This is a genomic window from Streptomyces sp. NBC_00178, from assembly GCF_036206005.1.
Lineage (GTDB): Bacteria > Actinomycetota > Actinomycetes > Streptomycetales > Streptomycetaceae > Streptomyces.
The window spans coordinates 4,668,829-4,725,519 of sequence record NZ_CP108143.1; the positions used below are offsets into that span (position 1 = coordinate 4,668,829).

55 protein-coding genes and 1 pseudogene (2 of these 56 cut by a window edge) are annotated in these 56,691 nt (G+C 70.9%); 31 read left to right on the top strand and 25 right to left on the bottom strand.

The features are described from left to right. The 14 genes from OHT61_RS20585 to OHT61_RS20650 form a co-directional block, all read left to right on the top strand. Positions 1-444 carry the 3' portion of a hypothetical protein gene (locus OHT61_RS20585; protein WP_329040243.1) on the top strand. Its footprint begins 423 nt before the window's first position, so the window shows 444 of its 867 coding nt (coding positions 424-867); the start codon falls outside the window, past its left edge; it ends in the stop codon at positions 442-444. An 84-nt stretch (positions 445-528) separates the two neighbouring features. After that, the gene (gene cpaB / locus OHT61_RS20590; RefSeq protein ID WP_329040244.1) at positions 529-1,233 is read left to right on the top strand and encodes a Flp pilus assembly protein CpaB; all 705 of its coding nucleotides are present in this window, start codon (positions 529-531) and stop codon (positions 1,231-1,233) included. 7 nt (positions 1,234-1,240) lie between these two features. Next, entirely contained in the window at positions 1,241-2,509 is a 1,269-nt protein-coding gene (locus tag OHT61_RS20595; protein WP_329040245.1) for an AAA family ATPase, read from the top strand. A gap of 5 nt (positions 2,510-2,514) precedes the next feature. After that, entirely contained in the window at positions 2,515-2,934 is a 420-nt protein-coding gene (locus OHT61_RS20600) for a pilus assembly protein (RefSeq protein WP_329040246.1), read from the top strand. Between the two features lie 6 nt (positions 2,935-2,940). Next, a complete protein-coding gene (locus tag OHT61_RS20605) occupies positions 2,941-3,321 on the top strand; it encodes a TadE/TadG family type IV pilus assembly protein (protein WP_329040247.1) in 381 nt (126 codons plus the stop codon). 30 nt (positions 3,322-3,351) lie between these two features. Further along, positions 3,352-4,689 carry a CpaF family protein gene (locus OHT61_RS20610; protein WP_329040248.1) on the top strand — a complete coding sequence of 446 codons (1,338 nt, stop codon included), beginning with the start codon at positions 3,352-3,354 and terminating at the stop codon, positions 4,687-4,689. A 10-nt stretch (positions 4,690-4,699) separates the two neighbouring features. Then, a complete protein-coding gene (locus OHT61_RS20615; protein WP_329040249.1) occupies positions 4,700-5,635 on the top strand; it encodes a type II secretion system F family protein in 936 nt (311 codons plus the stop codon). A 13-nt stretch (positions 5,636-5,648) separates the two neighbouring features. Further along, on the top strand, positions 5,649-6,536 hold the full coding sequence (locus OHT61_RS20620; protein WP_329040250.1) for a DUF5936 domain-containing protein: 888 nt from the start codon (positions 5,649-5,651) through the stop codon (positions 6,534-6,536). Positions 6,537-6,546: 10 nt separating this feature from the next. Continuing rightward, entirely contained in the window at positions 6,547-7,857 is a 1,311-nt protein-coding gene (locus OHT61_RS20625; RefSeq protein ID WP_329040251.1) for a sensor histidine kinase, read from the top strand. A 60-nt stretch (positions 7,858-7,917) separates the two neighbouring features. Next, positions 7,918-8,997 (top strand): response regulator transcription factor, encoded by a 1,080-nt coding sequence (locus OHT61_RS20630; protein ID WP_329040252.1) that lies wholly within the window; start codon positions 7,918-7,920, stop codon positions 8,995-8,997. Positions 8,998-9,239: 242 nt separating this feature from the next. Next, positions 9,240-9,461: a hypothetical protein gene (locus OHT61_RS20635; protein ID WP_329040253.1), complete on the top strand. Its 222-nt coding sequence runs from the start codon at positions 9,240-9,242 to the stop codon at positions 9,459-9,461. Further along, positions 9,461-10,096, top strand: a complete 636-nt coding sequence (locus tag OHT61_RS20640) for a pilus assembly protein TadG-related protein (RefSeq protein ID WP_329043341.1) — start codon at positions 9,461-9,463, stop codon at positions 10,094-10,096. Before OHT61_RS20635 ends, OHT61_RS20640 begins: the two co-directional genes overlap by 1 nt. Then, on the top strand, positions 10,097-10,705 hold the full coding sequence (locus OHT61_RS20645) for a hypothetical protein (RefSeq protein ID WP_329040254.1): 609 nt from the start codon (positions 10,097-10,099) through the stop codon (positions 10,703-10,705). It abuts the gene before it with no gap. An 8-nt stretch (positions 10,706-10,713) separates the two neighbouring features. Further along, positions 10,714-11,370 carry an OmpA family protein gene (locus tag OHT61_RS20650; protein WP_329040255.1) on the top strand — a complete coding sequence of 219 codons (657 nt, stop codon included), beginning with the start codon at positions 10,714-10,716 and terminating at the stop codon, positions 11,368-11,370. Positions 11,371-11,457: 87 nt separating this feature from the next. Here the strand turns inward: OHT61_RS20650 and OHT61_RS20655 are convergent, their stop codons facing one another. The 3 genes from OHT61_RS20655 to OHT61_RS20665 are packed head-to-tail and all read right to left on the bottom strand — an operon-like array spanning position 11,458 to position 14,529. Further along, positions 11,458-11,901 carry a DUF3592 domain-containing protein gene (locus tag OHT61_RS20655; RefSeq protein WP_329040256.1) on the bottom strand — a complete coding sequence of 148 codons (444 nt, stop codon included), beginning with the start codon at positions 11,899-11,901 and terminating at the stop codon, positions 11,458-11,460. Between the two features lie 20 nt (positions 11,902-11,921). Then, a complete protein-coding gene (locus tag OHT61_RS20660) occupies positions 11,922-12,503 on the bottom strand; it encodes a hypothetical protein (RefSeq protein ID WP_329040258.1) in 582 nt (193 codons plus the stop codon). A gap of 22 nt (positions 12,504-12,525) precedes the next feature. Further along, on the bottom strand, positions 12,526-14,529 hold the full coding sequence (locus OHT61_RS20665) for a hypothetical protein (RefSeq protein ID WP_329040260.1): 2,004 nt from the start codon (positions 14,527-14,529) through the stop codon (positions 12,526-12,528). 354 nt (positions 14,530-14,883) lie between these two features. Between OHT61_RS20665 and OHT61_RS20670 the strand changes: the two genes are divergently transcribed. Further along, positions 14,884-15,315, top strand: a complete 432-nt coding sequence (locus OHT61_RS20670) for a DUF6188 family protein (RefSeq protein WP_329040262.1) — start codon at positions 14,884-14,886, stop codon at positions 15,313-15,315. 161 nt (positions 15,316-15,476) lie between these two features. Here OHT61_RS20670 and OHT61_RS20675 read toward each other — a convergent pair. Continuing rightward, a pseudogene (locus tag OHT61_RS20675) lies at positions 15,477-16,830 on the bottom strand (benzoate/H(+) symporter BenE family transporter). A gap of 246 nt (positions 16,831-17,076) precedes the next feature. Between OHT61_RS20675 and OHT61_RS20680 the strand changes: the two are divergent. Then, positions 17,077-18,270, top strand: a complete 1,194-nt coding sequence (locus tag OHT61_RS20680; RefSeq protein ID WP_329040264.1) for a hypothetical protein — start codon at positions 17,077-17,079, stop codon at positions 18,268-18,270. A gap of 202 nt (positions 18,271-18,472) precedes the next feature. Here OHT61_RS20680 and OHT61_RS20685 read toward each other — a convergent pair whose 3' ends face one another. Then, positions 18,473-18,862: a DUF192 domain-containing protein gene (locus tag OHT61_RS20685; protein WP_329040266.1), complete on the bottom strand. Its 390-nt coding sequence runs from the start codon at positions 18,860-18,862 to the stop codon at positions 18,473-18,475. 105 nt (positions 18,863-18,967) lie between these two features. Between OHT61_RS20685 and OHT61_RS20690 the strand changes: the two genes are divergently transcribed. The 3 genes from OHT61_RS20690 to OHT61_RS20700 all read left to right on the top strand — a co-directional run bounded on the left by OHT61_RS20690 (position 18,968) and on the right by OHT61_RS20700 (position 21,207). Then, the gene (locus tag OHT61_RS20690; protein ID WP_329040268.1) at positions 18,968-19,759 is read left to right on the top strand and encodes an A24 family peptidase; all 792 of its coding nucleotides are present in this window, start codon (positions 18,968-18,970) and stop codon (positions 19,757-19,759) included. 79 nt (positions 19,760-19,838) lie between these two features. Continuing rightward, on the top strand, positions 19,839-20,654 hold the full coding sequence (locus tag OHT61_RS20695) for a class I SAM-dependent methyltransferase (RefSeq protein ID WP_329040270.1): 816 nt from the start codon (positions 19,839-19,841) through the stop codon (positions 20,652-20,654). A 97-nt stretch (positions 20,655-20,751) separates the two neighbouring features. Next, positions 20,752-21,207 (top strand): hypothetical protein, encoded by a 456-nt coding sequence (locus OHT61_RS20700; protein ID WP_329040272.1) that lies wholly within the window; start codon positions 20,752-20,754, stop codon positions 21,205-21,207. 330 nt (positions 21,208-21,537) lie between these two features. Here the strand turns inward: OHT61_RS20700 and mgrA are convergent, their stop codons facing one another. Continuing rightward, positions 21,538-22,575 (bottom strand): L-glyceraldehyde 3-phosphate reductase, encoded by a 1,038-nt coding sequence (mgrA, locus tag OHT61_RS20705; RefSeq protein ID WP_329040273.1) that lies wholly within the window; start codon positions 22,573-22,575, stop codon positions 21,538-21,540. 207 nt (positions 22,576-22,782) lie between these two features. Here mgrA and OHT61_RS20710 point away from each other — a divergent pair, with 207 nt between their 5' ends. From OHT61_RS20710 to OHT61_RS20725, 4 genes are all read left to right on the top strand, one after another. Next, positions 22,783-23,544 (top strand): isoprenyl transferase, encoded by a 762-nt coding sequence (locus OHT61_RS20710; protein WP_329040275.1) that lies wholly within the window; start codon positions 22,783-22,785, stop codon positions 23,542-23,544. Between the two features lie 336 nt (positions 23,545-23,880). Next, positions 23,881-25,203, top strand: coding sequence for a PhoH family protein (locus tag OHT61_RS20715; RefSeq protein ID WP_329040277.1), 1,323 nt, complete (start codon positions 23,881-23,883; stop codon positions 25,201-25,203). A gap of 390 nt (positions 25,204-25,593) precedes the next feature. Beyond that, a complete protein-coding gene (locus OHT61_RS20720) occupies positions 25,594-26,298 on the top strand; it encodes a lytic transglycosylase domain-containing protein (protein WP_329040280.1) in 705 nt (234 codons plus the stop codon). 130 nt (positions 26,299-26,428) lie between these two features. Beyond that, on the top strand, positions 26,429-27,808 hold the full coding sequence (locus OHT61_RS20725; protein WP_329040281.1) for an AI-2E family transporter: 1,380 nt from the start codon (positions 26,429-26,431) through the stop codon (positions 27,806-27,808). 84 nt (positions 27,809-27,892) lie between these two features. Here the strand turns inward: OHT61_RS20725 and OHT61_RS20730 are convergent, their stop codons facing one another. Then, the gene (locus OHT61_RS20730; protein WP_327115158.1) at positions 27,893-28,426 is read right to left on the bottom strand and encodes an alkyl hydroperoxide reductase; all 534 of its coding nucleotides are present in this window, start codon (positions 28,424-28,426) and stop codon (positions 27,893-27,895) included. 12 nt (positions 28,427-28,438) lie between these two features. Beyond that, positions 28,439-28,993 (bottom strand): peroxiredoxin, encoded by a 555-nt coding sequence (locus tag OHT61_RS20735; protein ID WP_299532842.1) that lies wholly within the window; start codon positions 28,991-28,993, stop codon positions 28,439-28,441. Between the two features lie 132 nt (positions 28,994-29,125). Here OHT61_RS20735 and OHT61_RS20740 point away from each other — a divergent pair, with 132 nt between their 5' ends. Further along, complete coding sequence (locus OHT61_RS20740; protein WP_329040282.1) at positions 29,126-30,082, top strand: hydrogen peroxide-inducible genes activator; 957 nt, start codon at positions 29,126-29,128, stop codon at positions 30,080-30,082. 37 nt (positions 30,083-30,119) lie between these two features. Here the strand turns inward: OHT61_RS20740 and OHT61_RS20745 are convergent, their stop codons facing one another. From OHT61_RS20745 to OHT61_RS20765, 5 genes are all read right to left on the bottom strand, one after another. Next, positions 30,120-32,450, bottom strand: coding sequence for an ABC transporter permease (locus OHT61_RS20745; RefSeq protein ID WP_329040284.1), 2,331 nt, complete (start codon positions 32,448-32,450; stop codon positions 30,120-30,122). Next, positions 32,447-33,133, bottom strand: coding sequence for an ABC transporter ATP-binding protein (locus OHT61_RS20750; RefSeq protein WP_329040286.1), 687 nt, complete (start codon positions 33,131-33,133; stop codon positions 32,447-32,449). Before OHT61_RS20750 ends, OHT61_RS20745 begins: the two co-directional genes overlap by 4 nt. Continuing rightward, entirely contained in the window at positions 33,130-33,654 is a 525-nt protein-coding gene (locus OHT61_RS20755; protein WP_329040288.1) for a PadR family transcriptional regulator, read from the bottom strand. The genes OHT61_RS20750 and OHT61_RS20755 overlap by 4 nt, the downstream gene beginning before the upstream one ends. Before the next feature lie 121 nt (positions 33,655-33,775). Continuing rightward, positions 33,776-34,045 (bottom strand): hypothetical protein, encoded by a 270-nt coding sequence (locus tag OHT61_RS20760; RefSeq protein ID WP_443049497.1) that lies wholly within the window; start codon positions 34,043-34,045, stop codon positions 33,776-33,778. Continuing rightward, entirely contained in the window at positions 34,042-35,013 is a 972-nt protein-coding gene (locus OHT61_RS20765; protein WP_329040290.1) for an SPFH domain-containing protein, read from the bottom strand. The genes OHT61_RS20760 and OHT61_RS20765 overlap by 4 nt, the downstream gene beginning before the upstream one ends. A gap of 223 nt (positions 35,014-35,236) precedes the next feature. Between OHT61_RS20765 and OHT61_RS20770 the strand changes: the two genes are divergently transcribed. Then, complete coding sequence (locus OHT61_RS20770; protein WP_329040292.1) at positions 35,237-37,438, top strand: transglycosylase domain-containing protein; 2,202 nt, start codon at positions 35,237-35,239, stop codon at positions 37,436-37,438. 64 nt (positions 37,439-37,502) lie between these two features. On the opposite strand, the gene OHT61_RS20775 is transcribed toward OHT61_RS20770, so the two are convergent. The 4 genes from OHT61_RS20775 to OHT61_RS20790 all read right to left on the bottom strand — a co-directional run bounded on the left by OHT61_RS20775 (position 37,503) and on the right by OHT61_RS20790 (position 43,853). Further along, the gene (locus OHT61_RS20775; RefSeq protein ID WP_329040293.1) at positions 37,503-39,434 is read right to left on the bottom strand and encodes an ATP-binding SpoIIE family protein phosphatase; all 1,932 of its coding nucleotides are present in this window, start codon (positions 39,432-39,434) and stop codon (positions 37,503-37,505) included. A 389-nt stretch (positions 39,435-39,823) separates the two neighbouring features. Then, on the bottom strand, positions 39,824-40,546 hold the full coding sequence (gene fomD, locus OHT61_RS20780) for a cytidylyl-2-hydroxypropylphosphonate hydrolase (RefSeq protein ID WP_329040295.1): 723 nt from the start codon (positions 40,544-40,546) through the stop codon (positions 39,824-39,826). 77 nt (positions 40,547-40,623) lie between these two features. Beyond that, positions 40,624-42,027, bottom strand: coding sequence for a class II fumarate hydratase (locus tag OHT61_RS20785; RefSeq protein WP_329040296.1), 1,404 nt, complete (start codon positions 42,025-42,027; stop codon positions 40,624-40,626). Positions 42,028-42,176: 149 nt separating this feature from the next. After that, positions 42,177-43,853 (bottom strand): fumarate hydratase, encoded by a 1,677-nt coding sequence (locus tag OHT61_RS20790; RefSeq protein WP_329040297.1) that lies wholly within the window; start codon positions 43,851-43,853, stop codon positions 42,177-42,179. A 214-nt stretch (positions 43,854-44,067) separates the two neighbouring features. On the opposite strand from OHT61_RS20790, the gene OHT61_RS20795 reads away from it, so the two are divergent. Both OHT61_RS20795 and OHT61_RS20800 read left to right on the top strand, forming a co-directional pair. Then, positions 44,068-44,739: a DUF1707 SHOCT-like domain-containing protein gene (locus tag OHT61_RS20795; protein ID WP_329040298.1), complete on the top strand. Its 672-nt coding sequence runs from the start codon at positions 44,068-44,070 to the stop codon at positions 44,737-44,739. 162 nt (positions 44,740-44,901) lie between these two features. Beyond that, positions 44,902-45,273, top strand: coding sequence for a WhiB family transcriptional regulator (locus OHT61_RS20800; protein WP_327115127.1), 372 nt, complete (start codon positions 44,902-44,904; stop codon positions 45,271-45,273). A 63-nt stretch (positions 45,274-45,336) separates the two neighbouring features. Here the strand turns inward: OHT61_RS20800 and glpX are convergent, their stop codons facing one another. Next, positions 45,337-46,368, bottom strand: coding sequence for a class II fructose-bisphosphatase (gene glpX / locus OHT61_RS20805; protein WP_329040299.1), 1,032 nt, complete (start codon positions 46,366-46,368; stop codon positions 45,337-45,339). A gap of 167 nt (positions 46,369-46,535) precedes the next feature. Between glpX and OHT61_RS20810 the strand changes: the two genes are divergently transcribed. Next, complete coding sequence (locus tag OHT61_RS20810; RefSeq protein WP_329040300.1) at positions 46,536-47,078, top strand: DUF4245 domain-containing protein; 543 nt, start codon at positions 46,536-46,538, stop codon at positions 47,076-47,078. 159 nt (positions 47,079-47,237) lie between these two features. Here the strand turns inward: OHT61_RS20810 and OHT61_RS20815 are convergent, their stop codons facing one another. Genes OHT61_RS20815 through OHT61_RS20825 form a run of 3 tightly spaced genes read right to left on the bottom strand, consistent with a single transcriptional unit; the run spans position 47,238 to position 50,133 of the window. Next, complete coding sequence (locus OHT61_RS20815) at positions 47,238-47,501, bottom strand: exodeoxyribonuclease VII small subunit (protein ID WP_329040301.1); 264 nt, start codon at positions 47,499-47,501, stop codon at positions 47,238-47,240. A 40-nt stretch (positions 47,502-47,541) separates the two neighbouring features. Beyond that, positions 47,542-48,753: an exodeoxyribonuclease VII large subunit gene (xseA, locus tag OHT61_RS20820; RefSeq protein WP_329040302.1), complete on the bottom strand. Its 1,212-nt coding sequence runs from the start codon at positions 48,751-48,753 to the stop codon at positions 47,542-47,544. Positions 48,754-48,783: 30 nt separating this feature from the next. Then, the gene (locus OHT61_RS20825; RefSeq protein WP_329043343.1) at positions 48,784-50,133 is read right to left on the bottom strand and encodes an APC family permease; all 1,350 of its coding nucleotides are present in this window, start codon (positions 50,131-50,133) and stop codon (positions 48,784-48,786) included. 78 nt (positions 50,134-50,211) lie between these two features. Between OHT61_RS20825 and OHT61_RS20830 the strand changes: the two genes are divergently transcribed. Further along, a complete protein-coding gene (locus OHT61_RS20830) occupies positions 50,212-51,252 on the top strand; it encodes a 4-hydroxy-3-methylbut-2-enyl diphosphate reductase (protein ID WP_443049498.1) in 1,041 nt (346 codons plus the stop codon). A 125-nt stretch (positions 51,253-51,377) separates the two neighbouring features. Continuing rightward, entirely contained in the window at positions 51,378-52,115 is a 738-nt protein-coding gene (ppgK, locus tag OHT61_RS20835) for a polyphosphate--glucose phosphotransferase (protein ID WP_329040304.1), read from the top strand. A gap of 9 nt (positions 52,116-52,124) precedes the next feature. Here ppgK and OHT61_RS20840 read toward each other — a convergent pair whose 3' ends face one another. Beyond that, on the bottom strand, positions 52,125-52,733 hold the full coding sequence (locus tag OHT61_RS20840) for a DUF6542 domain-containing protein (protein WP_329040306.1): 609 nt from the start codon (positions 52,731-52,733) through the stop codon (positions 52,125-52,127). A 261-nt stretch (positions 52,734-52,994) separates the two neighbouring features. Between OHT61_RS20840 and ychF the strand changes: the two genes are divergently transcribed. Then, complete coding sequence (gene ychF, locus OHT61_RS20845; protein WP_329040308.1) at positions 52,995-54,083, top strand: redox-regulated ATPase YchF; 1,089 nt, start codon at positions 52,995-52,997, stop codon at positions 54,081-54,083. 90 nt (positions 54,084-54,173) lie between these two features. Here ychF and OHT61_RS20850 read toward each other — a convergent pair whose 3' ends face one another. From OHT61_RS20850 to OHT61_RS20860, 3 genes are all read right to left on the bottom strand, one after another. Continuing rightward, complete coding sequence (locus OHT61_RS20850; protein WP_329040310.1) at positions 54,174-54,755, bottom strand: Uma2 family endonuclease; 582 nt, start codon at positions 54,753-54,755, stop codon at positions 54,174-54,176. A gap of 64 nt (positions 54,756-54,819) precedes the next feature. Continuing rightward, on the bottom strand, positions 54,820-56,019 hold the full coding sequence (locus OHT61_RS20855) for a hypothetical protein (RefSeq protein ID WP_329040311.1): 1,200 nt from the start codon (positions 56,017-56,019) through the stop codon (positions 54,820-54,822). Positions 56,020-56,166: 147 nt separating this feature from the next. Then, positions 56,167-56,691: the 3' portion of a hypothetical protein gene (locus OHT61_RS20860; RefSeq protein ID WP_329040312.1), read on the bottom strand. 162 nt of this gene lie beyond the right edge of the window; only the last 525 of its 687 coding nucleotides appear in the window; its start codon lies beyond the right edge, outside the window; it ends in the stop codon at positions 56,167-56,169.

The following is a 56,691-nucleotide window of genomic DNA, read 5'->3' on the forward strand; positions in this document are numbered from 1 at the left end:
TCCTGGGTCCCCGGATCCCAGTTCGCCGTACTCGCCGGTCCCAGCCCGCAGCTGATCAGGATCGGTCCGGCCGTCGAACCGCCGGCCGGACCGGAGTTCGCCACCCACCTGCTGGTCGCCAAAGGGCAACTGGGATCGGAATGGGTCCAGCAGACCCTCGCTCCCGCGTGGAAGGTGCAGGCGGTCCACGAGTGCCCCCTGCCCGCCGTGTCACCGCGCTGGTGGGGCACCGGGAAGATGGTGGAATTCGCCTCCTTCCTGCCCGACATCTCGGTGATCTACCAGCTGGTCGCCTCCGTACGCCGGGAAAACTGCCACTGGTGCGGAATGGAGCTCATCGGCGACCGCTGCGGCTTCTGTTCCTCCCCGCTCGCCCCGCCGGAGAACCGAATGCACTCCCCGGGTGTCCTGAACCACGGAGCGCCCGCGCCACCGAACTCCTAGCGCCCGCAGCACGATCCGCAGACACAGCGCATCTCTTTCCGTCCGCTGCTCCACGCATCCGATCCGAACGAGGTTGTCCGGCCCATGAACTCCCGCCAGCGCCGCGGCGTGATACTCCTGCTCCTGTCGATCCTGTGCGCCTTCGGCGCCTTCGCCGGCGTGCTCTCGGTGATCAGCGACGTCAACTCGAAGGTCGGGCCGGAGGTCGACGCCTACCGGCTGAAGGCCGACGTCGCACCGTATACGGCGCTTACGTCACGGCAGTTCGAGAAGGTGTCCATGCCCAAGCGCTGGCTGTCGGACAACGCCGTCACGGACATCGATGAGATCGACGGCAAGATAGCCGTGACACAGCTCCGCGAGGGCTCGCTGATGCAGTCCGACATGATGGTCAAGAGTCCCGAGCTGCGGCCCGGTGAGCAGGAGATCGCCATCATGATCGATGCGGCGACCGGAGTCGCCGGAAAGATCCGCGCGAATGACAAGGTGAACATCTACGCCACGTTCGCGGGCGAACGGGACGGCGAGGTGCCCCAGTCCAAGGTGATCGTCTCCAACGCGAAGGTCCTGGACGTCGGCCAGCTGACCGCTCTCGAACCGCGTGACGACAACAGGAACAGGTCATCCGAGGTCGTGCCGATCACTTTTGCCCTGAACACACTCGACACGCAGCGCGTCGCGTACGCGGAATCCTTCGCCCAGCACGTGCGTCTCGCCCTGATCGCACCGGGCAGCGACGGCACGATCCGCCCGGGTGACCGCACGTACACGCTCGACAAGGACAAGTGAGGATCGAATGACCGCAAGGATCCTCCCTGCCGTCGGTGACGCCGACGCGGCAAGGTCCGTGACCACTCTGCTCAGCCAGCTCCCGGACGCCGAGCCGGCGTCTCCGGTCGGCGACTCGACGCAGCTCATCGACACGCTGGCCAGGCTGGCCGGCGAGTCCATCGAGGAGCTGCCCGAGGTGGTGCTGGTCCATGAGCGGATCGGCCCCGTGCCCGCCTTGGAACTGATCCGGGAGGTATCTCTGCGCTTTCCCTCGGTCGGGGTCGTCCTGATCACCGCGGACGCCAGCCAGGGACTCTTCCAGGCCGCCATGGACGCCGGCGCCCGAGGTCTGGTCACCCTGCCCCTGAGCTACGAGGAGCTCGCCAACCGGGTCCAGGCGGCCGGACAGTGGTCCACCGGAGTGCGGCGGCACCTGGGCGCCGGTGGCGATGTCTTCACCGGCCCCGGCGGCACCGTCGTCACCGTGACCGGCGCCAAGGGCGGTGTCGGTGCCACGGTGACCGCCGTGCAGCTCGCCCTGGCCGCACAGGCGTCGGGGCAGACCGCCGCGCTCGTCGACCTGGACCTCCAGACGGGAGACATCGCCTCCTACCTCGATGTGCAGTTCCGGCGGTCGATCGTCGACCTGGCCGCCATCTCCGACATCTCACCCCGGGTCCTGTCCGATGCGGTGTTCTCCCACGCCACCGGCCTCGCGCTGCTGCTGGCACCCGGTGAGGGCGAACGAGGGGAGGAGGTCAGCGACCGGTCCGCCCGGCAGATCGTGAGCGCCCTGCGGTCGCGCTACGGGATCGTCGTCATCGACTGCGGGAGTCAGATGAACGGTGCCAACGCCGCCGCCATCGAGATGGCGGACATCGCGGTCCTCGTGACGACACCCGACGTGGTCGCCGTGCGGGGTGCGAAGCGCATCGTGCGGATGTGGGACCGGCTCCAGATCCGCAAGGCGGAGGAGACGGTCACGCTCGTCAACCGCTTCAACCGCAACACGGAGATCCAGCCGCCTCTCATCCAGCGGATCACCGGCACGCGGATGGCGGGCACGGCGGTGCCGGCGAACTTCAAGGAGCTGCAGGGAGCGGTCGATTCGGGGCGGATGCACGAATTGGACGCACGTTCCACGGTGAAACAGGCCCTGTGGGCCCTGGCAGGGGAGCTCGGACTCCTGAAGGCTCCTCCCGGGACGGAACCGCGCGGCAGCGTGCTGCGCGGCGACAGAGGGTCGATCGGTGGCCGTCGGCGCAAGGGCGGCTCGGCGGGCGGGGGAGGCTGACAGCGATGCGGACGAGGACCACCGGAGCGCGGGGCACGGTACGGGCACGGCTGAGAGGTGACCGGGGGCAACTGATCGTCGAATTCACCGGAATGGTGCCGATCATTCTGGTCACCCTGGTCCTGCTCTGGCAGGCGGTACTCGTGGGCTACACCTTCGTGCTGGCAAGCGGTGCTGCGGACCAAGGAGTGCGCAAGGCGGTGGCCGCCGGCGCCTGGGACCGGCAGAGCCGCTGTCGGGCCGCGGTCCATGAGCGGTTGCCCGACGCGTGGGAAGGGCCCGCCCGGATCGACGAGTGCGGTACCCAGGGACGCGACATGGTCAAGGTCAGCATCACGCTGAGGGCCCCGGTCCTCTTCCCGGGATTCGCCAGCCTTCCCATTCCCGTCAAGGCCGAGGCCGGCGCGGCCGCAGAGGGGAAGTGACCTGTCATGGCATGGATACGGGCGTCCCGGACGGCCCCCGGCCGGGACCGGGGCTCGACAGCCATCGAATACCTCGGTTTCCTTCCGGTCCTCATCATCATCGGACTGGCGGGCATCCAGCTGGGACTGATCGCCTACACCGCGCAGCAGGCAGGCACGGGCGCGAGAGCGGCGGCGCGTACGGCGTCGCAGGCCGGCACCTACGGGTCGTACGAGCGGGTCGGCAAGGAATCCATGACCGGCTGGGTGGCGGACAGGGCCGTCGTCTCTTCGCCGACGGGAGGCGACACGGTGACGGTGAAGGTCACGGTCGGCATCCCGGACGTGCTCCTGGGTCTGCTGGGCGACCGGACCGTAGAGAAGTCCGCCACCATGCCGCGCGACTGAGCGCGGCCCTTCATCCGAGGAGTACCACCCATGAGTCTGCGGGCACGCATCACCGCCCCCGAGGAGCGCGGAGGGGGACGGGAGGACGGCCACCTGGTCGCCACCTACCGCGCGAAACTCCTCGAGGAGATAGACCTCGCGGAGATGTCCTCGCTGGCCGCAGCCGACCGGCGCGCCCGGTTGGAACGGGTCCTGGGCCACATCATCAGCCGGGAAGGGCCCGTCCTCTCCACGATCGAGCGCTCCCAGCTCATCCGCCGGGTGGTGGACGAGGCACTGGGGCTCGGCGTGCTCGAACCCCTTCTGGAGGATGCCTCCATCACCGAGATCATGGTCAACGGGCCGGACCAGATCTTCGTGGAGCGAGCGGGCAGGGTCGAGCAGCTGCCGATGCGTTTCGCCAGCCACGAGCAGCTCATGCAGACGATCGAGCGGATCGTCTCCACCGTCAACCGGCGTGTGGACGAAGCCAATCCGATGGTCGATGCCCGGCTTCCGAGCGGGGAGCGTGTCAACGTGATCATCCCGCCGCTCTCGCTGACGGGCGCCACCCTCACTATCCGTCGATTCCCGAGGTCCTTCTCGCTCCGGGAGATGATCGGTTTCGGTTCTCTGGACGAGCAGATGCTGCTCCTGCTGGCCGGGCTCGTCCAGGCGAAGTTGAACGTGATCGTGTCCGGGGCGACGGGTACGGGCAAGACCACCTTGCTCAACGCGCTCTCCGGGCTCATTCCGGACGGCGAGCGCATCGTGACCATCGAGGACTCGGCCGAACTCCAGCTTCAGCAGAACCATGTGATCCGGCTCGAGACCCGTCCGGCGAACGTGGAGGGAAAGGGCCAGGTCACCATCAGGGACCTGGTCCGGAACTCGCTGCGTATGCGCCCCGACCGCATCGTCGTCGGTGAGGTCCGTGGAGGCGAATCGCTCGACATGCTCCAGGCGATGTCGACCGGTCACGACGGATCGCTGGCGACCGTCCACGCCAACAGCGCGGAGGACGCGCTGATGCGTCTGCAGACCCTCGCCTCGATGTCGGAGATCAAGATCCCCTTCGAAGCCCTCCATGATCAGATCAACAGCGCGGTCGACGTCATCGTCCAGCTCACCCGGCACGCCGACGGCACCAGGAAGATCACCGAGATCGCGGTGCTCGACTCGCACGGCAGGGACCCCTACAAGATCGTCACCGTGGCCCGCTTCTCCGCACGCCCGATGGACACCGACGGAGTGATCCACGGCGAGTTCCAGGCGCTTCCGCTCCCACGGCGCATCGCTGACCGGCTCTACATGGCCGGACAGCCGATCCCCCAGGCCTTCGGCGTCGCCCCCTCAGACGAGTATCTCGCCACCCGAGAGGCCAGATAGGTACCCCGACATGGACAACCTCGTACCACTCACCATCGGTGTCACGTTGCTGTGCTGTGTCATGGGAGTCATGGGGCAGCACGCCTACAGTTCGGGCAAGGCCCAGCGCGAGGCGCTCGTGGACCGGCTTTCCTCGACCGGGCAGATCGACCTCGGACCTCAGCGCCGGTTCCGAGGGCTCGACCGCCGGCTGCGCAGGACGGGACTCGGCAAGAGGATCGAGCTGAAGCTGGCCGCCACCGGACTCGACATCACACCGGGCGAGTACTTCTTCTACGTCCTGTGCTGCATCGCCGGTGTGTGGCTCATCGCCGCCTCCGTCCTGGCCTCGTTCTTCGGGCCACTGGCCGCGCTCGCCGGTGTCTGGAGTGCCAACACCTTCCTCAACTGGCATCGCACCAAGCGCACCGAAGCCTTCATCGGTCAGCTGCCGGAGATCTCACGCGTGCTGGCCAACGCGACCCAGGCCGGACTGTCCCTGCGCACGTCCATCGCCATGGCTGCGGACGAGCTGGAGGCACCCGCGGGCGCGGAACTGAGGGTCGTCGCCGACCAGCTTGCCGTCGGCCGCACCCTCGACGACGCACTCGACGAACTCGCCGAGCGTCTGCCCTCACGTGAGCTGGTCGTCCTCGTCTCGACCCTGATCCTCTCCAACCGGGCAGGCGGTCAGGTGGTCTCCTCCCTGCGCAACCTCACCGTCACGCTGGAGGAACGCAAGGAGACCCGGCGAGAGGTCCGCACCCAGCTCTCGCAGGTCAACACCACGGCCTACGCAGTCCCGGCCATCGGCATCGGCGCGATGCTGCTGGTGAACTCGATTCTGCCCGGAGCGCTCGACCGGATGACCGGGTCCGTCGCGGGCCAGATCGCGGTGATCGTGTCCCTGGGTCTGTACGCGCTCGGTTTCGTCGCCATCCGTCGCATTTCCAAGATCGATATCTGAGGAGGGGGCGGACATGGAACTGCTGCTCGCACTCGCCGTGGGCCTCAGCGTGCTGGGGATCTTCAAGGGCATACGGATGTACCGAGCCGAGGCCACACTTCCCGGCGATCTGGCCCTGGCGCTGGAGGTGGGATCCACCCGCACCACCGCGGTGGGCTCCGGCATCGACCGGCTCGGTATGCGCTGGGCACCTCTGGTGCTGCGTCTCATGGGGCCCAAGAACGTCAACGAGAAGCGCCGCAAGATCGACATGGCGGGCAATCCCGGCGGCCTGACCATCGACAGGTACGCCGCCCGCCGTGCCGTCTACAGCGCCCTCGGCGGCTTCGCGGCGTTCGCGATGCTGAGCAGCGGCAAGATCTTCATGGCCCTTTTCATGGTCGCCTTCGGCCTGTTCTGGGGCGAGGTCGGCATCTGGGCAGCGGTGCGCAAACGGCGGGACGACATCGACCGTACGCTCCCCGACTTCCTCGACGTGCTCGCCGTCGTCGTATCCGCCGGCCTCGGGTTCCGGCAGGCTCTCGACCGGGTGGCCGAGAAGTACCAGGGCCCTTGGTCCGACGAGTTGCGCATCACCCTGCGCCAGATGGACATGGGCGTGAGCCGACGGCAGGCCTTCGACGAGCTGCGCAAGCGCAATGACTCCGAGCAGGTCGCCATGTTCGTCACCGCGCTGCAGCAGGGAGAGGAACTCGGCGCGCCGATCGTCGACACCCTCATCGCCATCGCCAACGACATGCGGCGCACCGACGCGCAGAACGCACGACGCAAGGCGGCCAAGGCCGTTCCCAAGGCCACACTTATGGTCACCACCTTCATGATCCCCGCAACCATGATCCTCATGGGTGCCGCCATGCTGCTCGGGTCCGACACCGATCTCGGATCCCTCACGGGGGAGTGAGCGGCCGCCGATGACGATCTTCCTGCAGCGGGGCCGTTTCGAGGAGTCCTCGAACGCCACCCTGTCCGCTCCGGCAGGACCGGCGCCCACGGTCTCCATCCAGGTCAACGCGTTGTCGGCTCTTGCCCGCCAGGTGTTTCTCTTCCGGCTCGCCACGATCGCCATCGGCACACCACAGGCACTCGACAACAGTGCCCCCGGGCTGGCCGGATGGCTGGTCGCCTCGGCGGTGCTCGTGACGATCGTCGGTTCGTACGCCCTGTACCGGGACTGGGAACGCTTCGGGCCGCTCCTCGTGCGACACCCGCTGCTGCTCGGCGCGGACACGCTCTTCGGTGCCCTGCTCCTCTTCACCGCGACCCCGGAGTCGACTCTCGGATACGCGGTCGTCTGCACCCCACTGCTGGCGGGACTGCTCTACGGCTGGCGTGCAGCGGGCGTGTTCGCCGTGCTGCAGGGGCTGATCCTCGCCGCAGCCTACGGCGCCGAGGGCAGGCTCCAGACGGGGCTTTCCAGCGCTCTCCTGCTGCCCGGCTTCTGCGTTCTCGCCGGTGCGGTGGGCGTGGCCCTGCGCAACCTGATGCTCAGGGTCGGCTCGGCGAGCCACGCGCTGACCGAAACCCGAGCGAGGCTCGCGGTCAGCGTCGCCGTGGAGGAGGAGCGCGCCCGACTGGCGCGCGACATGCACGACTCCGTGGCCAAGACCCTCCACGGCCTGGCTCTGGCGGCCGACGGTCTGGCCCACTCCGCCGACCGGACGGATCCGCTCACGGTCAAGCACCAGGCCGAACTGGTGGCGCGCTCCGCGCGTCGGGCCGCCGCCGAGTCCCGCGAGCTCCTGTCCGATCTGCGTCGGGAGTCAGGCCTCGACGGAGGGGTCGACATCATCACGGAACTACAAGCGCGTGCAGCCGATTTCATGCGTCGCAACGGGACCAGCACCGTATTCCGAACCCTTGGGGACACCCCGGTGCCCCCGGTCCCCCAGGTGGTCGCCCGGCAACTGCTCACCGTCGCGTCCGAGGCGATGGAGAACGCCCGCCGGCACGCCCACCCCACTTACCTCGTGGTGCTCGCAGGCATCAAGGGCGACGTCCTGCGAGTGAGTGTGTACGACGACGGCGAAGGGCTGCCCGCCGGCACCACGCTCGACGACCTGAAGCGCGCCGGACACTTCGGGCTCGTGGGCATGGTCGAGAGGGCGGCCTCGATCGGCGCCCGCATCCGCATCGGAAAGGGCCGGGCGGCCAAGGGGACCGAGGTGCGGCTGGAACTGCCGACGGCTGCACTCCACTCCGGCTTCGAGCCCCAGCTGAACTGAATCGAAACCCGCGAGAACGCGTTACGCCAACCACCCCACCACACGAGAGGAGGTCGCAGAATGCCGGACGACATCTCACGCGCTTGGGGAAAGAGCTGGTCGGCGCGGAACCACGCCTCCCAGCACACGTCTGCGCACAGCAGCCCCGACAGCACGGAACACCCAGCCCCCGGATTCCCGGCTCCCCGTCACCCCACAACACCCGACGAACTCCCCCCATTTCCCAGCAGTTCGGAGACTCCCTCCGCCGGCCCGCTGCGCGTCGTGGTCGCGGACGACAACCCGGTGGTCAGGGCAGGTCTCGGAGTGCTGCTCAGCGGTCGTGCGGACATCCAGGTCGTCGCCGAGGCCACGGACGGCCGCGAGGCATACGAGGCGGCAGTGCGGCACCGGCCGGACGTGGTCCTCCTCGATGTCCGGATGCCCGGTGTGGACGGCATATCCGCCCTGCCTCACCTGGTGCGGATTGCACCCGTGATGATGCTGACCTACAGCCGCGAGAGTGACATCGTGCACGAGGCCCTGCGCCTGGGCGCCGGGGGATATCTGGTCCACGGAGAGTTCACGGCCGACCAGTTGGTGCAGGCCGTACGCGACACGAGAGGCGGACGTGCCCACTTCACCGCCACCGCCGCGAACGCCCTCCTCGCCCATATGCGCCAAGGGCCCGCCCCAGGGACGACGCAGCTGCCCGACGGCCTGGGCGGTGCTCTGGCAGGCGGCCCTCCGTACGTGGCTCCCGGCCATCCGTCCCCTGCGGAGCAGAGCGGGCGGAGCGGACCTGTGGACCCGGGGCCGGCCGGGCCGGGGTACGGCCTGCATCCAGAAAACCTTTCGCATCTGCAACCTGTTGTGGGACAGTCGTCGTCAGATGGAGTACAGGAGCGACAGGTGGGTCCCAACAGGGCCCAATACCAGTTGAGTTCGAGGGAGGCGGAGGTCATGGAACTGATTGCGTCGGGCATGAGCAACCACCAGATCGCCGCGACCTGCTTCATCAGTGAGAAGACGGTCAAGAACCACATCAACAGGATCTTCACCAAGCTGCACAGCAGCAGCCGCAGCGAGGCGATCGCCCGCTGGCTCGGCACGGCACCGGGATCGGGACCTGCGACGAGGGGGGCGGGCCGTCATGGCTGAACGGGGGAGGGCACGACCGGGCCGCGAGCGCCCAGGACTGCCGAGGGCCCGACGACGGGCCCAAGAGGGGCTTTGGGCCCGGCTTTGGGCCCTGGGGCCCTGCATCGGAGGGGGTTCCCGGCCGTACGTTTCTCATGTCGCAAGCGGCACCGGCCAGGAGGAAGCCGGTAACGGGGGCGGCACCACAGGAACTCACGCGTCGGCCGGCACCATCCGGCCGGCCGGACTCGGAGGGGAACACCATGAGCAACCTGATGCTGAAGGCTTCCGTCAACGCCAAGGTCTGGGCGAACACGTCCGTCGAGCGCATGAAGGCCCGAGCGGACCGGGGGCAGGGCGCGGTGGAGTACCTGGGCATCATCGTGGTGGTCGTGGCGATCATCGGAGTGCTCATGACGACGAACTTCGGGAACGCGATCGCCACCGCCATCAGCACGCAGATCGGCAAGATCACGGGCGGCTGATCACCGGCAGAGCGCGCGAGGCAGGGCAGGCCTTCCCCATCTATGTTGCGGTGGTGGCGGGCCTGCTCTTCCTTGCGTTCGCCTACTTCGCCGTCGGACAGGCCTCGATGAAGAAGAACGAGGCTCAGACGGCGGCCGACGCGGCTGCGCTCGCTGCCGCGCAGGATGCGCGCGACGAGTGGAGCTGGCCCGGGGTGTTCGACCTCGACGAGTGGCGTGACCTGCTGAACGGACGGTCCGCCGGCTCCGGTTCCTGCGCCGCCGCGGCTCGCCTGGCGTCGGAGAACGATGCCACGAAGACGTCCTGCTATCAGGACTATTCCCCAGAGGTGTCATACACGGTCACAGTGGAGACCAACAAGACGGTCGGCAGCTCGGTGATCGCCAGTACCGAGTCGAAGAAGGCCACGGCAACTGCGAGGGCCGTCATCGAGCCGCGTTGCCGGGTTGAAGAGGATCTGCGTGCCACGCCGAGCCCGCGTCCCCCTGACGAGGACGACGACACGGACGAGCCGGATGACCGGAAGTCGTACAAAGTCGTCTGTGATGACGAAGACTTCGGTATCGATCCCGAGCACCTCGACCTGCTGCCGGACCTGGCAGACCTGTTCTCCGTCCATCTGGCCGACAAGTAAGTGAACGTCACCGAGAGGATCACGCCGATGCGTGCAGCCATGACCCGGATTCGCTTCAAGGGGGCCGGCCTCACAGCCGCCGCCGTAGCCATGGCTGTCGTCCTGACGGCTTGTGGGGGCGATGGAGGCACCGACAAGCCCGAGAGCAAGCCCCGGGAGGCCGCCACCTCAAGTGGGAAGAGCCCATCCTCAGCACCTGCGGAGGAGGACGAGACCCAGGTGCTGGCCACGATCACGGGCAAAGACGGAGTGGAAGTCGTCGTCAACACGGTCAAGCGGGAGACCGGAGGATTCGTCACCGTCAAAGGGCAGGTCAAGAATGGATCCAAGCAGATCTGGACCGCGCCGGGATGGCAGGGAACAGAGCAGGAAGTAGTCGGCAACGGTGCTTCGATGGCCGGGGCCTCGCTGGTGGATCAGACCGGGAAGAAGCGCTACCTCGTTCTCCGGGACACGGATGGCCGGTGCTTGTGCACCAAGTTCGAGGGCTTGACGCCGGGAGCGGGGACACCGTTCTTCGCCCAGTTCCCGTCCCCGCCGCAGTCCACCACCGAGGTCGACTTCCAGATCCCCACCATGCCCACTGCGACGATCAAGATCTCGGGGTGACGACGCTCATGAAGTCACCTACCCACTCACCCGCCGCAGCCCGAAGGGTGCTTCGTTCGCGCCTCGGTCTCACCGCTGCCGCAGCCGTCGTCCTCGGCACCTCGGCACTCTGGGGCGCGACCCCGGTCTCCGCGGATGACAATCCCACTGCTGTTCCCAGCGCGTCACCGCCGGTCGAGGTCGACGCGAACTCGCCCGGCCTCATGCTCGGCGACGGGGCGACGCTCGGCGACGTGCGCGTACTCGACATCAAGTCGATCGTGGAGGACATGGGGGGTGAGGAACGCCGTGAGGACACCAATGCGGACATCACCTTCGCCCTCCAGGCCGAGGTGCTGTTCGGCAAGGACAGCGCCAAACTGAGCGGAGCCGCTACGGCTCGCATCAACGCCATCGCTGCCGAGATCGAGGCGCAGAAGGCATCTAACGTGCGCGTCTTCGGGTTCACGGACAACCTCGGCTCCTCGGCGCACGGAGACGTTCTGTCCAAGCAACGCGCGAACGCTGTGCAAGGGGTTCTCGTCCAGAAGATCCCCAGCGTCACCTTCGAGATCCGTGGCTACGGTGAGCAGTACCCGATCGCGAGCAATGACACCGAAGAGGGCCGCAAGAAGAACCGGCGCGTGGAGGTCTCCTTCCCACGCACCAGCGGCTCGCAGAGCTGAAGGACCTGAACGGGGGCGGCACCCCCGACCGCCAGGCGGTCCGGGGTGCCGCTCGTTCCTGTCAGGATGCCGCGACCGACCGCCCCCTCAGAACCGCATCGCGACGAATCCCGCCAGCAGCCCCAGCGCGAACAGCCCCAGCACCACGGCGAACACCGTCGGCATCAGTATCGGGCCCCAGGAGCCCGGCCCCGCCACCGTCGCCCGCCCGGCCGGGTCCGCGGGGTCGTAGGAGACGCGGACCGGTGCGCCGACCTCGAAGCCGAACGGGCCCGGGGCGTGGTCGGTGAACTCCACCTCGCGTCCGTCGGGGGCGCGGAACGCGAAGACGTACTCCGTGCGGTAGCGGTTCTCCATGTCGGAGCCGCGGTCGACGACGCGCCGCCGCGCGCACCGGCCCTCGGCGCGTTCGCCGCTGCGGACCAGTCGCAGCACCCGGGCGAGCCGGAGGCCGGAACGGACCGCGAACGCGCCCAGGAACAGGCCGAACAGCAGCAGGAAGGTGGCCGTGCCACCGGGCAGTACGTCCATGAACGAGGCTCCGCAGGCGTTTACTTGACCGTGATGGACTTGACGAACGCGTCCAGGTCGGCGGGGCTCAGGGCGCCCTTCACCGCGTTGACCCGGATGGCGAACGGTACGTCCTTCGAGTCGACCCCGGCCACCACGACCCCCGTCATCCTGGTCCCCTTCGCCGGGGTGGACTGCTCCCCGGACGACGTGAACTCGTAGTCGATCCTCCGGGCGTCACGGGCGCTCTCCTCTCCCGCGAGGCGTACGTCGCGCGTGCCCTTGCGGGTCGTGCCCAGGCCGATCCCCGCGCCGGCGGCCGCGGCGGCCTCGTCGGCGTCGTCCACCCCGGTCGCGAAGTCCAGCTGGACCGAGACCATGCCCGTGCGCAGTCCCTTCTCCTCCTTGAGCGCCACGGCGGCGTTCGCCTCGGCGCGTTCGGCGGCGGGCTGGACGGCGTACCCCTGGTCCTCCGGGTAGCCGACGGACACGCTCGCGGTGTCCAGCGTCCCCCAGCCGTCGGGGACCGATGCGGTGTCCATGCCGCCGCATCCGCCGAGCAGTGTCAGGCCGAGAGCGGCGGTCACGGCCGTGCCGAGCGCCTTGGACTTCGTCAACGTCATCGCCCCTTGGTCGCACGCGTGTTCACTGTGCGCAGTAGCTGTACGGGAGGTAGGCGCGCTTGTCGCCCTGCGGAGCTCCGAGGAACTGCGCGTCCGTCAGTGACTCCTTCTTGTGCTCGTCGGAGATGGAGAACCCCAGACTCATACCCAGCGAGACCTCGAATCCGAACTCCTGGGCGTCGGTCTCGCCGAGGTACTGCAGCGTGCTGGACAGGCCGTCCTGGAACATCAACTGCTCGAAGGGGTCGGTCCCGGCGGGCTTCCGCTGCAGGGAGTTGTCGCCGAACATGTACGCGAAGGGCGCGGTGTTGTCGCCGGATCCGTCCAGCCACTGCTCGGCGACGGCCCGCTTGTCCTCCGTGGCCTTGTCGGTCTCCTTGCCGAAGACGATCGAGTTCGTCTGCACCTCGATGCCGGTGTCGCCGGAGGAGTCCGTGACCCCGCCCTTGCCGCCGCGCTTGTCCTTGTCCTTCTGGCCGTTGTCGCCGCCGGCCTCGCCCTTGTCGGACGTCGATGTCTTCTCGACCGTCTTCGTCATGTCGATCCGGACGATCTTCCCGGTCTTCTGGTCGCGGGTCACGGTGATGGCGCCCGTGTGGGTGTCCTTCGCGCCGGCCGTGCCTCCGAACGGGCCGACGTTGCCGCCGACCTTGCCCTCGATCTCCAGCTTGGCGGTGTAGGTGTAGGACTCGTTGCCGTTGACGTCGTCCTTGGTGATGGTCACGTCCGGTGAGAACTTGGCCTTGCCGCCGAGCTTGGCGCCCAGTTTGTCCTCGTCGCCCGGCTTGAAGGAGAGCCCGCCGTCGGCGTAGACGTTGAGGCCGATGGTCGAGTAGGAGATCTTCTTGTCGCCGATCTTCTTCTCGATGTCCTCCTTCTTCTCCGCCCACTTCATGCCGGAGTACCAGCCGCCGCCGTAGCCGCCGCTGTGCTTCATCGAGGTCTCCCACATCTTCATTTCCTCGATGTCGTCCCGCATCTTCTGGGCGTCGGCCTCGCTCTTGAACACCCAGGTGTCACCGTTGGTGATCTTGATGCCGCCGCCGATGTCGACGTCCGCCTTGCCCAGGCTGCCGAGCTTCACCCCCGGTGTGCTGGCGTTGACACCCGCGGAGGCCGCGTCGGTGAAGGTCATGTAGACGAGCTTGTCGTTCTCGTCGACCTTCCCGTCCCCGTTCACGTCGGTGGAGGCCTGGGCGACCTTCTGCTGGAATCCGTACTCCTCGCCCCACTCGAACCAGCCGATCTTCACCTTGCCGCCGGCGGTGTCGGAGATGTTCGATATCTGGCAGAGCTTCGGTTCGTAGTCGGCGTCGGTCTTCGGCTTCGCCGTGCCGTCCCCGCCCGTCGTGCACCCGCTGCCGCCGCCGGTCAGCGAGGTGATGGCGCAGCGGATGCGGTCACCGATCCGGCCCCCGATGCCGGCCATGGCGAGGGCGCCGACCAGCGCGACGACGAGGACGATGACACCGAGGTACTCGGTGGCCGTGGCCCCGTTGTCACGCCAGTCGTAGGAGCGGGTGTACGTCGTCGGCGCGGGCGCGGGACCGTCGTCACGCCCCTCCATCAGCCGGTCCAGGGCCAGCCCCACGGCGGCACCCGTCACCATCGCCACGACCGGCATCAGCAGTCCCTCGGTGCCGACCACGTCCCACGTCACGGCGTAGCCGAACGCGAGCCCGGCGACCGGGACGGCGAGTGTGCCGAGCAGGTACGGCGTGCGTGAGGCGCGCTGCCGGTCGGGGAGGGCGCGGGCGCTCGCCAGCACCGTCAGCACGGTGACGAGCACGCCGGGAAGGTGCAGCAGCGCCAGCCGCCAGCCGAACTGTTCGAGGCGTTCGTCGGTGGCGAGCGTCTCGACGAGCGCCCGCGTCACCAGGAACCCGGAGACGACGTACACGAGGGCGCCGGCGGCCCAGGCGCGGCTCAGGGGGAAGAACCAGCCGCCCCCGCCTGCCGGGCCACCGGTGGGGCCCGGCGGTATGTGACCCGGAACCCGGTCTCCCCAATCACTGCCACCGCTCACGGTTCCGCCCTCTCACCGTCACCCGCTCCGTCGTCCGACGGGGGTGAGCGTACGACCGGGAAGGGGGTCCCGACCTGGGCCCCCGGCCCCAAAAGAGGGCCCAACTGTGGTCGGTCCAAAAGTCGTTCGCGGCGGCGCCGTGCGCGCACCGTGCCCGGGCGGACTCCCGGCGGCGTCCGCTCCGTCGGCCCTCGGGTGGACCGCTGGGCCCGTGGGCCCACGACGAGCGGGGGTGCGGCGGTTAGCGTCGTACCCGCAGCCGTCCGGGAGACGGCAGGACGCCGGGGCTGCCGCCGGCGGCCGCTCGCGGGCGCCGCGAGTCTCGATCCGCCCTCAGGACGACGGGAGCACCGGGTGAACGCAGGACAGGGAGTGACGGCCGACGCGAATGGCACCGGCAGCTGGACCCTCGACCTGAGAGGGCTCTCCGTGCGGCAGGTGTCCGCGTCCTCGGACCCGATGGGCGAGCAGCCGCCGTCGTTCGCGCTCGTGTTCGACGGGGTGGCCGACGTCGCCGTCGAGGGGCCCGTACGGATGACGAAGGGCTCCGTCGCCGCCAGGGGCGCCACCGAACTGCCGGTCACGGCCGTGTGCGGAGCACTGGTCGGTGCGACGGTGCTCTCGGCCACCTGCTCCTCGGCGGGGTCGCTGCGGCTCGTGTTCAGTACCGGCCACCACGTCACCGTCCGGGGCGACGACCCGGGCGTACGGGTCCGGGTGCGCAGGCAGGGAGCCTTCGAGTGGGTCGGCGGGGGCGGGACCGGTGTGATGACGCCGCTCGGGTAGTCCTCGCCCACCCCGTGGGTCACCGCCGTGTGTCACCCCCGTGGGTCACCCCGGGGCGCCGGCGTGGGCTACCCCCCCGTGGACCACCTGTCGCGCTCACCCGCGTCGCTTACCCGCGTCGCTTACCCGCGTCGCTTACCCGCGTCGCTTACCCGCGTCGCTCACCCGCGTCGCTCACCGGAGTCGTCCACCCCTTCGGCCGCTCCGCGCGTGCCCTTCGTCCCGGGAGGGTTCGGGGCGTCGGCGGGGATGGGCGCGGAGACGTTCCCGCGGCGGGGCCCGCCGTTGAGCACGACGTGCGCCACCACGCCTGCCACCAGCCCCCAGAAAGCCGATCCGATGCCGAACAGGGTCACCCCGGAGGCCGTGGCCAGGAAGGTGATCAGCGCTGCCTCCCGGTCCTTCTCCTCGCGTACCGCGCCCGTCAGACCGCCGGACAGGGCCCCGAGGAGCGCGACCCCGGCCAGGGCCGCGACGAGTTCCTTCGGCAGACCGGCGAAGAACGCCACGAGGGTGGAGCCGAACGAGCCGACCACCAGGTACACCGCCCCGCAGGCCACCCCCGCGACGTAGCGGCGGCGCGGATCGCGGTGGGCCTCCGGTCCGGTGCAGATCGCCGCCGTGATGGCCGCGAGGTTCACCGCATGGGAACCGAAGGGGGCGAGAGCGGCGGACACCAGGCCCGTGGACCCGACCAGGAGCCGGTCGTCGGGCCGGTAGCCGGACGCGGACAGCACCGCGACCCCGGGCGCGTTCTGCGAGGCCAGCGTCGCCAGGGTCAGCGGCACCGCGATGCCGACCAGTGAGGCCGCGGAGAAAGCCGGCGCGGTGAACACGGGGTGCACCAGGCCGACATGGTCCAGGCGTACGTGCAGCCGCGAGCTCGCGGCCGCGCACACCACCCCGGCGGCGAGAGCGAGGAGGACCGCGTACCGGGGGAGCCACCGTCTGCCCAGGAGGTAGGCCAGCAGCACGGATCCGGCGATGACCGGGGTGTGCTCCAGCGACGTGAACAGCCCCGTGCCGAAGGAGAAGAGGATGCCGGCGAGCATGGCGGAGACGACCGCACCCGGGACGAGCCGCATCAGCCTCCCGAAGATCCCGGTCAGCCCGATCAGCGCGATGACGATCCCCGACACGACGTACGCGCCGATCACCTCGCCGTACGCGTAGGAGCCGATGCTCGTGACCAGCAGCGCCGCACCCGGTGTCGACCAGGCGGTGACCACCGGCATCCGGGTCCACAGGCTGAGGCCGACGCAGGTGAGCCCGCTGCCGACCGAGACCGCCCAGATCCAGGAGCCGGTCCGCGCGGGGTCCAGGTGTCCGGCGCGGGCCGCGGCCAGCACGATGACGAGCGGCCCGGAGGTAGGACACGACCACCGCGACGACCCCGGCCAGCACGGCCGGCAGCGAGAGGTCGCGCAGCAGCCGCGGGCCCCGGCGCGGTGGCGGTGCGCCGGGCGACGGCGGCTCCGCGCGTTCCCCCAGCGCCGGTGACGATGCTCCGGCCATGCCCGGTGCCGCCCTTCTCGCGTGTGCCGTACCTCGGCGCCCGGAACCCTCGCACGGTGCCCCGGCCGGGCACCGCCGGGTCCGGCAGCCGAGACGGGGGCCACCGCGAGCCCCTCGGACGCGAGGACGCGAAGCTCCCCCGGGACGTCGGCCGACGCGAGGCCCCGCCGCGCACCCGGGGTCTGCGAGCGCCGCCGTCCGCCCCGGCGTGCCGGCCCGTCCGGGGACGGGCCCATAATCGGCCGTATGCCCGATCAGCAGACGCGCCTCCTCCCGGCGGCGCCCGACACCCGTGCCACCCGGCGGCGCGCCACGGTCCTGCTCACGGCCGCGGCCCCGGCGCTGGTCGTCTACGCGGCGGTCCGTGCCGTCGGGCTCCTCGTGTTCTGGGTGTGGGCCTCGGTCGCCGGGAAGGACGCCTGGCATCTGCTCGGCGGCCGCTGGGACTCCGTCTGGTACCAGCGGATCGCCGAGAACGGGTACGGCTACACGGTCACCCTCCCCGACGGCGGTCTCCACCCCGACCTGGCCTTCTTCCCGCTCCTTCCCGTCCTGGAGCGATCGCTCGCAGCCGTGACGCCGCTCACCGTCCAGGGCGCGGGGATCGTCGTCGCCTGGTCGGCGGGGCTCTTCGCCGCCTGGGGCATCCACGCGGTCGGCGCCCGGCTGTACGGGCGGCGCGCCGGGCTGGTGCTGGTCGCGCTGTGGGGCGCGTACCCGACGGCGTTCGTGCAGTCGATGGCGTACACGGAGACCCTGTTCACCGCGCTCGCCGCATGGTCCCTGTACGCCGCGCTCAGGGGCCGCTGGCTCGCCGCCGGGGCCCTCTGCGTCCTGGCGGGGCTGACCCGGCCCTCCGCTGCGGCGCTCATCGCCGCGCTCGCCGTGACGGGGGCCGCCGGCCTCGTCGGGGAGTACCGGGCGGGCGGCCGCGAGGGCCTGCTGCGCCGCAACGCGCGCATGCTGCTCGGAGTCTGCCTCGCCCCGCTCGGCTGGCTGGCCTACGTGGTGTTCGTCGCCGTGCGCCAGGGCAGCCCGTTCGCGTACTTCGAGGTGCAGGCGCAGTGGGGCAACAGCATCGACGGCGGCCGGGCGCTGGCCGTCTTCATCGCCGGCCTCCCGCTGCCCGCCGCCCTCGGACTGTGCGCCGCGCTGGGGCTGCTGGGATGGCTGATGTACCTGTGCGTACGGCAGCGGCAGCGGCAGCCACTGCCCGTCCTGGTGTACGGCATCGCGATCGTCGTCGTCTCGCTCATCGGCTCCGGGTACTTCGGCTCCCGTCCGCGCCTGATGATGCCCGCCTTCCCGCTGCTGCTGCCCCCCGCCGTGGCACTGGCCCGGCTGCGCCCGACGGCGCGCACCGGCGCCGTCCTGGCCGCGCTCGCCGTCGGCTCGGCCGCCTACGGCGCGTGGACACTGCTGGGTCCGGGCCCGCCCTGAACTCCGCCGGGTGACGGGCCCGCCCGGCCACGGCCGAACGACGGGCCCGCCCTGAACTCCGCCGGGTGACGGGCCCGCCCGGCCACGGCCGAACGACGGACCCGCCCTGAACACCGCCGGGTGACGGGCGGCACGCCCGCGGAGACCAGGCTCCCCACACGTCCCTGACGGACACGGCACCGGAGGTCCCCGCCGTGCTCCGTCACGGCGCAGGCGGTGAAACCTCCGCAGCGGCCGCCGAGACCCGCACGCACGCCCCCGGCCGCAGGCCCCAGGACGCCATCGCCCCCGCCTCCGCCTCGACCACGTGACGGGCGCGGAGCCGGGGCAGGCCCAGCCGTCCGGGCTTCATCGTGCGCACCGCGATCACGCCGAACTTCCGGTCCAGGTAGGCCACATCGATGGTGAACCGCATCCGGAAGGTGTGGATGCTCCCGCACGGGGTGATCAGCAGGGCCCCGTCCACACCGTCGGCACCGAGGAGCCCCCGCGCCCGCGCCCGGTACGACGCCGCTATCCGCAGCGGAACCTCCCGCACCCCGGTGTCCGTCCCGACCGTCAGTGTCCCGCCGCCGTCCCGCCATGTCCCCATGGGCACCGACCGTAGCCCCCCGGCGCACCGGGTGGGTCCGGAACACCGCGCAGTGGGTCCCAGGGCCCAAGACCCGCCCGGGCGGGCCGGATTAGGGTCGGCCGTGTGGACGCCACACTGATTGCGGTCGCCGCGCTCTGGGGCGCCGCCGCCGGACTGCTGCTCCCGCGCGCCGCGTACCGCTTCTCGGTCGAGCCCGAGGAGCCCTGGCGCGACGCGTGCCCGGCCGGGCACGCGCTCACCGGCCCGGCCCGCGGCTGGCTGGGCGCGACGCGGTGCGCGGCCTGCGCCGTGGCCGTCCCCTCGGCCCCCGTGGGCGGTGCGGCCACGGCCCCCGCGCGCCCCGCGCCCCCGCGCTACGCCCCCGGCGTCGCCGCGCCCGTCGCCACCGCGCTGGCCTGCGCGGCCCTCGCCGCCGCGACCGGCACCCGCCCGGAGGCCGCCGTATGGCTGCTCCTCGCGCCGGTCGCGGTACTGCTGGCCGTCATCGACCGCCGGGTCCACCGGCTGCCCGACCCCCTGACGCTGCCCCTGGCGGGCGCCGCGGCCCTCCTCCTGGGGGTCGCCGCGCTGCTCCCGGAACACGGCGGATCCTGGCTCTCGGCCCTGCTCGGCGGAGCGGTTCTCGGCGGCTTCTACTTCCTGCTCTTCCTGATCAACCCGAACGGCATGGGCTTCGGCGACGTGAAGCTCGCCCTCGCGCTGGGCGTGGGGCTCGGCTGGTACGGCTGGGCCGTCCTGTGCGTGGGCGGTTTCGCCGGGTTCCTGTTCGGCGCCCTCTACGGGGCGGGGCTGATGCTGCTGCGCCGGGCGGGCCGCAGGACGGGCATCCCCTTCGGCCCGTTCATGATCGCCGGAGCGCTTCTCGGGCTGCTGTTCGGAGGCCTCGCCGCCTGACGGTCACCGGGCGTACGGACGTACGGACGCCGCTGATATCCATTCGCGCGGGGAGGCCGCGGCTGACACCCTTCCGGACATGACCGGATCAGCCGAGACCTCCGCATCCGACGCCCGTTTCGACGCCCTCGTCGCCGAGGCCGCCGCCGCGCCCGTGGACGGCTGGGACTTCTCGTGGTTCGACGGGCGCGCCACCGAGGAGCGGCCCTCGTGGGGCTACGCGCGCGCCCTGGCGGACCGGCTGGGCACGGCCCGTGCCGCGCTCGACATCCAGACGGGCGGGGGCGAGGTGCTCGCCTCCGCGCCCGTGCTCCCGCCCCTGACGGCCGCGACCGAGTCCTGGCCGCCCAACATCGCCCGTGCCACCGCGCTCCTGCACCCGCGCGGCGCCGTCGTCGTCGCGGACACCGACGAGCCGCCGCTGCCCTTCGGCGACCACGCCTTCGACCTGGTCGTCAGCAGGCATCCGGTCACCACGTGGTGGGAGGAGATCGCCCGGGTGCTGCGGCCGGGAGGCACGTACTTCTCCCAGCAGGTCGGCCCGGAGAGCGTGTTCGAACTCGTCGAGTACTTCCTCGGCCCCCGGACCGCCGAGGAGCGCGGAGCCCGGGACCCGCGCGCTGCACGGAGGGAGGCCGAGGCGGCCGGGCTCGAGGTGTCCGACCTGCGTGCCGAGCGGCTCCGCGTCGAGTTCCACGACATCGGCGCCGTCGTCCACTTCCTCCGCAAGGTCGTCTGGATGGTGCCGGGATTCACCGTCGACGCCTACCTCCCCCAACTCCGTTCCCTGCACCGGCTGATCGAGGCCGAGGGCCCGTTCGTCGCGCACAGCGCCCGCTTCCTGATCGAGGCGAGGAAACCCGGGGGACCGGCAACGTCCCCCGCCCGAAGGTGACTTCGGCCTCCGCCGGAGCAACGGCCGCCCCTGCCCCTCCGTCCTACCCATGAGTAGTGCGACCCTGGTGGTTGAGCGCACAACGAAGGAGCGGGTCATGTCGGTGGAAAGGGAAACGCCGGGTGAGGAGCCGAACACCCCGTCGGGGCGGCCGCGCCACGGGAAGGCCGACTGGCTCACGGGAGCGCGGATCACCGCGGTGCACGGGCTGTTCTACCGCCCCGAAGGCCGCGCCGGAGAGCCGGAAGCCGTCGAGTTCGTCCTGGACGGAGGACAGTCGGTCCTCCTGACCTGCGCGTCCGACCGCACACTGAACATCACGTCCGGCGCCTGGCCCGGCCTCCCCGACTGGTGTGTGCCCGCGGCCCAGTGGCAGTTCGCCCCGCCGAGCCGGCTCCCGCCGCCCCCGTACGGCGGAGCGTGGACCGTCATCGGCACCCAGGAGCGCCGCGACGGCCACGGCGAGGTCCACGAGGCCGTCATCCGTTGCGAGGACGGAGACTTCGTCGTCAACGGGGGAGAGGCCCTGTCGATCCGCTTCGTACGCCGCTGAGCGCCCAGCCCCTCCGGAGCGGCGGGAACCGTGCCGCGCAGTCGCCGGCCGGGCCGGAGAGAGACCGGGAGGCGTGCCCGCAGCGCAGTCCGGCGAACCCGGAGAGTAATTGTCGAGTGGCGTGGCACGCAGCATCACTTACGAAGGGTTATGGTGGAAACCCCCCCTCGGGCCGGTCCGTATCCCCCCCCACGGACCGGCCCGTTTTTTCGTGCCGGGGATCCGGCCCTCGTGCGGGACTCCCGAGCGGCCGGCTGTGGAGCCTGGCCCTGACCCCCCGCGGAGCCCGGCCCTGACCCCCTGCGGAGCCCGGGCCGGGAGCGGCCGGCCTCAGCCCCGGTTGGCCCAGATGTTCGTGCTCGCCGTGTCCACCGCGAAGGTGTCGATCTCCTCGATCTCGGCGGCGGTCAGCGCCGGTGCGGCGAGCGCCGCCACGTTCTGCTCCAGCTGCCCCACGCTCGACGCCCCGATCAGCGCCGACGTCATCCGGCCGTCACGCAGGACCCAGTTCAGCGCCATCTGCGCCAGGGACTGCCCGCGCCCCCGCGCGATCTCGTTCAGCCCGCGCAGCCGCCGCACCATCTCCTCCGACAGCAGCCCCGGATCCAGGGACTTCCCCTGGCTGGCGCGCGAACCCTCGGGGATGCCCGACAGGTACTTGTCCGTGAGCAGGCCCTGGGCGAGCGGCGCGAAGGAGATGCAGCCCATGCCGGCCGCCTCCAGCGTGTCGAGGAGCCCGTCGGCCTCCACCCAGCGGTTGACCATCGAGTACGACGGCTGGTGGATGAGGGCGGGCACACCCATCTCGCGCAGGAGCCGGGCCGCCTCGGCGGTCTGCGCCGCCTTGTAGGAGGAGATGCCGACGTACAGCGCCTTGCCCTGGTGGACGGCGGAGGCGAGGGCCCCCATCGTCTCCTCGAGCGGGGTGTGGGGATCGAAGCGGTGCGAGTAGAAGATGTCGACGTAGTCCAGGCCCATGCGCCCGAGCGAGGCGTCGAGCGAGGACAGCAGGTACTTGCGCGACCCCCACTCGCCGTACGGGCCGGGGTGCATCTGGTACCCGGCCTTGGTGGAGATCACGAGCTCGTCCCTGTAGGGGGCGAAGTCCTGGCGGAACAGCTTGCCGAAGTTCAGTTCCGCCGAGCCGGGCGGCGGCCCGTAGTTGTTGGCCAGGTCGAAGTGCGTCACGCCGAGATCGAAGGCGCGGCGCAGGATCGCCCGCTGCGTGCCGAGGGCGCGGTCGTCGCCGAAGTTGTGCCAGAGCCCGAGGGAGACGGCGGGGAGCTTGAGCCCGCTGCGGCCGGTGCGGCGGTACTCCATCGAGTCGTAGCGCGAGGTGTCGGCGAGGTAGGAGAGGGAATCAGTCACGTTTCACTCCTTATCACGGACTTGTGACAGACCGGGTTGGGCCCCCGTGACCCGTCCGCAGTAATGTGGCCGCTTCGGAGCCGCCGGTCCGCGGCGCGGAAGCGCGCTGTGCGGACAGCCGGCGGTCTCCCCGGGGGGCGGCCCCGGACCCCCCGGTGAGGGGGAGGGCGGGCCACGCGCCCGCACGGAACCGAGAGGGTGGACTCAGTGAACTTGCGCGACCTGGTGTACGGGCTCTACGCACGCCGGGTGGAAGGCCGCCTGGACCACGACCAGGTGCCCAAGCACATCGGCGTCATCCTCGACGGCAACCGACGGTGGGCGAAGGCGTCCGGCGGCTCGGCCGTGCAAGGACACCAGGCCGGAGCGGACAAGATCTCCGAGCTCCTCGGCTGGTGCAGCGAGACCGACGTCGAGGTCGTCACACTCTGGCTGCTCTCCACGGACAACTTCGACCGGCCCGAGGCCGAGCTCACCCCCCTGCTCGGCATCATCGAGAACACCGTGCGCAACCTGGCCGCCGACGGCCGCTGGCGGCTGCACCACGTCGGCACCCTCGACCTGCTGCCCGCCCGCACCCAGACCGTCCTCAAGGAGGCCGAGGAGGCCACGGCGGACGTCCGAGGGATAATCGTCAACGTCGCCGTCGGCTACGGCGGACGCCAGGAGATCGCGGACGCGGTGCGCTCCCTGCTCCTGGAGCACTCCGCCAAGGGCACGACCTTCGAGGAACTCGCCGAGGTCGTCTCCACGGACCTCATCTCCGAGCACCTCTACACCCGCGGACAGCCCGACCCCGACCTGGTGATCCGCACCAGCGGCGAACAGCGGCTGTCCGGCTTCATGCTCTGGCAGAGCGCCCATTCGGAGTACTACTTCTGCGAAGTTTTCTGGCCGGCCTTCCGCAAGGTCGACTTCCTTCGCGCCCTCCGCGACTACGCGGCACGGCACCGGCGCTACGGGTCCTGAGGGACACGGCCCGCCCGGCGGGCGGGGGGAAGGCACAGAACCCGGTCCGGCGCACCTCGTCGCAGGCGGGGGCATGGCTTCGCGTGTTCGAGGGAATACCCCTCTCAGGTCGATGTCCGGTCACCAACCAGGCGGACGTCGCATCCAAGTGAGCGGCACCCAGCCCGCTCGCCCGGGAGGCCCTTTGCACACGAAGGACCGCACGACAAGCGGCCGACGCGGAGGGCCGGAGTTCGGCCCGCGCTCGGGGCCCGAACCCGGTCCGTCCTCTCCCTTTGGGAAGTTCCGCGACCTCCGTCGCACTCCCCGACCTCGTCCGAGGGGGTACGTCCTTCCGTGGTGACCAGCACTAAGCGCCGCATGCCCGACAGGCGCACCTATGTTCTCGACACCAGCGTCCTGCTGGCCGACCCCAACGCCATGGCCCGGTTCGACGAGCACGAAGTCGTGCTGCCGATCGTCGTGGTCACGGAGCTGGAGGCCAAAAGGCACCACCCCGAGCTCGGATACTTCGCCCGGCAGGCCCTGCGCCTCCTGGACGACTTCCGCGTCCGGTACGGCCGGCTGGACGCCCCGATCCCGCTCGGGGATCTGGGCGGGTCGCTCCGTGTCGAACTCAACCACTCCGATCCCGGCGTACTGCCCGCCGGCTACCGGTTGGGGGACAACGACTCACGGATCCTCGCGGTCGCACGCAACCTGCAGGCCGAGGGATACGACGTCACCGTCGTCTCCAAGGACCTGCCGCTCCGGATCAAGGCGTCGTCGGTCGGTCTCCTCGCCGAGGAGTACCGCGCCGAACTGGCCATCACCGACTCCGGCTGGACCGGCATGTCGGAACTGGCCGTCGCCGCCGAACAGGTCGACCTCCTCTTCACGGAGGAGACCCTCTTCATCCCCGAGGCCGCCGAATACCCCGTGCACACCGGACTGGTTCTCCAGTCCGAGCGCGGCAAGGCCCTCGGCAGGGTCACGGCCGACGGAAACGTGCGCCTGGTGCGCGGCGACCGCGAGGCCTTCGGCATCCACGGACGCAGCGCCGAACAGCGCATCGCGCTCGACCTGCTCCTCGACCCGGACGTCGGCATCGTCTCGATGGGCGGCAGGGCGGGCACCGGCAAGTCCGCCCTCGCGCTCTGCGCGGGCCTGGAAGCCGTGCTGGAGCGGCGCCAGCACAAGAAGGTGATGGTCTTCCGGCCGCTGTACGCGGTCGGCGGGCAGGAGCTCGGCTATCTCCCCGGCAGCGAGGCCGAGAAGATGAGCCCCTGGGCGCAGGCCGTCTTCGACACACTGTCGGCGGTCGCCGGACGCGAGGTCATCGAAGAGGTCCTGGGACGCGGGATGCTGGAGATCCTGCCGCTCACCCACATCCGGGGCCGCTCGCTCCACGACGCCTTCGTGATCGTCGACGAGGCGCAGTCCCTGGAGCGGAACGTCCTGCTGACCGTCCTGTCCCGCATCGGCGCGAACTCGCGGGTGGTCCTCACCCACGACGTCGCGCAGCGGGACAACCTCAGGGTCGGCCGGTACGACGGAGTCGTCGCCGTCGTCGAGAAACTGAAGGGGCACCCGCTCTTCGCCCACGTCACGCTCACCCGATCCGAGCGCTCGCAGATCGCCGCGCTGGTGACCGAAATGCTGGAGGACGGGCACATCTGACCCTGAACGCCCCATACATGCCGCCCGGCGAGCCAAGGAGCTTAGCCGGGCGGCATTGTGCTGCGCCGTCATTTCCGAAAAACTCGTGCTCCAAACGAGGTGTGACGTTTAACACGCAACACAGAATTGCAACGCCCCGTGTCCGTCCGGCAGAGTCTTGCTTCCGTCAGGCCCCGCATACGGCACTTGGGCACCTCCAGAGGCGCCACGCACCACACAACTCAACAAAAGCCGTCCGTATGCCGCCCGCGAGCACCACGCGGCGTCTTCCCCCCGGAAGCCGCCCACCGGGCCCGTGCCTCCCGTGACCCATGCAGTAGGGAGGCCAGTGTCAAGGGCACGATTGCGCTCGCGAGGTCACCTAAGCGGGCGATGCTGGAAGGACACCGTGTGAGCCGGATCTCGGTCCGGGGGTTCGCCGTGGCGTCAGCCACCGCCGTAACCACCGTAGGCGCCGTCGTAGGCGTTGCGTCGGGCAGCACCCCCGCTGTCGACGACAACAACTTCGAGGCGGCCGCAGCCGACACCACGCTGCTCGCAGACATCCCCGCGGGCCAGCAGGCCCAGGTGCAGACGGCTTCACTGACGCAGCAGGCCGACGCCCAGGCGTCGGCGGCGGACGCGGCGGCGAAGAAGTCCGCCGAGGAGACCGCCCGCCTCCAGGCCGCCAAGGACGCCAAGTCGAAGAAGGCGGCGGCCGAGGACAAGCTGGAGAAGGAGCGCGAGGCCAAGGAGAAGGAGGCCGAGCGCGCGAGCCGGTCCTCCGTCCGCGACGCCTCCTCGTTCTCGGCACAGGGCTCCTACACGGTGGCCGAAGTCCAGGCGATGGCGCGGCAGATGATCCCCGCCGACCAGTACCAGTGCTTCAGTAACATCGTGAACCACGAGTCGACCTGGAACTACCGCGCCACCAACGCGTCCTCCGGGGCGTACGGCCTCGTCCAGGCGCTGCCCGGCTCCAAGATGGCCTCCGCCGGCGCCGACTGGCAGACCAACCCCGCCACCCAGATCAAGTGGGGCCTCAGCTACATGGACGGCCGCTACGGCAGCCCCTGCGGAGCCTGGTCCTTCTGGCAGGCCAACAACTGGTACTAGAACCCACGAGGTTCCACGCACGACTTCGGGATGCCCCGCACCGGCCCACGGTGCGGGGCATCCCGCGTGTACGGTCGATCCGGACAGCTCCGGGGGCGTGCCGGGGTTGAACGGGGGAAAGGGAAATTCCATGTCGAAACTTCCGGGATGGCTCGGTCGGCTGGGCGCCGAACTCACCGAGATAGGGGCGCGCCTGGAAGAACGCCGCGCCGAGGACGATCGCCGGGCCGACGAGGCCGCCGTGAGCGGCTCCTCGTCCACGCTCTCCACCGTCGCCGCCGAACAGGTGCCGCGCCCGCCCGCGTACGCACCCTCCGTCGCCGCCAGACCCGAACCCGTGGCCGCCATCCCCTGGGGGATGCGCGTCGCCGCCGAAGCCGGCTGGCGGCTCCTCGTCCTCGCGGGCACCCTCTGGGTGCTCATGCGCGTCATCAGCGCCATCCAGCTGGTCGTCCTGGCCTTCGTCGCCGCCCTGCTCGTGACCGCGCTGCTCCAGCCCACCGTCGTACGGCTCAGGCGCTACGGACTGCCCCGCGGACTGGCCACCGCGGTGACCGCGGTGCTCGGCTTCGTCGTGATGGGGCTGGTCGGCTGGTTCGTCGTATGGCAGGTGATGGACAACCTCGACGACCTGTCCGACCGGGTGCGCGACGGCATCGACGAGCTGAAGCGCTGGCTCCTCGACAGCCCGTTCCACGTCACCGAGTCGCAGATCAACGACATCGCCAAGAACCTCAGCGACACCATCGGCACCAATACCGAGGAGATCACCTCGGCCGGACTCCAGGGCGTCACCGTCATGGTGGAGGTCCTCACGGGACTGCTGCTGGCGATGTTCTCGACGCTCTTCCTGCTCTACGACGGGAAGCGCATCTGGCAGTGGGTGCTCAAGCTGGTGCCCTCGCAGGCCCGGCCGGGCGTCGCCGGCGCCGGACCGCGCGCCTGGCGGACGCTGACCGCCTACGTACGCGGCACGGTGATCGTCGCCCTGATCGACGCGATCTTCATCGGGCTCGGCATCTACTTCCTCGACGTGCCGATGGCCGTGCCCCTCGCCGTCTTCATCTTCCTCTTCGCCTTCATCCCGCTGGTCGGCGCCGTCGTATCGGGAGCCCTCGCCGTCGTCGTGGCACTCGTGACCCAGGGCGTGTTCACCGCCCTGATGGTGCTGATCGTCGTGCTCGCCGTCCAGCAGATCGAGGGCCACATCCTGCAGCCCTTCATCCTCGGCCGGGCGGTACGCGTCCATCCGCTCGCCGTCGTCCTGTCGGTCGCGGCGGGCGGCATGATCGCGGGCATCGGCGGAGCCGTCGTCGCGGTGCCGCTGGTCGCCGTGACCAACGCGGTGGTCGGCTACCTGCGTTCGTACAGTCAGGACGCGTCCAGGATCCACGGCCACGGCCCGCACGGAGCCACGGCGCTCTCCGCCGCACAGGCCCCGGCCGTTCCCGCAGAGGAGCCCGGGGAGCCGGACGAGCGGCCGGCCCCCGCGGACGAACCGCCCAGGTGAGACGGCGGCGAAGGAGCCGGCGGGCATGAGAAGGGCCCCGGGGACGGTCGGTCGTCCACGGGGCCCTTCTCGTACAGGGGGGTACTACTCGGCGAGGACGGCCTCGGCATCGAGGGTCACGCCGACCGCCTGGATCACCGAAGCGACCTTCACGGCTTCCTGAATCGTCTCACGGTCGACACCGGCCTTGCGCAGGACCTGCTCGTGCGAGTCCAGGCACTGGCCGCAGCCGTTGATCGCGGAGACGGCGAGCGACCACAGCTCGAAGTCGACCTTCTCCACGCCCGGGTTGCCGATGACGTTCATCCGCAGACCGGCACGGAGGTTGCCGTACTCGGGGTCCGACAGCAGGTGCCGGGTGCGGTAGAAGACGTTGTTCATCGCCATGATCGCGGCAGCCGACTTCGCCGCGGTGTACGCCTCGGCGGAGAGGTTCGCCTTCGCCTCCGGCTCCAGCTCGCGCAGCACCTTCGGCGACCGCGAGGCGATCGCGCAGGCCAGGACGGTGCCCCACAGCTGCTGCTGCGGGAGGTCGCTGTTGCCGATGACCGAGCCGAGGTTCAGCTTCAGGTCCTTGGCGAAGTCCGGTATGGCGGACTTCAGTTCGTCGAGTGCCATGTCGGTATCAGCTCACTCGCCGGAGAGGAGGGCGACCGGGTCGAGGGTGTTCTCGCCCTTGGTCCAGTTGCAGGGGCAGAGCTCGTCGGTCTGCAGGGCGTCGAGGACCCGCAGGACCTCCTTGGGGTTACGGCCCACGGAACCGGCGGTCACCATCGTGAACTGGATCTCGTTGTTCTGGTCGACGATGAAGACGGCGCGCTGGGCGAAGCCGTCCTCGCCCTCGATGCCGAGGTCACGCATGAGCTCGTGCTTCGAGTCGGCCATCATCGGGAAGGGCAGGTCGGTCAGGTCCGGGTGGTCCTTGCGCCAGGCGTGGTGCACGAACTCGGAGTCACCGGAGAAGCCGAGGATCTGGGCGTCACGGTCGGCGAACTCGTCGTTCAGCTTGCCGAAGGCGGCGATCTCGGTGGGGCACACGAAGGTGAAGTCCTTCGGCCACGCGAAGACGACCTTCCACTGACCCTCGTAGGTCTTGTGGTTGATCTGCTCGAACTCCTTGCCGCTCTCCAGCGAAACGCAAGCGGTCAGGTCGAACTCGGGGAACTTGTCACCGACAGTGAGCACGCGCACTCCTTGTTGCATAGGAAATCCCCTTTTGAGGGCGTTCCTGAGGGTTGGACGGCCCCCACCCTGGCACAGAGTGCATTGATCACGGAAATAGCTACACTCGGTCCGGATGATCGGAGGTGCCTATCAGTGGCGTATGTAAATCAGCCCAACAGGGTCAAACATCCCAGCGTCTCGCAGTTGCGCGCCTTCGCGGCCGTGGCGGAGCATCTGCACTTCCGGGACGCGGCGGCCGCAATCGGGATGAGTCAGCCCGCACTCTCCGGAGCGGTGTCCGCGCTGGAGGTGGCACTGGGTGTCCAGCTCATCGAGCGTACGACCCGCAAGGTGCTGCTCTCGCCCGCCGGGGAGAGGCTCGCGGTGCGGAGCCGGGCGGTGCTGGAGGCCCTGGGTGAGCTGATGGAGGAGGCCGAGGCGGTGCGGGCGCCGTTCACCGGGATACTCCGGCTCGGCGTGATCCCGACGGTCGCGCCGTACCTGCTGCCCGCCGTGCTCAGGCTGGTCCACGAGCGCTATCCCGAGCTGGAACTCCAGGTCCACGAGGAGCAGACCTCCTCACTGCTGGACGGGCTGGGCGCCGGACGGCTGGACCTCCTGCTGCTCGCCGTGCCGCTCGGGGTGCCCGGGGTCACGGAACTCCCGCTGTTCGACGAGGACTTCGTGCTGGTCATGGAGAAGGAGCACCGCCTCGCCGGACGTGTCGGCCTGCCGCGTGAGACGCTGCGCGACCTGCCGCTGCTGCTGCTCGACGAGGGGCACTGCCTGCGGGACCAGGCGCTGGACATCTGCCGTGAGGCGGGCCGCACCCGGGGGACCCCGGTGACGACGACCGCGGCAGGGCTCTCGACCCTGGTCCAGCTCGTCGCGGGCGGGCTGGGGGTGACCCTGTTGCCGCGCACCGCGGTGACGGTGGAGACCGGGCGCAACGAGGCGCTGTCCACCGGCTACTTCAGCGACCCCGCGCCCTCGCGGCGGGTGGCGCTGGCCGTGCGGGCGGGCTCGGCGAGGCAGGAGGAGTTCGAGGAGTTCGCGTCCGCCCTGCGGGAGGCGATGGCCCCGCTTCCGGTCCGGGTGCCGGCGGCCTGAGGGTGCGGCCCCGGTGTGGGGAGCCGCACCCGGGGCGTCACTCCGTACGCAGACCGTCGGGGCGCATCAGCCGCCACAGCAGGGGCAGCGAGACCAGGGTGACCAGCACGATCAGTGCGGCGCCGGCCCCCGCCATCGGGAGGAACAGCCACCAGTCGGTCACCCGCTTGGCGACCAGCCTCACCATCACCGCTCCGAGCCCGAGCCCGCCGGCGACGGCCACGGTCAGGCCGATGAGCACCGGCACGGCCGTCTGCCAGAGCACCGACCAGCCGAGGGTGGCCCGCCGGGTGCCGAAGGCGACCAGGACCGACAGCAGGCGCCGGCGCTCCCGCATCTGCTCCAGCTGGGAGACCAGCATGGAGGCGGCGATCAGCAGCAGGGTCAGGGTCGCGCCCACCCGGAGGCCGGTCTGCACGCTCGCGTACTGCCGGTCGCGCTCCACCGACCGCAGGGACGACACGCGCATGCCGGGGTCGATCCGGGCCGCCGTGTTCCGTACGTACTCGGAGACGTCGGGGACGCTCTCGTCGACCCTGATCTGGGCCTGGACCGTGGCGCCGGGCAGGGTGCCCGGGTCGACCGCGCCGGCCGTGGCCATGATGCCCCAGTGGTCCTCGCCCATCGGGTCCGGGCGGGAGACGACCGTGCGGGCGTCGGCGGGCAGGGTCCAGCGCATCGACTTCCCACCGCCCGGCTCGGCGGACGTGCTGATGTCGACCTCCTTGCCCTTGCGCGCCGTCCGGTCCATCCAGGCGGTCATCTCCTTGTCGTTCCTGGGGTGGACGACGAACGCGTCGCCCTCCCGGCAGGACCCGATCCGGGCGATCTCGCGCAGGGTCGCGCAGTCGCCGACGGTCAGTGAGGTGGTGGGCCGGATGTCGCCCTCGTACTTCCCCGGCCGGGTGACGTAGACCTCGACCGTGCCGATGACGGCCTGCACGCCCCTGGTCGCCCTGAACTCCTCGATGGTGCGGGTGGCCGCGTCGCCCGTCACGTTCTCGGAGAAGGTCGTGAACTGGGCCCGTGAGGGGTCCTGCCCCGTCATCCGGTCGAAGTCGGCGCTCACCGCGGCGAACAGCATCTGCAGCGCCACCGCGCCCGCCACCGCCACGGTGACGCCGCTGACCGCCCGCGAGGCGGCGCCGCTGTTGAGCTGGAGTGAGCGGACCGCCAGCTGCCAGGGGAGCGGCCCGCGCCCCAGCCTGCCGACGCAGGCCTCGACCAGCCAGGGGAGCAGCAGTGCGAGGCCGGACAGGACGAGCACGGCGCCGCCGGCGATGGGGTAGGGGTCGACGGGTGTGAACTCGCCGCTTCGGTCCGCCCGCCACAGGACGGCCAGACCCAGGGCCGGCAGCAGCAGGCGCCACCACAGGCGGCGCCGGCGGCTGCGGGAGCCGCGCACGACTCCGAGGGGTTCGACGGCCACCGAGCGCATGGCGGCGAGCGTGACGACGACGGCGGACAGGGGCACGGCGACGGCCACGAGTGCGGTGAGCCAGAAGGCGGGTGCCAGGTCGGAGGGGAAGGCGCTGTGGCCCCACACCTCGACGTGGCCGACGAACCTGCGGCCGACGAGGAAGAAGGCCGCGCCGGCGAGCAGGCCGAGGAGCGAGCCGAACAGTGCCTCGCCCGCCGCGATCAGGCGGGTGGACCGGATGTCGGCCCCGACGAGCCGCAGCGCGGCGAGTCTGCGGTCGCGGCGCTCTCCGCCGAACCGTACGGCGGTCGCGATGAAGATCCCCACGGGTACGAGCAGGACGACGCAGATGACGAGGACCAGGAGGAACAGGACGGGCGGGAGCGGATCGTCCGGGGTCCCGGCGCCGTATCCCGCGAGCCGGTGGCCGCCGCCCGCGGGTGTCAGGGTGTCGCTGCCCGCGTAGAAGTGCAGTTCGCGCGGGGAGGCGAGTCCCTCGGCGCCGATCGTCCCGCTGATCGCGTAGGGCAGGCGGGGCCGGAGCAGGCGGCCTTCGGGGGATGCCAGGAGTTCCTTCAGGGCGGGGGAGACGACCATCGTCCCGGGGGCGGGGAAGTGCCGGACTCCGGGCGGCAGTACCGGCTGTGAGCCTTCCGCGCGCATGAGGTGGCCCCCCACCTCGCGGCCGCGGTACTCGGTCGTGGCGTCGGCGCGCAGGACGGTGGAGTCCGTCCTGGGGACCGTCGCGTTGCGGGACACCGCGACCTCGCGGCGGGCCCCGTCGCGGGCGGCCCGCTGTTCCAGGAGGTGGGGGACCGACGAGGCGGCCAGGAGCAGTGCCACCCCGAGTCCGACTCCGAGCGCGGTGAGCGTGGTCCGGATCCAGCCCTCGCGCCCTCCGGCGGCGGCGAAGCGGATGCCGAGGCCGAGGTCGCGCAGCGGGCTCATACCGCGTGCTCCGCGTCGCGGCACCGGCCGTCGCGTACGACGATGTCGCGGTCGGAGTAGGCGGCGACGCGGGCCTCGTGCGTGACGATCACGACGGCCGTGTTCGCGGTCCTGGCGGATTCGGTGAGCAGGCGCATGACCCGCTCGCCGTTGAGCGAGTCCAGCGCGCCCGTGGGCTCGTCGGCGAAGACCACCTTGGGGGAGGCCACCAGGGCGCGGGCCACCGCGACGCGCTGGCCCTGCCCGCCGGACACCTCGCCCGGGCGCTGGGAGGCGAGGTCGTCGACCTCCAGGTGTTCCATCCACTGCCGGGCGGTGCGTTCGGCGTCCTTGCGCCTGGTCCCGTCGAGACGCAGGGGCAGGGCGACGTTCTCCAGGCAGGTCAGTTCCGGGACGAGCTGGCCGAACTGGAAGACGAACCCGAAGTCGCTGCGGCGCAGCGCGCTGCGCTCCGCGTCGGACAGGGCGGACAGTTCACGCCCGTCGTAGGTGATGCTGCCGGAGTCGGGGGTCACGATGCCCGCCAGGCAGTGCAGCAGGGTCGACTTGCCGGATCCGGAGGGGCCCATGACGGCGACGACCTCGCCGGGGTGCACGGAGAAGGAGGCGCCGTCGAGGGCGTGCGTCGGGCCGTAGCTCTTGCGCAGGTCCCGGGCACAGAGCAGGGAGCCGGCCGGGATCACGGGGCTATCACCTCGGCGAGCCGGTCCAGGCGCGCGGCGGTCAGTTCCAGCCAGCGGAGGTCGGCTTCGAGGTGGAAGAGGGCGTGGTCGCAGATCAGCTGGTCGGCGAGGTCGCCCTTGCGCTTGCGGTCGGTCAGGACGCGCATCAGGCGCAGGTGCTCGGAGCGCTGGGCGTCCAGCAGGTCGGCCGCGCTGCGGCCGGTGAGCAGGGCGAGGACGACCTTCGTGTAGAGGGTCGACTGGAGGTAGGGCTCCGGTTTCTCGGGCTGCGCGAGCCAGGTGGTGACATCGGTCACGCCGGCCTCCGTGATGGCGTACCGCTTGCGCTCGGGGCCGCCTTCCGTCTCGACGCCGTCGACCTCGACGAGCCCGTTCTTCAGGAGTCGGGACATGGTCGCGTAGACCTGGCCGTAGTGCAGGGGCCGGTCGTGCCCGAACTTCTCGTCGAAGGCGCGCTTGAGGTCGTAGCCGTGGCGGGGGCCGGACTCCAGGAGCCCGAGGAGGGTGTGGCCGATAGACATACCGTGCACTGTACTCCGCGTGTATACCTGTGGCGCATACGGGTGGCGCCGGGCCCCGCGTCACCGGGACCTCGGGCGCCGGACCGCAGGCGAGCGCGCCTGCGGCCGTTCCCGGCCGGTGCTATCCGGCCGGCTCCCGGGGCTCACCGGGCGGGGAGTTCGGCGGGCGGCCGCGGCGGGGGATCGGGGCGGCTCCGCCCGGCAGGCGCCCGGCCTCCGCCAGGGCCCGCCGGAGCAGGAACTCGATCTGCGCGTTGGCGCTGCGCAGTTCGTCGGAGGCCCACCGGGCCAGCGCGTCGTGCACGGCGGGGTCCAGCCGCAGCAGCATCTGCTTGCGGGTGGCACCCCGCCGGGGAGGCCGGCCCGCCGGAGGGGCCGCGTCGTCGGTCACTGGTAGAGCGTGCCCGTGTTCAGGACCGGCTGCGCGGCGCGGTCACCGCAGAGCACGACCATCAGGTTGCTGACCATGGCCGCCTTGCGCTCCGAGTCGAGCTCGACGATGTCCTGCTCGGCGATCCGGGTCAGGGCCATCTCGACCATGCCCACGGCGCCCTCGACGATCTGCTGGCGTGCCGCGACGACCGCCCCGGCCTGCTGGCGCTGGAGCATCGCGGAGGCGATCTCGGGGGCGTACGCGAGGTGGCTGAAACGGGACTCGATGATGCGCACGCCCGCCGCCTGCACCCGTGCGGTCAGTTCGGCGGCGAGCTTCTCCGTGATCTCCTCGGCGTTGCCGCGCAGGGAGAGCCCGCCCTCGTCGTGGGCGTCGTAGGGGTACTCGATCGCGATGTGCCGGACGGCCGCCTCGGTCTGTGTCGCGACGAACTCCAGGAAGTCGTCCACCTCGAAGAGCGCCTGCGCCGTGTCCTCGACCTTCCAGACGACGATCGCGGCGAGCTCGATCGGGTTGCCGTAGGCGTCGTTGACCTTCAGGACGGCGGTCTCGTGGTTGCGGACGCGGGTGGAGATCTTGCGGCTGGACGTCAGCGGGTTGATCCACCGCAGGCCGTCCGCGCGGATCGTGCCGACGTACCGGCCGAAGAGCTGGATGACCCGGGCCTCGCCCGGGGCGACCATTTTCACACCGCTCATGCAGAAGAAGGAGGCGATGGCGAGCAGGATTCCGAGGATGAGGAGCGGGACGCCCACGCCCTCGTGCCCGTGGGAGCCGAGGACCACGCCGACGATGGTGAGGGCCACGCCGACGAGCACGCCGAGGACGGTCAGCAGCAGGCCGAGGCCGCCGGGGATGGAGTGCGCCGTCGTCTCCCTGACCTGGGGAGAGGGCATCTCCGGCGCGTCGGGCGCGAGGTCGGCGCCCGGGCCGGTGGCGCCGGGGAGGTCGTGCGGTGCGGACATGGGTCCCCCGTTCCGCGCGGCGTCGCGCCGCGCTAGCAATGTGATTACACATTAACGGGTGCGGCAACCTTGTGCACCCCTCGGGAGTCGGTTCCATTGAAACCGGGTGCTGATTCTCACGTCCGGAAAAGATCGGATCGCTTGCCATTTGTCCACGCCTTCGGTGTTAGCTGGCTGGTCTGACCTGAAGCGGTTCGAGCAGAGGTAGAGGAGCACCACGGCGATGGGGCGAGCGGACGCGCGTCGGGCTGCCAGGAGCGGCGGCATACGACGGCTCTTCACGTGGCGGAAGATGCTGGGCACGTTCTTCGGGCTGTGCCTGCTGGTGATGGGCGGCTTCGCGGCGCTCTACCTGTACGTGGACGTGCCTCCGGCCAACGCCGCGGCGCAGGAGCAGAGCAACATCTACAAGTACAGCGACGGCTCGATCCTGGCCCGCACCGGCTCCGGGGCCAACCGGGAGATCGTCGACCTCGCCGTCGTGCCCAAGAAGGTCCAGCACGCCTTCGTGGCCGCCGAGAACAAGTCCTTCTACCGGGACCGGGGGATCGACCTCAAGGGCACCACCCGCGGTGTGTTCAACACGCTCTCCGGCAAGGGCAAGCAGGGTGGTTCGACGATCACCCAGCAGTACGTGAAGAACTACTACCTCACGCAGGACCAGACGGTCAGCCGCAAGCTCAAGGAACTGGTGATCTCCCTCAAGGTCGACCAGCGCATGAAGAAGGACGACATCCTCGCCGGTTACCTCAACACCGTGTTCTACGGGCGCGGGGCGAGCGGTATCCAGGCGGCGGCGCAGGCCTACTACGGGGTCGACGCCAAGGACCTCGACGTGTCCCAGGGCGCCTACCTCGCCGCGCTGCTCCAGGCCCCCAGCCAGTACGACTGGGCGCACGCGACCCCGACCGGCAAGCGGCTCGTCAAGGCGCGCTGGGCCTACACGCTGGACAACATGGTCGAGGAGGGCTGGCTCGACCGGGCCGAGCGGGCCAAGCTGACCTTCCCCGTCCCGGTGCCGCCCAAGGCCGCCCCCGGTCTGGAGGGGCAGACGGGCTACCTCGTCGAGGCCGCCAACCAGGAGATGGAACGCCAGGGCATCACCGAGGAGATGCGCCGGGCCGGCGGCTGGACGATCACCCTCAACATCGACAAGAAGCGGCAGAAGCAGCTCGAGAAGTCCGTCGACCGGCAGCTGGAGGACCAGCTCGACCGGAAGAAGAACAAGATCGACGCGACCGTCCAGGCCGGCGCGACCTCCGTCGACCCGAAGACCGGCAAGGTCGTCGCGCTGTACGGCGGGGTCGGGGCCACCGAGCACTACATATCCAACGCCACCCGCAGGGACTACCAGCCCGCGTCGACGTTCAAGCCGCTCGTGCTGGCCTCCGCGCTGGAGAACGGGTCGAAGACCCGGGCCGGCGACCTGATCGGCCTCAACACGGTCTACGACGGCACCAGCAGGCGTCCGGTGGTCGGGAGCGACACCCCGTTCGCCCCGCAGAACGAGGACGACGTCAGCTACCGCAACCCGACCGTCCAGACGGCCATGGACAAGTCGATCAACTCCGTCTTCGCGCAGATGGTCGTCGACGTCACCCCGAAGGCGGTCAAGAAGACCGCGCTCGGCCTGGGCGTTCCGGACCTGAACTTCCCCGAGCGGCCCGCGATCACGCTGGGCACCATGAACGCCTCCACGTGGGACATGGCCGGGGTCTACGCCACCCTCGACAACCACGGCAAGAAGGTCACCCCGACCATCGTCAAGTCCGCCGTGCACCGCGACCGCACCATGGAGCCCGTCGACGGCATCGGCGGCCAGGTCATCAGCCGGTCCTCCGCCGACACGGTGACGAAGGCGCTGACCGAGGTCGTCGACCTGGGCTCCGGTCACGAGGCCAACACCTCGGCCTACGACGCCGCCGGCAAGACGGGTACCTCGGAGAACAACAAGGCCGCCTGGTTCGCGGCCTACACGCCCCAGCTCTCCACCGTCGTCGCCCTGTACGGCGAGTCGACCAAGCAGGGCGGCGGCCAGGTCAGCCTCACCGGTACCGCCAACTCCGGCCGGGCCAACGGTGGCGGCTTCCCCGCCAAGATCTGGGCCGACTACACCCTCGGCGCGCTGGGCGGAGGCTCGGACGCCTCCTTCGACCTGGAGGGCGTGGAGCACGGCGAGACGGCCGTGACCGAGACCCCGTCGGCGTCCCCGACGCCGACGAAGAAGCCGTCGGCAACCCCCTCCGAGACGCCCGAGCCGCCCTCCCAGTCCCCGAGCGAGACCCCGGTCGAGCCGTCCCCGCCGACCGAGACGCCGAGCGGCACGCCCTCCGAGACGCCGAGCGAGACGCCCAGCGAGACCCCGGACCCGGACGGCGGGTCCCAGCAGCCGCCCGGCCGGCCGGGCGGCCCGTTCGGGCAGTGACGACGTGTGAGGGGCGGGTGCCGACCGGCACCCGCCCCTCACACGTGTCCGTCCCCCGGCACCCTCAGGGAGTGGCCATCTCGAACCACACGACCTTGCCCGTGGAGAGCCGGGTCGCCCCCCACCGCCTGGCCAGCCGGTTCACCAGGAAGAGCCCGCGCCCGCCCTCGTCGGTCTCCCGGGCGCGCCGCTGCCTGGGCAGCTGCGGGGCGTCGTCCCCGACCTCGCAGCGCAGGATGTCCGTACGCAGCAGCCGCAGCGTCACCGGACGTTCCGCGTACCGCACGGCGTTGGTGACCACCTCGCTGACCAGGAGCTCCACCTCGTCGGAGATGTCGTCCAGGCCCCAGCGGCTCAGGGCCCTGCGCGCCAGCCTGCGGGCCCGGCCGGGCGCCGCGTCCTCCGGCTCCAGGAACCAGTAGGCGACGTCGCTCGGCGCGATCCCGTCGAACCGGGCGGCCAGCAGCGCGATGTCGTCGTCCCGGTCACCCGGACCGAGCATGTCCAGCACGTCGTCGCAGAGCGCCTCCAGCGGCGGCGAGTGGTCCGGACCGGTCAGCTGCGCGGTGGCCGCGAGCCGCTCCCGCAGTATCTCGATGCCCGTCCACACGTCCCGCATCCGGGACTCCACCAGACCGTCCGTGTACAGGAGCAGCGTGGCGCCGGCCGGCGCGTCCAGCTCGACGGCCTCGAAGTCGACCCCGCCGACGCCGATGGGCGCCCCCGGGGGGACCCTCAGCACCTCGGCCCGGCCGCCCAGGTGGAGCAGCACGGGCGGCGGGTGGCCGGCGTTGGCGATGGTGATCCGGTGCGCGACGGGGTCGTAGACCGCGTACATGCAGGTCGCCATGCGGTCGCTGCCGAGCCGCTGCGCCTGCTCGTCCAGGTGGTGCAGCACCTCCTGCGGCGGCAGGTCGAGACCGGCGAGGGTCTGCGCGGTGGTACGCAGCTGGCCCATGATCGCCGCGGACGTCATGGAGTGGCCCATCACGTCGCCGACGACCAGCGCGACCCTGCTGCCGGGCAGCGGGATCGCGTCGTACCAGTCGCCGCCCACCCGTGCCGTCTCGGCGGCCGGGAGGTAACGCGACGCCAGGCGCACGCCGGTGGGCTGGGGCAGGGAGTCCGGCAGCATCGTGCGCTGGAGCTCGTCGGCGATATACGCCTCGCGGCCGTACAGCACGGCCTTGTCGATGCCCAGCGCGGTGTGCGTCGCCAGCTGGGCCGCGACCAGGAGGTCGTTGGCCTCGAACGGCGCGCGGTCCGTGCCGCGCAGGAACACGGCCGCGCCGATCACCCGGCGGCGGCCGCGCAGAGGGGCCAGGATCGCCCGGTGCCCGGTGGGCACCGCCCGCCCCGCGCCCAGCAGTTCGGGCAGGGCGACGCGGGCGGCCGCCGAGTCGCCGAAGACCGGCCGCACCCCGCGCAGCACCTCGGCGAGCGCGCCGCCCGCCTGGATCTCGCAGAGGTCGGCCGCCGGCATCAGCCCGGCCTGCGGGTCGGTCACCGGCAGCCGCAGCCGCTCGCCCTCCGGTCCGCTCTCGCTCTCCTCGTCGGCGTTCCGCAGCCGGTCGGTGCGCCGCAGCCGCAGCACGAACGGCGTGACGGGCCGCTCGTCGCCCACCGGGAGCGGATCGCGAAGGTAGACGAGTATGGCGTCGGAGAACGTGGGCACACTCGCCCTGCAGAGTCCGAGCACGATCTCGTCGAGGTCTATGCCCCGGGCGATCCGCCGGGTCGCGGCACCGACGAAGCGCAGCCGGTCACCCTCGCGGCGGGCGGCGGCCTGGGCGTCGGCGGCCGACGCCGCGGACTCCGCGGTCGCGGGCCCCGGCACGGCGCTCTGGGCCGCCGCTCCGGGGACCGGGGAAGGGCCGGGGATCGCGGCGGTGGCGGCGACGGCCGGCGGGCCCTCCTGCTGCCGGGGCCGGGCGCGCTCCTGCGGCCGGGCAGCGAGCGGCTGCCGGCCTTCGTGGGAGGTGGGATGCTCCGTCACGCGTGGGATTCCGTCCGTCCGGGCCGGTTGTACGAGGCGATCGCACTCGCCTCAGGAGTGTGCGCCACTGTGCCCCGGCAAGAGCGGTGAGAACAACGGCTGTCACCGGATGCCCCCGGAAAGGGGGCCGAAACCGTACGGCCGGCCGGGGGGCCGACGCGCGGTCTTCCGATGGCGGGGCAGCGGACAGCGAACACGTCTCCACCCCTCGTAGTGGTTCGTGCCACCGCGCGGCAGCCCGGGTACGCGGCCCGGTGCTGCTCGTGCGGCAAGTGCGGTGACTGGTGGTCAGGTGCGTGGCCGATTACGCCGGTTGTGACGCGCCGGGCCGATGGAACGGTTCACGGAAGGCGATCCTACGTTTGCCCCCCTGGGGTGAATCAAGGGTCTCACGACGTGCTGGGCGCGGGGGTGCGGTCCCAGTCATCGGGCAGCGGCGGGACCTTCCAGCGCGGGTCGGGCCGCCAGTGCTCCCAGCCGTCGCTGAACGGCGCGCCCCAGTGCTGGATCACCTCGACGGCCGCGAGACCGGCCTCGCGCACCCGCCGGGCCGTGGGCGCGTCCATCAGGCCGACCCGCTGGGCCTGGGCGAACTCGTCCTCGTCGAGCCACTCCCAACTGTGGTCGGGCCGCACCGAGATGTCGAGGAAATGGTCCTGCGAGTCGACTCCCCCGGACCAGCGTGACCGGGGCTCCTCCAGGTTGACGTACCAGTTGCGGAACAGCCAGCCGCGGTCCCAGAACAGCCAGACGGACCAGGGGTCACCCGGCCGGGCGAGCTTGAGCACGCCGGAGCCGAACCACCGGGAGCGCACGGTCGTGCGCGGGCGCGTGTAGCGCGTGGCGAGCGGCTCGGCGTGCACCTGGGTGCCGTCGGCGAGCACCGGTCTCACGCATTCGGTGCCGGACGCCATCCACACGGCGAGCAGCTCGTCCGTGTCCTGCACGACGGTCACCGGCCGGCAGATGTGCACGCCGCCGGCGCCTCCGCCCCCGCCCGGGTGCCCGTTGTCCCGGTAGCGCCAGAGGATCCGGTCCCCCGGAGCCCAGCGTCCGCCGTCCCCCGCACCTGCCCCGGTGCCTGCTCCCGTACCCGCTTCCGTCGTCGTCATGAAGAGATCTTAGGGACGCGCCGACCCGGCCGCCGCGTTACGCGTCAGGCCGGGTCGTACGCGACACACCGGACAGGTCACGGCCGGGTCATACGCAACACGTCCAGGGCCGCGTCGAGCTGCTCCAGCGTCAGGTCGCCGCGCTCGACGTACCCGCCGGCGAGCACCGTCTCCCGGATGGTCGTGCCGTCGGCCAGCGACTTCTTGGCGACCTTCGCCGCCTCCTCGTAGCCGATGTACTTGTTCAGCGGGGTGACGACCGAGGGCGAGGACTCGGCGTACTGCCGGGCCCGCTCCACGTTGGCCGTGACGCCGTCGACCGTGCGGTCGGCGAGCAGCCGCGAGGCGTTCGCGAGCAGGCGGACGGACTCCAGGAGGTTCTTCGCGATCACGGGGAGCATCACGTTGAGCTCGAAGTTGCCCGCGGCCCCGGCGACGGCGACCGTGGCGTCGTTCCCGGTCACCTGGGCGGCGACCATCAGTACGGCCTCCGGGATCACCGGATTGACCTTGCCCGGCATGATCGACGACCCGGGCTGGAGGTCGGGCAGGTTGATCTCGGCCAGGCCCGTGCGGGGCCCGGACGCCATCCAGCGGAGGTCGTTGGAGATCTTGGTGAGGGACACCGCGAGCGTGCGGAGCTGGCCCGACGCCTCGACGAGTCCGTCCCGGGCCCCCTGCGCCTCGAAGTGGTTGCGGGCCTCGGTGAGGGGCAGCCCGGTGGTGCGGGCGACCTCGGCGATCACCGCGGCCGAGAAGCCCGGCGGGGTGTTGATGCCGGTGCCCACCGCCGTACCGCCCAGCGGGAGTTCGGCGAGGCGGGGGAGCGAGGCGTGCAGCCGCTCGACGCCGTAGCGGATCTGCGCGGCGTAGCCGCCGAACTCCTGGCCCAGGGTGACGGGCGTGGCGTCCATCAGGTGCGTGCGCCCCGACTTCACGACGTCCGCGAATTCGGCTGATTTCCGCTCCAGCGACTCGGCCAGGTGTTCGAGAGCGGGGATCAGATCGGCGGTGACGGCCGCGGTCGCCGCGATGTGGATCGACGACGGGAAGACGTCGTTCGACGACTGCGAGGCGTTGACGTGGTCGTTCGGGTGCACCTCGCGGCCGAGCCGCTCGGTGGCGAGCGTGGCCACGACCTCGTTGGTGTTCATGTTGGACGACGTGCCGGAACCCGTCTGGAACACGTCCACGGGGAAGTGCTCGTCCCAGCGCCCCGAGGCCACCTCGGCGGCGGCCGCCTGGATGGCCTCCGCGATGTCCGGATCCAGCACCTTCAGCTCGGCGTTCACCTTCGCCGCGGCGGCCTTGATCCGGGCCAGGGCCTCGATATGGGCCCGTTCCAGGCGCTGCCCCGAGACGGGGAAGTTCTCCACCGCCCGCTGGGTCTGCGCCCGCCACTTCGCGTGCGCGGGTACCCGCACCTCACCCATCGAGTCGTGCTCGACGCGGTACTTCGATTCCTGGGCCGATCCGTCCATGGTGTTCAAACCTCCTGCTGGAAACCAGCACGTGGGCCGCCGCACGTATTCCCCGCCCGGCGAGGGCCCGGCAGGGCGGAGGGTTCGCCGCGGGCCCGCAGGGGGCGTCCGGCCGGAGCCGGGCGCCCCCTGCGCGAGGGCCGGGAGGGTCAGCCGAGGCCGGGGCCGCGGACCGGGATGCTGGTGAAGGTCGGCGCCGGGGCGGGCTCGGTGAAGAAGTCGTTGCCCTTGTCGTCGACGACGACGAACGCGGGGAAGTCCTCGACCTCGATCCGCCAGACCGCCTCCATGCCGAGCTCCTCGTACTCGACGACCTCGACCTTCTTGATGCAGTCCTGGGCGAGGCGCGCCGCGGGCCCGCCGATCGAGCCGAGGTAGAACCCGCCGTGCGCGTCGCACGCGTCCGTGACCTGCTTGGACCGGTTGCCCTTGGCGAGCATCACCTTGGAACCGCCCGCGGCCTGGAACTGTGCGACGTAGCTGTCCATGCGTCCGGCCGTGGTCGGGCCGAAGGAGCCGGAGGCGTAGCCCTCGGGGGTCTTCGCGGGGCCCGCGTAGTACACCGGGTGGTCCTTGAGGTACTGCGGCATCTCCTCGCCCGCGTCGAGCCGCTCCTTGATCTTGGCGTGCGCGATGTCGCGCGCCACGACCAGCGGGCCGGTCAGGGAGAGCCGGGTCTTGACCGGGTACTTGGTCAGCTCGGCGAGGATCTCGTCCATGGGCCGGTTCAGGTCGATCCTCACCACGTCACCGGACTCGTCCAGGTGCTCGTCGGTGGTGTCCGGCAGGAAGCGCGCCGGGTCCGTCTCCAGCTGCTCCAGGAAGACGCCCTCCGCGGTGATCTTCGCGGTGGCCTGCCGGTCCGCCGAGCAGGAGACGGCGATGGCGACGGGGAGCGAGGCGCCGTGCCGCGGCAGGCGCACCACGCGCACGTCGTGGCAGAAGTACTTGCCGCCGAACTGCGCACCGATCCCGATCCTCTGGGTGAGCTCGAAGACCTTCTCCTCCAGCTCCTTGTCCCGGAAGCCGTGACCGGTCGGCGAGCCCTCGGCGGGCAGCTCGTCGAGGTAGTGCGCGGAGGCGTACTTCGCGGTCTTCAGCGCGAACTCGGCGGACGTGCCGCCGACCACGATCGCCAGGTGGTAGGGCGGGCAGGCCGCCGTACCCAGGGAACGGATCTTCTCCTCCAGGAACTTCATCATGGAGGCCTCGTTGAGGACGGCCTTCGTCTCCTGGAAGAGGAACGACTTGTTGGCCGAGCCGCCGCCCTTCGCCATGAAGAGGAACTTGTAGGCGCCGCCGTCGGTCGCGTACAGCTCGATCTGCGCCGGCAGGTTCGAGCCGGTGTTCTTCTCGTCCCACATGGTCAGCGGGGCCATCTGCGAATAGCGCAGGTTCAGCTTCGTGTAGGCGTCGAAGATGCCGTGCGACAGGGCCTCCTCGTCACCGCCCTCGGTCAGGACGTTCTGCCCGCGCTTGCCCATGACGATCGCGGTGCCGGTGTCCTGGCACATGGGGAGGACGCCCGCGGCGGCGATGTTCGCGTTCTTCAGGAGGTCCAGCGCGACGAACTTGTCGTTGGAGGAGGCTTCGGGGTCGTCCACGATCCGCCGCAGCTGCGCCAGGTGCGCGGGCCGCAGATAGTGCGAGATGTCGTGCATGGCCTCAGCGGCGAGCGTGCGCAGGGCCTCGGGGGCCACCTTGAGGAACGTACGGCCGTCGGCCTCGAAGGTCGAGACGCCGTCGGCGGTCACCAGCCGGTAGGGCGTGGTGTCCTCTCCCAGGGGGAGCAGATCGGAGTACGCAAACTCTGGCATTACGGCCATTCCTCACTCGGTGACAGCGGCTGACCTCCCTCGGGCAGCGCATCCATCAGGGTAGAGCGCCGGAACGGAACGGGCCCTGTGAGGTAAGGCTCACCGGGACCGCCCGGCCGGAGCGGGCCCGGCCCGCTCCGGGCCGGCGCCTTTCCGGCCCGGATTCGCGGCAGGGCCGGAGAGGCACTGGTCGCGATCTATCGCGTTTCGGTACGCTTGGCCGGTGGACCTCGAAAAGCAGCCCCAGCAGCCCGTCGCTCCGGCCGGTCCCGCGCCCGCCGGAATCCGCGCGTCCGACGCGGACCGCGACCGGATCGCGGACATCCTGCGGGAGGCCATGGCCGAGGGCAGGCTGACCGCCGAGGAGCACGCCGAGCGGGTCGACCTCGTCTACCGGGCCAAGACCGTCGGCGAACTGGAGCCCCTGGTGCGGGATCTGCCCGCGCAGTCCGGGACGAGCCGCCTCGACACCTCGCCGTACGGCTACGGCCCCGAGGCGGCGGCCGGGGCCGCGGAGAACCTGGTGGCGGTGTTCAGCAGCTCCACCCGCAGGGGCCGTTGGCGCGTGGGCGGCCGCACGAACGCCTTCTCCCTCTTCGGAAGCGTCGAAATAGACCTCACCGAGGCGCTTTTCGGCCAGCGTCTGACCGTCATCAACGCGACGTCCATCTTCGGGAGTGTCGAGATCAAGGTGCCGGAGAACATCTCCCTGCGCGGCAGCGGCACGGGCGTCTTCGGCAGTTTCGAGGTCGACACCCTGGAATCCGCCGACCCCGAAGCACCCGTCGTCGTGGTGAACGGCTATTCCGTGTTCGGGAGCGTCGAGGCGAAGCCCAAGCGCGGCAAGCTCATCACCAACCTCCAGCGGCAGCTGCGCAAACACCTGGGTCACTGACGCCGGGCGGGCGGTCCGGCGCGAATTCCGGCCATGCCGTGACGAGGTGTTCCGGTGGCGGGCCAAGTGGGAACCACTCAGTGCATAGGGGTGCGTACAGCGGGTAGGGAGTGCTGCATCGCCTCTCGCTCACGAAGCCCAAGCCGTCGTCAGGAGTGGACCGTGCTGCATTTGCCGCATCAGCCCCTGCAGGTCGCCGCCGTGCCCGCCCGGCGCACCCCCGCGCGGGAGGACGAGGCGGGGCCCTGGCACTCGGAGGCGGTGTGCCGCCGGGACGAGGCCGGGCTGTTCTTCGCCCCGTCGAAGGAGCCGACAGCCGCCCGGCTCTCCCGCGAGGAAGCGGCGAAGCAGGTCTGCGCGAGATGCCCGGTCATGGTGGAGTGCCGGGAACACGCACTCGTCCAGCCCGAGCCCTACGGGGTGTGGGGCGGCCTCACCGCCGCCGAGCGCCGTGTGGCACTGGCCCGGCGCCGCAGACGGGACATCGAGCTCAAGGCCGCCGCCCCGGGCGAGCGCATAGCCGCCGCGGGCTGAGGCCCGCGTGCACGGACGGGGGGAACCGGCCCTGACCGGTCCCCACCATCCGCACGGCAGGGCCTACTTGGCGCGGTCGAAGTCGATCGCGCTGTAGGCGCGCAGCTTCGACAGCCGGTGCGTCGAGTCGATCCGGCGGATCGTGCCGGACTTGGAGCGCATCACGAGGGAGTCGGTGGTGGCCGTCTCCGCGCGGTACCGCACACCGCGCAGCAGTTCACCGTCGGTGATCCCGGTGGCGACGAAGAAGACGTTGTCGCCGCTGACGAGGTCGTCCGTCGACAGCACCCGGTCGAGGTCGTGTCCCGCGTCGAGCGCCCGCTGCCGCTCCGCCTCGTCCTTGGGCCAGAGCTTGCCCTGGATGACACCGCCCAGGCACTTTATGGCGCACGCCGAGATGATGCCCTCGGGGGTTCCGCCGATCCCCATGAGGAGGTCGACGCCGGTGCCCTCGCGGGCGGCCATGATCGACCCGGCGACGTCGCCGTCGGAGATGAACTTGATCCGCGCACCCGTCTCCCGGATCTCCCGCACGATCGTGTCGTGCCGGGGGCGGTCCAGGATGATGACCGTGACGTCCTCGGGGGTCGAGTTCTTGGCCTTCGCGACGCGCCGGATGTTCACGGACACGGGCGCGTTGATGTCGACGAAGTCGGCCGCCTCGGGGCCGGTGACCAGCTTGTCCATGTAGAACACGGCGGACGGGTCGAACATCGCGCCCCGGTCGGCCGCCGCCAGCACCGCGATGGCGTTGGGCATGCCCTTGGCGTTGAGCGTGGTGCCGTCGATCGGGTCGACGGCGATGTCGACCTCGGCCCCGGTGCCGTCGCCGACACGCTCGCCGTTGAACAGCATGGGCGCTTCGTCCTTCTCGCCCTCGCCGATGACGACGATGCCGTTCATCGACACCGTGGAGACGAGCGTGCGCATGGCTTTCACCGCGGCACCGTCGGCGCCGATCTTGTCGCCGCGGCCGACCCAGCGCCCGGCGGCCATGGCGGCGGCCTCGGTGACCCGGACCAGCTCCAGGGCCAGGTTGCGGTCGGGGGCCTCCGGAGAGACCTCGAGCTGGGACGGCAGATGATGCTCGGACATCGGAGCGCACCTTTCTGTACGACGACGACCGGAAAAGAGGGTGCTGTGACTCTATCGGTAGGTCGATAAAATGAGCAGGGCGGGTCACGAATGAGCGGCTGCCCCTGGCCGGGCGGGGGGACGCCCCCTCGCGGGCCGTCCGGAGGCGGCATGCCACCATTGAGTCCGTGGCAAGCAAGCGAGGCAAGCAGACCGTCCGGGACATGTTCCTGTCGATGCTCGTGATCACCGCAGTGGCGGGGGTCGTCTACATCTTCATTCCGCACGACGACAAGGCCGACCCGGTCAAGGCGGTCGACTACCGCGTCGAGCTGGCGACGGCCCGGCGCGCCGCGCCGTACCCCGTGGTCGCGCCCGACGGACTGGCCAAGGGCTGGAAGCCGACCTCGGTGTCCTACCAGGGACAGGACGGCTCCGGCTGGCACCTCGGCTTCCTCGACCCGGACAGGAAGTACGTCGCGGTCGAGCAGTCCACGAGCCCGGCCCGCAAGTACGTCCCCGAGGTCAGCCGGGACGCCCGCGACACCGGGCGCACGCGCGAGGTCGCGGGCAAGGCGTGGCAGGTCTGGGAGGGCTCCAAGTACGACGCCCTCGTGCTGCACGCCGACGGCGTCACCACCGTGGTCACCGGCTCGGCCCCGGCGGACCGCCTCGCCGAGATGGCCACCGCGCTGACGGCCGAGCCGTCCGCCGCCACCCAGGCCCCCTGACGGCGCCGCACGAGACCGCACGCAGAATCCCCGTGGCGCCCGGCGCCACGGGGATTCCTGTCGTCCGGCACGATCGGGCCCCGCACGATCGACCGCACACCGGTGGCGGACCGGCGCGGAGAAGAAGGGACCTCCCGGGGGCCCGGGCCCGCGCCTCGCTCAGGTCGCGCCGTCGCCGCCCTCGCCGCCCTCGCCGGACTCCTCCGGGGACGCCAGCGCCGCGTCGAGCCTGGCCCGCGCGCCCTCCAACCAGCGCCGGCACACCTTCGCCAGCTCCTCGCCCCGCTCCCACAGGGCCAGCGACTCCTCCAGCGTCGTGCCGCCCGCCTCCAGGCGGCGTACGACCTCGATCAGCTCGTCCCGCGCCTGCTCGTAGCCGAGCGTGCCCGTCGCGGCAGCCACCGTCGTCCCGTCGTCCGTCATATCGACCACCCTATGCGCGGGGTCCGGCGATCCCGGCCCCTCATTCCGCCACCCGTACCGTGAACTCGCCCTCCGACACCCGCGCCCGCAGCTCCTCGCCCGGCGCCCCCGCATCGGCGGGGGAGCGCACCACATGGCCGTCCGGCCGCTGCAGCACGGCGTACCCCCGCTCCAGCGTCGCCGCCGGCGACAGCGCCACCACCCGGGCGCGGGTGTGCGCGAGCTCCGAGTCGGCGCGGTCCAGCAGATGCCCCAGCACCCGGCGGCTGCGCCCCACCAGGGCGTCGATCTCGGAGGCCCGCTCGTCCACCATGCGGTGCGGGCGCTCCATCGAGGACCGGCCCAGCGCGTGCGCCAGCCCCCGCTCCTCCCGCTCGATCAGCCCCCGCACCGTCCGCAGGCCGCGGTCCCGCAGCTGCTGCACCCGGTCCAGCTCCTCGCCCACGTCCGGCACGACCTTCTTCGCCGCGTCCGTCGGCGTCGACGCGCGCAGGTCGGCGACCAGGTCGAGCAGCGGCGAGTCCGGCTCGTGCCCGATCGCGGAGACCACCGGCGTACGGCACGCGGCCACCGTCCGGATCAGCTCCTCGTCGGAGAACGGCAGGAGGTCCTCCACGCTGCCGCCGCCGCGGGCGACCACGATCACGTCGACGTCCTCCATGGCATCCAGCTCCTTGACGGCCTGGACCACCTGATTCACCGCGTGCACCCCCTGCACCGCGGTGTTGCGCACCTCGAAGCGCACGGCCGGCCAGCGCCGCCTGGCGTTCTCCAGCACATCGCGCTCCGCCGCCGACGCCCGTCCGCAGACCAGGCCGACCAGCTGCGGCAGGAAGGGCAGCGGCTTCTTGCGGTCCAGGGCGAACAGCCCCTCGGCCGCCAGGGACTTCTTCAGCTGCTCCAGCCGCACCAGCAGTTCACCGATGCCGACCGGCCGTATCTCCGTCGCTCGCAGGGACAGCTGCCCCCGGGGGGCGTACCACTCGGGCTTCGCCAGGACGACGACCCGCGCGCCCTCGGTCACCACGTCGGCGATCCGGTCGAAGACCTGCCGGAAGCAGGTCACGCTCACCGAGATGTCGTGCGACGGATCGCGCAGCGTCAGGAACACCACCCCGGCGCCCGGCCGGCGCGACAGCTGGGTGATCTGCCCCTCGACCCAGACGGCGCCGAGCCGGTCGATCCACCCGCCGATCAGCCGCGACACGTCGCCTACGGGCAGCGGGGCTTCCGGGGACGTAGTGAGAGCCATACGGGGGAGCGTATCGGCCGGTACCGACAATCAGGCGGCCCGCCGCCCCCACTGCACCGCCAGCACCACGAGCCCGATCCCCAGCCAGCACAGCCCCACCAGCTGAGCGCTCGTCGTCGCCTCCAGGATCACCGCGACCAGGACGGCGGCCCCGACCACCGGCATCAGCACATGGCGCCACCAGCTGGGCGGGCCCTCCATGCGGCGTACGACGAACCAGCCCACCACCGAGGCGTGCAGCAGCACGAACGCCGTGAGCGCGCCCACGTCCACCACCGACACCAGGTGGTCGAGCCCGTCGTCGCGCCGGGCCGCCCACACCGCCGCCACCAGCGTCACCACCGCGGCACACGTGATCGCCACGCGCGGCACCCCGGACCTGGTGTCCACCTGGGACAGCACCGAGGGCAGGCGCCGTTCCCGGGCCATCGCGAACAGCAGCCGCCCCGCCGCCGCCTGGCCCGCCAGAGCCGCGAAAGCCGCACCGATCGCCTTGCTCACGGCGACCAGGTCGTGCAGCCAGGTGCCGACGGAGGCGTCCACCGTGTCGTAGAAGGCCGACCCCTGCTTCACCGGGTCCGCCGCGAGCTCCGCCGACGACACCGGTTCCAGCAGCCCGGCGAGATACGTCTGGACGATGAACAGCACCCCGGCGAGCACCAGGCAGAACAGCACGGCCCGCGCCACCTTGGCCGACCCGCCCGTCACCTCCTCGGCGAACGAGGCGATCGCGTCGAAGCCCAGATACGACAGCACGGCGACGGACACCGCTCCCAGCACGGCCGTCGCCGAGAAGCCCGAGTCACCGCTGAGCGGACTCAGCCAGCCGCGCTCCGCGCCGTCCCTGACCAGCACGACCACCGCCGACACGACGAAGACCAGCAGCACCACGATCTCCATGGCGAGCACCGCGAAGCCCACCCGCGCCGCCGCCCGGACGCCCCAGAGGTTGAGCAGGGTCGTCACGACCACCGCGATCGCCGTCCACACCCACCGCGACACCTCCGGGACCAGCGCGTTCATCGCGATCCCGGAGAAGAGGTAGGCGACCGCCGGGATGAGCAGGTAGTCGAGCATCGCCATCCAGCCGGCGATGAACCCCGGCCCCTCGCCGAGCCCCTTCCGGGCGTACGCGAAGACCGAGCCGGCGAGCGGGGCGACGTGGACCATCTGGGCGTAGCTGAAAGCGGTGAAGGCCATCACGACCGTCGCCACGATGTACACCAGCGCCACGGCGCCGTCCGACTTGGCGTCCAGGGTGCCGAACACGCCCACCGGGGCCATGGGGGCGATGAACAGCAGCCCGTAGACCACCAGGTCCCGGAACCCGAGTGTGCGCCGCAGCCTTCCGTCGTCCGTGCTGCTGCCGCTGCCCGCCATGTGGCCTCCGTCGCTGGATTGCGTACGCATCAGTCTCCCGACCCCGCCGAACCGGCGCCTGTTCGGTACGGCCTTACGATGGGACGCATGACTGCAACGCCCAGCCCGTCACCCGCCACCGCCCCGAGCGGAGGCGCTCCGCGCCGCGGTGGCAGCCGCCGCGTCCTGCTCGCCGCGCCCCGCGGCTACTGCGCGGGCGTGGACCGTGCCGTGATCGCCGTGGAGAAGGCCCTGGAGCAGTACGGGGCCCCGATCTACGTCCGCCACGAGATCGTGCACAACAAGTACGTCGTGCAAACCCTCGAGAAGAAGGGCGCGATCTTCGTCGACGTGACCGCCGAGGTGCCCGAGGGCTCCATCGTGATGTTCTCCGCGCACGGTGTCGCCCCGACGGTCCACGCCGAGGCCGCCGAGCGCAAGCTCGCCACGATCGACGCGACGTGCCCCCTGGTGACCAAGGTCCACAAGGAAGCCGTGCGGTACGCCAAGGAGGACTACGACATCCTCCTGATCGGCCACGAGGGCCACGAGGAGGTCATCGGCACGAGCGGCGAGGCCCCCGACCACATCACCCTCGTCGACGGACCCGAGGACGTCGCGAACGTCGAGGTCCGCGACGAGTCCAAGGTCGTCTGGCTCTCCCAGACCACGCTCTCCGTCGACGAGACGATGGAGACGGTCGGCGCCCTCAAGAACAAGTTCCCGAACCTCCTCTCCCCGCCGAGCGACGACATCTGCTACGCCACGCAGAACCGCCAGGTCGCGGTGAAGAAGCTGGCCGAGGACGCCGAGCTCGTCATCGTCGTCGGCTCGAAGAACTCCTCCAACTCGATCCGCATGGTCGAGGTCGCCCTGGACGCCGGTGCGCCGGCCGCCCACCTGGTGGACTTCGCCGACGAGATCGACGAGGCCTGGCTGGAGGGTGTCACCACGGTCGGCCTGACCTCCGGCGCCTCGGTGCCCGACGTCCTCGTCGACGGCGTGCTGGAGTGGCTGGGCGAGCGGGGCTACGCGGACGTCGAGACGGTGAAGACCGCCGACGAGTCGATCACCTTCTCGCTGCCCAAGGAGCTGCGGCGCGACCTGCGCGCCGAGGCCGCCGCACTCTCCGCGGAGTGACGACGCGGGTGCGCCCGCCCGCCACCGCGCGGGCGGACGCACACCGAGTGCGCCGTACGACCGGGCACACCCCCGCCCGTCCCTCCGGTGCGTGATCCGTGCCACCTGCCCGTACCGTGGATCCCATGGAGATCTTCGGTGTGGACATCGGTGGTTCAGGGATCAAGGGCGCGCCCGTCGACCTGGACCGCGGAGAGCTGGCGCAGCCGCGCCACAAGGTTTTGACCCCCCACCCGGCGACGCCCGAGAGCGTCGCCGACGGTGTGGCCGAGGTGGTGGGCCACTTCGACTGGCAGGGGCCGGTCGGCATCACGTTCCCCGGAGTCGTCACGGGCGGAATCACCAGGACCGCGGCCAACGTCGACAAGGGCTGGATCGACACGGACGCCCGGGCGCTGCTCACCGAACGCATCGGCCGGAGCGTCACGATCCTGAACGACGCCGACGCGGCGGGCATCGCCGAGATGACCTTCGGCGCGGGCAAGGACCGCAAGGGCACGGTCATCATGCTGACCCTCGGCACGGGCATCGGCAGCGCCGTCTTCACCGACGGGCACCTCGTCCCCAACACCGAGCTCGGCCACCTGGAACTGCACGGCCACGACGCCGAGAAGCGCGCCTCCACGAAGGCCAAGGAGGACGAGGACCTCAGCTGGGCCCACTGGGCGCACCGGGTGCAGAAGTACCTGGTCCACGTGGAGATGCTGTTCTCGCCCGAACTCTTCATCATCGGCGGCGGAGTCAGCCGCAAGGCCGAGAAGTTCCTGCCCCTGATCGAGCACGTACGGGCCGAGCTCGTCCCCGCACAGCTGCAGAACAACGCGGGCATCGTCGGCGCCGCGATGGCCGCCGCGGGCAAGTAGCCCGTAGCCCTACACGCGGGGGCGGCGTGCGCTCCGGTCGGCCCTGACCAGGTGGCGCTGCCGCTCCCGCATCCGACGGATCTTCCGCACGGTGGCGATGAGGCCCGCGACGAGCGTGCCGCCGTACAGCCAGCCCGCGTGCACGGCCAGCGCCGTCACGACGGCCATGACCTGCCCGCCGAACCCGCCCGTGCCCCCGGCGACGGGGATCACGCCCACGGCGAAGGCGATGGGCACGATGATCGGGGCCGTCACCAGGTCGGCGGGCCGCACCCACAGGGCGGTCAGCGCGCTGACCGGCAGGAAGAGCACCCCGTACACGATCTCCGAGCTGCCCAGGAGCAGCCGGTCCAGGCAGGCCAGCAGGAACATCGTCAGGGTCGCGAAGAGACCGGCGCCGATGCCGGTCAGCCGCGGATTGGGAAATCTGCGCAGCGCGAGCACCACGGGCGCGACGGGACCGGTACGGCGGCCGGGAACGGGCCCGGCCGCGGGCGCCGTGGCCACCGCCACCGACGCCGGATAGCCGGACGGAGCCTCACCGAGGCCGCCGGACGGGCCGGAGGCCACCTGCTGGGGCTGCCTGCGCTGCGGGGTACGAGTCCTGTGCTGCTCCACCCCGACAACCTAGGTCGCGGGCCGGGTCCTTTCGGGCGTTGGACACGCGTTTTGGCCGACCTTGGCGTTGCGTTCGACCCCTCGGGGCCGAAACACCACCGTTCGGCCCCGCCCGCGCCCGGCGGAGCCGCCTCCGCTCCCCGTACGCCTCCCACGCCCCGCACCCGTGACGGGGCGCCCCGGCCCGCCCGTAAACTGGAGAATCGGGTCAGCCACGGCCCGCCCGCACAGCCCCTCTCCTCACTCCAGGAAGTCGCCAAAGTGTCGCTCACGATCGGAATCGTCGGCCTGCCGAATGTCGGCAAGTCGACCCTGTTCAACGCCCTGACCAAGAACGACGTGCTGGCGGCCAACTACCCGTTCGCCACGATCGAGCCCAACGTCGGCGTCGTCGGTGTCCCCGACCCCCGCCTGAACAAGCTCGCCGAGATCTTCAGCTCGCAGAAGCTGCTCCCGGCCACCGTCGACTTCGTCGACATCGCCGGCATCGTGCGCGGCGCGAGCGAGGGCGAGGGCCTGGGCAACAAGTTCCTGGCGAACATCCGCGAGTCCGACGCGATCTGCCAGGTCATCCGCGCCTTCAAGGACGAGAACGTCGTCCACGTCGACGGCAAGGTCTCGCCGAAGGACGACATCGAGACGATCAACACCGAGCTGATCCTGGCCGACCTCCAGTCCGTCGAGAAGGCCGTCCCGCGCCTGACGAAGGAGTCCCGCCTCCAGAAGGAGAAGGTCGCGGTCCTCGCGGCCGTCGAGGAGGCCCAGAAGATCCTCGAAGCGGGCGACACCCTCTTCTCCCGCGGCATCACCGCCGGCACGGAGAAGGGCCGCCTCCTCCACGAACTGCACCTGCTCACGACGAAGCCGTTCCTCTACGTGTTCAACGTCGACGAGGACGAGCTGGTCGACGAGGACTTCAAGAACGAGCAGCGCGCCCTGGTCGCCCCGGCGGAGGCCATCTTCCTGAACGCCAAGATCGAGTCCGAGCTGATCGAGCTCGACGACGAGGAGGCCCTCGAACTCCTCCAGTCGATGGGCCAGGAGGAGCCCGGCCTGGCCACCCTCGGCCGCGTCGGCTTCGACACCCTGGGCCTGCAGACCTACCTCACGGCAGGTCCGAAGGAGACCCGCGCCTGGACGATCAAGAAGGGCGCCACGGCCCCGGAGGCGGCCGGTGTGATCCACACCGACTTCCAGAAGGGCTTCATCAAGGCGGAGATCATCTCCTTCGACGACCTCGTCGAGACGGGCTCGGTCGCCGAGGCCCGCGCCAAGGGCAAGGCGCGCATGGAGGGCAAGGACTACGTGATGCAGGACGGCGACGTGGTGGAGTTCCGCTTCAACGTCTGATGCCATGTCGACCCTGTGTCCGATCCGCCTGTCGGCGGGTCGGGCACAGGGCTCCGGCCGCGGTGAGCCCTCGATCCGGCGGCCGGCCTTTCAGCTGCTGTGCGGCGGCGTCAGCCTGTCGAGCTCCAGGCTGATCTCGAAGGGCACCGGGCGCTGGAGGGTGCCACGGAAGATCCCGGCGGGCGCGTAGGCGCCAGTGGGTTCGTCGAGCTCGTAGACGTGGACGACGGGCGCCCCTTCCTCGTCCTCGATGCACCAGTAGTGCGGGATGCCCGCCTCGGCGTATTTGCGGAGCTTCACCGTGCGATCGCGATGGGCGGACTCGGGTGAGACGACCTCGATGACGAGCCGGACTTCCTCCGGTGCGAACCAGGTGCGGTCACCGTCGAAGTCGGCCGTTGTCACCAGCAGGTCCGGTTCGGGGCGGTTGCGCGGGTCCAGCTTGATGGTCATCTCGCGGCTGACCCTGGTATCGGCGGGCACCTGTTCCATGAGCGCGACCGTGAGCATGGTGACGAGGTGGCCGTGCCACCACCTCTGGGGCGACATCATGAAGACGAGGGCTCCATCGATCAGCTCCGTGTGGCGGGGTGCCTCGGGCAGGCGGTCCAGATCCTCCGCGAACCAGCCTTCCGCGCGAGGCGGGCGCATCCAGTCGGGCAGTGCGGTCATGAACCAACCCTAGCGAGTGCAGGCCCTGCGAGGGGGGCGCTGCGCCGTTGATCATCCGGCGGACTCACGCAGCGGCGACAGCGCCCGGGAGCCGCGCATCCGGGACATCGGGCATCGGCTGGAAGGAACAGTCCTCCTCGCCGGGCACGTGCGGGAGGAAGCCGTCGGGGAGGGTGCGGGCGGCCGTCGTGAGGAGACGCTTCAGCACGTCCTGGTCGCCGGCCGCAGGAAGCCCCAGGGCGGTGAGGAGGCGGTCGCGCAGGGCTGGGTGGTCCGGGTTGTCCTCCAGGTAGTCGGAGCCGAGGGCCGGGGGACGGGAGCCGGCCAGGGCCTCCTGCCAGGACGGGAGGACGATGACGAGGGTCAGGGCCTCGGCCAGTGACTCGGCGATCAGCGCGGCCCGGCCCTCGGAGTCGGTGTAGAGGACCGGGCGCGGGTGGCCGGGGAACGCCGGGCCGCAGAGGTAATGGGTGCCTCCCGCGTTGCATCCGGCCACGGGCTCCACCCGAAGGCCGTTGGGCAGGGCTATCTGCTCGATCGGGTCGGTGCGGGCGAGGTCGAACGCACCGCCGCAGGCCAGGTAGGAGGAGGCCTCGGGGTGCGCCGCGATCCTGCGGAGCAGGGCGTCGTCCGAGAGGGCGGCCGGGTCGAGGGCCGCGCTGATCGCAGGGGTGAGGGGATGCCCGGCGAGGACGTGGCGGACGGCATCGAGGGGGACGGGACGCTCGTAGTAGTCCTCGAAGTACGCCTGGACGGCCTCGGGGGAGCGGTCCGTCAGGAGATGGAAGAGGTAACCGGAGCCGTCCGGGTCCTCGCTGCCGGGCGGGAAGTCGATGCCCGAACCGGTGCGCCAGGCCGTGTCGTCGGTCTCCCGCCACAGACAGGCGGTGACACGAGGGACGCCGGAGCCGCCCTCCTCGCGAAAGGCGGGATCGTCCAGGAGCGGGCGCAACGCGGCCGGCACCTCGTCGATCACTCCGGGCCAGACCTCCTCGTCGTCCGACCCGTACGGGCTCATCTGCGACTCGTGGTCGAAGCCGCGTATGAGCACACCGTCCGTGGTGAAGTGGACGGAGAAGTCGTCCCCCGAGCCGTTGTCCATCAGGGCCGCCTCCTCGCCGGGGCCCCATGCGGCGTCGAAGGTGTAGCAGCAGAAGGCCGGATCGTCGCCGAGAGCGGCGTCCAGAACGGCCAGCGCGCGCAGATGGAGACGGAGTTCGTCGGGGGCCGGGAGGAGGGCGGCGGTCTCGTGCACAGTGCTCATTTCGTCATGGAAGCAGGGGGCACTGACAACCCGGCACGTTGCCTGCGGCCTTCCGGTGCGCATCGGAAGGGAACCAGGCCGCACCCGCACCCCCTTGGTCCGCGCGGGCGGCGGGGGAGCCCCGCCGCCCGCGCGGACCGCATGCGGTTACGCCGCCCTGCGGGCGAACGCCTCGGCCCTGGTGCGGCGTTTCGGGTCGAAGGCGTCGACGGTGCCCGCGCCCGCGTCGCCGGGGCCCGCCTGCCAGCCGCGGATCGTACGGGCCACGCCCTTCACCTTCGGGTGGCCCGGCTTGTGCGCGAGCTCGAAGTGGGACTCCTTCGGGGCGGCGACCTCGCCACCCCAGACGACCGCACCGTCCAGCTCGGCGAGGATGTCCCGCACCACGACGAGTTCGTGCGGGTAGAGGCCGCCCTTGACGCCTGCCGGGTAGGCGAGCGGACGGATCGCCAGGGCGGTGCCCGACAGGTAGTTGGACTCGTAGTCCTCGGCCACGGTGCGCGCCGTCCGGTGGCCCGTGACGTCGTCCTCGCGGAGCTGGTCGATCTCGTAGTGGAAGCGGCGGGCCACGTGCAGCAGGATCACCGCCGCGTCACCCCCCGCGAGACGCACGGACCGGCCGGAGCCCTCGATCGTGAAGAGCTCCGCCTCGTCGAGGACGGGCCAGCCGTT

Coding starts and splice junctions, on each gene's coding strand:
- OHT61_RS20600 (WP_329040246.1), top strand. CDS start 2,515: ATGCGGACGAGGACCACCGGAGCGCGGGGCACGGTACGGGCACGGCTG.
- cpaB (WP_329040244.1), top strand. CDS start 529: ATGAACTCCCGCCAGCGCCGCGGCGTGATACTCCTGCTCCTGTCGATC.
- OHT61_RS20595 (WP_329040245.1), top strand. CDS start 1,241: ATGACCGCAAGGATCCTCCCTGCCGTCGGTGACGCCGACGCGGCAAGG.
- OHT61_RS20765 (WP_329040290.1), bottom strand. CDS start 35,013: ATGTCCGCACCGCACGACCTCCCCGGCGCCACCGGCCCGGGCGCCGAC.
- OHT61_RS20855 (WP_329040311.1), bottom strand. CDS start 56,019: ATGAGCACTGTGCACGAGACCGCCGCCCTCCTCCCGGCCCCCGACGAA.
- OHT61_RS20825 (WP_329043343.1), bottom strand. CDS start 50,133: ATGGCGGGCAGCGGCAGCAGCACGGACGACGGAAGGCTGCGGCGCACA.
- ppgK (WP_329040304.1), top strand. CDS start 51,378: ATGGAGATCTTCGGTGTGGACATCGGTGGTTCAGGGATCAAGGGCGCG.
- OHT61_RS20700 (WP_329040272.1), top strand. CDS start 20,752: ATGTCGGTGGAAAGGGAAACGCCGGGTGAGGAGCCGAACACCCCGTCG.
- OHT61_RS20610 (WP_329040248.1), top strand. CDS start 3,352: ATGAGTCTGCGGGCACGCATCACCGCCCCCGAGGAGCGCGGAGGGGGA.
- OHT61_RS20620 (WP_329040250.1), top strand. CDS start 5,649: ATGGAACTGCTGCTCGCACTCGCCGTGGGCCTCAGCGTGCTGGGGATC.
- OHT61_RS20680 (WP_329040264.1), top strand. CDS start 17,077: ATGCCCGATCAGCAGACGCGCCTCCTCCCGGCGGCGCCCGACACCCGT.
- OHT61_RS20815 (WP_329040301.1), bottom strand. CDS start 47,501: ATGACGGACGACGGGACGACGGTGGCTGCCGCGACGGGCACGCTCGGC.
- OHT61_RS20625 (WP_329040251.1), top strand. CDS start 6,547: ATGACGATCTTCCTGCAGCGGGGCCGTTTCGAGGAGTCCTCGAACGCC.
- OHT61_RS20755 (WP_329040288.1), bottom strand. CDS start 33,654: ATGTCTATCGGCCACACCCTCCTCGGGCTCCTGGAGTCCGGCCCCCGC.
- OHT61_RS20660 (WP_329040258.1), bottom strand. CDS start 12,503: ATGACGTTGACGAAGTCCAAGGCGCTCGGCACGGCCGTGACCGCCGCT.
- OHT61_RS20630 (WP_329040252.1), top strand. CDS start 7,918: ATGCCGGACGACATCTCACGCGCTTGGGGAAAGAGCTGGTCGGCGCGG.
- fomD (WP_329040295.1), bottom strand. CDS start 40,546: ATGACGACGACGGAAGCGGGTACGGGAGCAGGCACCGGGGCAGGTGCG.
- OHT61_RS20650 (WP_329040255.1), top strand. CDS start 10,714: ATGAAGTCACCTACCCACTCACCCGCCGCAGCCCGAAGGGTGCTTCGT.
- OHT61_RS20770 (WP_329040292.1), top strand. CDS start 35,237: ATGGGGCGAGCGGACGCGCGTCGGGCTGCCAGGAGCGGCGGCATACGA.
- OHT61_RS20830 (WP_443049498.1), top strand. CDS start 50,212: ATGGGACGCATGACTGCAACGCCCAGCCCGTCACCCGCCACCGCCCCG.
- glpX (WP_329040299.1), bottom strand. CDS start 46,368: ATGTCCGAGCATCATCTGCCGTCCCAGCTCGAGGTCTCTCCGGAGGCC.
- OHT61_RS20725 (WP_329040281.1), top strand. CDS start 26,429: ATGTCGAAACTTCCGGGATGGCTCGGTCGGCTGGGCGCCGAACTCACC.
- OHT61_RS20635 (WP_329040253.1), top strand. CDS start 9,240: ATGAGCAACCTGATGCTGAAGGCTTCCGTCAACGCCAAGGTCTGGGCG.
- OHT61_RS20745 (WP_329040284.1), bottom strand. CDS start 32,450: ATGAGCCCGCTGCGCGACCTCGGCCTCGGCATCCGCTTCGCCGCCGCC.
- OHT61_RS20785 (WP_329040296.1), bottom strand. CDS start 42,027: ATGGACGGATCGGCCCAGGAATCGAAGTACCGCGTCGAGCACGACTCG.
- OHT61_RS20685 (WP_329040266.1), bottom strand. CDS start 18,862: ATGGGGACATGGCGGGACGGCGGCGGGACACTGACGGTCGGGACGGAC.
- xseA (WP_329040302.1), bottom strand. CDS start 48,753: ATGGCTCTCACTACGTCCCCGGAAGCCCCGCTGCCCGTAGGCGACGTG.
- OHT61_RS20850 (WP_329040310.1), bottom strand. CDS start 54,755: ATGACCGCACTGCCCGACTGGATGCGCCCGCCTCGCGCGGAAGGCTGG.
- OHT61_RS20655 (WP_329040256.1), bottom strand. CDS start 11,901: ATGGACGTACTGCCCGGTGGCACGGCCACCTTCCTGCTGCTGTTCGGC.
- OHT61_RS20615 (WP_329040249.1), top strand. CDS start 4,700: ATGGACAACCTCGTACCACTCACCATCGGTGTCACGTTGCTGTGCTGT.
- OHT61_RS20605 (WP_329040247.1), top strand. CDS start 2,941: ATGGCATGGATACGGGCGTCCCGGACGGCCCCCGGCCGGGACCGGGGC.
- OHT61_RS20730 (WP_327115158.1), bottom strand. CDS start 28,426: ATGGCACTCGACGAACTGAAGTCCGCCATACCGGACTTCGCCAAGGAC.
- OHT61_RS20790 (WP_329040297.1), bottom strand. CDS start 43,853: ATGGCCGTAATGCCAGAGTTTGCGTACTCCGATCTGCTCCCCCTGGGA.
- OHT61_RS20695 (WP_329040270.1), top strand. CDS start 19,839: ATGACCGGATCAGCCGAGACCTCCGCATCCGACGCCCGTTTCGACGCC.